Annotated in this window: 51 protein-coding genes, 1 pseudogene and 1 riboswitch (1 of these 53 cut by a window edge); of the genes and pseudogenes, 17 read left to right on the top strand and 35 right to left on the bottom strand. The window is 73.1% G+C overall.

Annotation, left to right across the window (positions count from 1 at the left end):
• From NCI01_RS11745 to NCI01_RS11760, 4 genes and pseudogenes are all read left to right on the top strand, one after another.
• Window positions 1–280 (top strand): annotated as a pseudogene (locus tag NCI01_RS11745) (hypothetical protein); the annotation flags it as partial.
• Window positions 281–626: 346 nt separating this feature from the next.
• Entirely contained in the window at window positions 627–1145 is a 519-nt protein-coding gene (locus NCI01_RS11750; RefSeq protein ID WP_254181678.1) for a hypothetical protein, read from the top strand.
• 105 nt (window positions 1146–1250) lie between these two features.
• Window positions 1251–2390, top strand: a complete 1140-nt coding sequence (locus tag NCI01_RS22760) for a sensor histidine kinase (protein ID WP_254181679.1) — start codon at window positions 1251–1253, stop codon at window positions 2388–2390.
• Entirely contained in the window at window positions 2387–3031 is a 645-nt protein-coding gene (locus NCI01_RS11760) for a response regulator (protein WP_254181680.1), read from the top strand. The genes NCI01_RS22760 and NCI01_RS11760 overlap by 4 nt, the downstream gene beginning before the upstream one ends.
• Here NCI01_RS11760 and NCI01_RS11765 read toward each other — a convergent pair.
• From NCI01_RS11765 to NCI01_RS11785, 5 genes are read right to left on the bottom strand one after another with little or no spacing between them, the layout of a single operon-like run.
• Complete coding sequence (locus NCI01_RS11765; protein ID WP_254181681.1) at window positions 3007–3717, bottom strand: DUF2306 domain-containing protein; 711 nt, start codon at window positions 3715–3717, stop codon at window positions 3007–3009. The genes NCI01_RS11760 and NCI01_RS11765 overlap by 25 nt on opposite strands.
• Before the next feature lie 57 nt (window positions 3718–3774).
• Entirely contained in the window at window positions 3775–5640 is a 1866-nt protein-coding gene (gene nhaA, locus NCI01_RS11770) for a Na+/H+ antiporter NhaA (protein WP_254181682.1), read from the bottom strand.
• Window positions 5637–6725: a branched-chain amino acid aminotransferase gene (locus NCI01_RS11775; RefSeq protein WP_254181683.1), complete on the bottom strand. Its 1089-nt coding sequence runs from the start codon at window positions 6723–6725 to the stop codon at window positions 5637–5639. The genes nhaA and NCI01_RS11775 overlap by 4 nt, the downstream gene beginning before the upstream one ends.
• A 35-nt stretch (window positions 6726–6760) precedes the next feature.
• Window positions 6761–7849, bottom strand: coding sequence for a 3-isopropylmalate dehydrogenase (locus NCI01_RS11780; RefSeq protein ID WP_254181684.1), 1089 nt, complete (start codon window positions 7847–7849; stop codon window positions 6761–6763).
• 10 nt (window positions 7850–7859) lie between these two features.
• Window positions 7860–8000, bottom strand: a complete 141-nt coding sequence (locus NCI01_RS11785; protein ID WP_254181685.1) for a hypothetical protein — start codon at window positions 7998–8000, stop codon at window positions 7860–7862.
• Between the two features lie 421 nt (window positions 8001–8421).
• On the opposite strand from NCI01_RS11785, the gene NCI01_RS11790 reads away from it, so the two are divergent.
• Both NCI01_RS11790 and NCI01_RS11795 read left to right on the top strand, forming a co-directional pair.
• Window positions 8422–8988: an O-methyltransferase gene (locus NCI01_RS11790; RefSeq protein ID WP_254181686.1), complete on the top strand. Its 567-nt coding sequence runs from the start codon at window positions 8422–8424 to the stop codon at window positions 8986–8988.
• A 35-nt stretch (window positions 8989–9023) separates the two neighbouring features.
• Window positions 9024–10514: a gamma-glutamyltransferase gene (locus tag NCI01_RS11795; protein WP_254181687.1), complete on the top strand. Its 1491-nt coding sequence runs from the start codon at window positions 9024–9026 to the stop codon at window positions 10512–10514.
• On the opposite strand, the gene yczE is transcribed toward NCI01_RS11795, so the two are convergent.
• Complete coding sequence (gene yczE / locus NCI01_RS11800) at window positions 10480–11181, bottom strand: membrane protein YczE (RefSeq protein ID WP_254181688.1); 702 nt, start codon at window positions 11179–11181, stop codon at window positions 10480–10482. The two genes, NCI01_RS11795 and yczE, sit on opposite strands and share 35 nt — an antisense overlap.
• An 89-nt stretch (window positions 11182–11270) precedes the next feature.
• Here yczE and yczR point away from each other — a divergent pair, with 89 nt between their 5' ends.
• The gene (gene yczR, locus NCI01_RS11805) at window positions 11271–12695 is read left to right on the top strand and encodes a MocR-like transcription factor YczR (protein ID WP_254181689.1); all 1425 of its coding nucleotides are present in this window, start codon (window positions 11271–11273) and stop codon (window positions 12693–12695) included.
• Between the two features lie 11 nt (window positions 12696–12706).
• Here yczR and serA read toward each other — a convergent pair whose 3' ends face one another.
• Complete coding sequence (serA, locus tag NCI01_RS11810) at window positions 12707–14311, bottom strand: phosphoglycerate dehydrogenase (protein ID WP_254181690.1); 1605 nt, start codon at window positions 14309–14311, stop codon at window positions 12707–12709.
• A 190-nt stretch (window positions 14312–14501) separates the two neighbouring features.
• Here serA and NCI01_RS11815 point away from each other — a divergent pair, with 190 nt between their 5' ends.
• Complete coding sequence (locus NCI01_RS11815; RefSeq protein WP_254181691.1) at window positions 14502–15074, top strand: YdeI/OmpD-associated family protein; 573 nt, start codon at window positions 14502–14504, stop codon at window positions 15072–15074.
• A gap of 9 nt (window positions 15075–15083) precedes the next feature.
• Here NCI01_RS11815 and NCI01_RS11820 read toward each other — a convergent pair whose 3' ends face one another.
• From NCI01_RS11820 to NCI01_RS11850, 7 genes are all read right to left on the bottom strand, one after another.
• Window positions 15084–15800, bottom strand: coding sequence for a DsbA family oxidoreductase (locus NCI01_RS11820; protein ID WP_254181692.1), 717 nt, complete (start codon window positions 15798–15800; stop codon window positions 15084–15086).
• Window positions 15801–15839: 39 nt separating this feature from the next.
• Window positions 15840–17339, bottom strand: a complete 1500-nt coding sequence (locus NCI01_RS11825) for a purine-cytosine permease family protein (RefSeq protein WP_254181693.1) — start codon at window positions 17337–17339, stop codon at window positions 15840–15842.
• Window positions 17340–17479: 140 nt separating this feature from the next.
• A complete protein-coding gene (gene ilvC / locus NCI01_RS11830; protein ID WP_308213215.1) occupies window positions 17480–18508 on the bottom strand; it encodes a ketol-acid reductoisomerase in 1029 nt (342 codons plus the stop codon).
• A 79-nt stretch (window positions 18509–18587) separates the two neighbouring features.
• Complete coding sequence (ilvN, locus tag NCI01_RS11835; protein WP_254181694.1) at window positions 18588–19136, bottom strand: acetolactate synthase small subunit; 549 nt, start codon at window positions 19134–19136, stop codon at window positions 18588–18590.
• Window positions 19133–20908, bottom strand: coding sequence for an acetolactate synthase large subunit (locus NCI01_RS11840; RefSeq protein ID WP_254181695.1), 1776 nt, complete (start codon window positions 20906–20908; stop codon window positions 19133–19135). The genes ilvN and NCI01_RS11840 overlap by 4 nt, the downstream gene beginning before the upstream one ends.
• Before the next feature lie 245 nt (window positions 20909–21153).
• Window positions 21154–21840, bottom strand: coding sequence for a 4a-hydroxytetrahydrobiopterin dehydratase (locus NCI01_RS11845; protein ID WP_254181696.1), 687 nt, complete (start codon window positions 21838–21840; stop codon window positions 21154–21156).
• 73 nt (window positions 21841–21913) lie between these two features.
• On the bottom strand, window positions 21914–22930 hold the full coding sequence (locus NCI01_RS11850) for a S66 family peptidase (RefSeq protein WP_254181697.1): 1017 nt from the start codon (window positions 22928–22930) through the stop codon (window positions 21914–21916).
• Between the two features lie 25 nt (window positions 22931–22955).
• On the opposite strand from NCI01_RS11850, the gene NCI01_RS11855 reads away from it, so the two are divergent.
• The gene (locus NCI01_RS11855) at window positions 22956–23408 is read left to right on the top strand and encodes a DUF6973 domain-containing protein (RefSeq protein WP_254181698.1); all 453 of its coding nucleotides are present in this window, start codon (window positions 22956–22958) and stop codon (window positions 23406–23408) included.
• Here the strand turns inward: NCI01_RS11855 and NCI01_RS11860 are convergent.
• From NCI01_RS11860 to NCI01_RS11895, 8 genes are all read right to left on the bottom strand, one after another.
• The gene (locus tag NCI01_RS11860; protein ID WP_254182095.1) at window positions 23392–23841 is read right to left on the bottom strand and encodes a deoxycytidylate deaminase; all 450 of its coding nucleotides are present in this window, start codon (window positions 23839–23841) and stop codon (window positions 23392–23394) included. The genes NCI01_RS11855 and NCI01_RS11860 overlap by 17 nt on opposite strands.
• Before the next feature lie 8 nt (window positions 23842–23849).
• Window positions 23850–24266: a VOC family protein gene (locus NCI01_RS11865; RefSeq protein ID WP_254181699.1), complete on the bottom strand. Its 417-nt coding sequence runs from the start codon at window positions 24264–24266 to the stop codon at window positions 23850–23852.
• 1 nt (window position 24267) lies between these two features.
• Window positions 24268–25041, bottom strand: coding sequence for a GNAT family N-acetyltransferase (locus NCI01_RS11870; protein WP_254181700.1), 774 nt, complete (start codon window positions 25039–25041; stop codon window positions 24268–24270).
• Window positions 25038–26243, bottom strand: a complete 1206-nt coding sequence (locus tag NCI01_RS11875) for a kynureninase (protein ID WP_254181701.1) — start codon at window positions 26241–26243, stop codon at window positions 25038–25040. Before NCI01_RS11875 ends, NCI01_RS11870 begins: the two co-directional genes overlap by 4 nt.
• Window positions 26244–26287: 44 nt before the next feature.
• The gene (ilvD, locus tag NCI01_RS11880) at window positions 26288–27979 is read right to left on the bottom strand and encodes a dihydroxy-acid dehydratase (RefSeq protein ID WP_254181702.1); all 1692 of its coding nucleotides are present in this window, start codon (window positions 27977–27979) and stop codon (window positions 26288–26290) included.
• A 73-nt stretch (window positions 27980–28052) separates the two neighbouring features.
• The gene (locus NCI01_RS11885; RefSeq protein ID WP_254181703.1) at window positions 28053–28685 is read right to left on the bottom strand and encodes a helix-turn-helix domain-containing protein; all 633 of its coding nucleotides are present in this window, start codon (window positions 28683–28685) and stop codon (window positions 28053–28055) included.
• A 373-nt stretch (window positions 28686–29058) separates the two neighbouring features.
• Window positions 29059–29526 carry an SRPBCC family protein gene (locus NCI01_RS11890; protein WP_254181704.1) on the bottom strand — a complete coding sequence of 156 codons (468 nt, stop codon included), beginning with the start codon at window positions 29524–29526 and terminating at the stop codon, window positions 29059–29061.
• A 30-nt stretch (window positions 29527–29556) separates the two neighbouring features.
• Entirely contained in the window at window positions 29557–30660 is a 1104-nt protein-coding gene (locus tag NCI01_RS11895; protein ID WP_254181705.1) for a WD40/YVTN/BNR-like repeat-containing protein, read from the bottom strand.
• A gap of 65 nt (window positions 30661–30725) precedes the next feature.
• Between NCI01_RS11895 and NCI01_RS11900 the strand changes: the two genes are divergently transcribed.
• The 3 genes from NCI01_RS11900 to NCI01_RS11910 are packed head-to-tail and all read left to right on the top strand — an operon-like array spanning window position 30726 to window position 33380.
• On the top strand, window positions 30726–31289 hold the full coding sequence (locus NCI01_RS11900; RefSeq protein ID WP_254181706.1) for a PadR family transcriptional regulator: 564 nt from the start codon (window positions 30726–30728) through the stop codon (window positions 31287–31289).
• A 13-nt stretch (window positions 31290–31302) separates the two neighbouring features.
• Window positions 31303–32223 carry an EamA family transporter gene (locus NCI01_RS11905; protein WP_254181707.1) on the top strand — a complete coding sequence of 307 codons (921 nt, stop codon included), beginning with the start codon at window positions 31303–31305 and terminating at the stop codon, window positions 32221–32223.
• Complete coding sequence (locus tag NCI01_RS11910; protein WP_254181708.1) at window positions 32220–33380, top strand: PQQ-dependent sugar dehydrogenase; 1161 nt, start codon at window positions 32220–32222, stop codon at window positions 33378–33380. The genes NCI01_RS11905 and NCI01_RS11910 overlap by 4 nt, the downstream gene beginning before the upstream one ends.
• A 4-nt stretch (window positions 33381–33384) precedes the next feature.
• On the opposite strand, the gene NCI01_RS11915 is transcribed toward NCI01_RS11910, so the two are convergent.
• The 9 genes from NCI01_RS11915 to gatC form a co-directional block, all read right to left on the bottom strand.
• Window positions 33385–34221 carry an ECF transporter S component gene (locus NCI01_RS11915; RefSeq protein ID WP_254181709.1) on the bottom strand — a complete coding sequence of 279 codons (837 nt, stop codon included), beginning with the start codon at window positions 34219–34221 and terminating at the stop codon, window positions 33385–33387.
• The gene (locus NCI01_RS11920; RefSeq protein WP_254181710.1) at window positions 34218–35837 is read right to left on the bottom strand and encodes an ABC transporter ATP-binding protein; all 1620 of its coding nucleotides are present in this window, start codon (window positions 35835–35837) and stop codon (window positions 34218–34220) included. The genes NCI01_RS11915 and NCI01_RS11920 overlap by 4 nt, the downstream gene beginning before the upstream one ends.
• Entirely contained in the window at window positions 35834–36934 is a 1101-nt protein-coding gene (locus NCI01_RS11925; RefSeq protein ID WP_254181711.1) for an energy-coupling factor transporter transmembrane component T, read from the bottom strand. The genes NCI01_RS11920 and NCI01_RS11925 overlap by 4 nt, the downstream gene beginning before the upstream one ends.
• Window positions 36935–36940: 6 nt before the next feature.
• Complete coding sequence (locus NCI01_RS11930; RefSeq protein WP_254181712.1) at window positions 36941–38128, bottom strand: hypothetical protein; 1188 nt, start codon at window positions 38126–38128, stop codon at window positions 36941–36943.
• Complete coding sequence (locus tag NCI01_RS11935; RefSeq protein ID WP_254181713.1) at window positions 38125–40065, bottom strand: prenyltransferase/squalene oxidase repeat-containing protein; 1941 nt, start codon at window positions 40063–40065, stop codon at window positions 38125–38127. Before NCI01_RS11935 ends, NCI01_RS11930 begins: the two co-directional genes overlap by 4 nt.
• Before the next feature lie 76 nt (window positions 40066–40141).
• Window positions 40142–40280: riboswitch (cobalamin riboswitch) on the bottom strand.
• 98 nt (window positions 40281–40378) lie between these two features.
• Window positions 40379–41788 carry a prenyltransferase/squalene oxidase repeat-containing protein gene (locus NCI01_RS11940; RefSeq protein ID WP_254181714.1) on the bottom strand — a complete coding sequence of 470 codons (1410 nt, stop codon included), beginning with the start codon at window positions 41786–41788 and terminating at the stop codon, window positions 40379–40381.
• 124 nt (window positions 41789–41912) lie between these two features.
• Window positions 41913–43433: an Asp-tRNA(Asn)/Glu-tRNA(Gln) amidotransferase subunit GatB gene (gatB, locus tag NCI01_RS11945; RefSeq protein WP_254181715.1), complete on the bottom strand. Its 1521-nt coding sequence runs from the start codon at window positions 43431–43433 to the stop codon at window positions 41913–41915.
• Window positions 43433–44959 (bottom strand): Asp-tRNA(Asn)/Glu-tRNA(Gln) amidotransferase subunit GatA, encoded by a 1527-nt coding sequence (gene gatA, locus NCI01_RS11950; RefSeq protein ID WP_254181716.1) that lies wholly within the window; start codon window positions 44957–44959, stop codon window positions 43433–43435. Before gatA ends, gatB begins: the two co-directional genes overlap by 1 nt.
• Entirely contained in the window at window positions 44959–45258 is a 300-nt protein-coding gene (gene gatC, locus NCI01_RS11955; RefSeq protein WP_254181717.1) for an Asp-tRNA(Asn)/Glu-tRNA(Gln) amidotransferase subunit GatC, read from the bottom strand. The genes gatA and gatC overlap by 1 nt, the downstream gene beginning before the upstream one ends.
• Before the next feature lie 170 nt (window positions 45259–45428).
• On the opposite strand from gatC, the gene NCI01_RS11960 reads away from it, so the two are divergent.
• Genes NCI01_RS11960 through NCI01_RS11970 form a run of 3 tightly spaced genes read left to right on the top strand, consistent with a single transcriptional unit; the run spans window position 45429 to window position 48569 of the window.
• Window positions 45429–47015 carry a N,N-dimethylformamidase beta subunit family domain-containing protein gene (locus NCI01_RS11960; RefSeq protein WP_254181718.1) on the top strand — a complete coding sequence of 529 codons (1587 nt, stop codon included), beginning with the start codon at window positions 45429–45431 and terminating at the stop codon, window positions 47013–47015.
• A gap of 34 nt (window positions 47016–47049) precedes the next feature.
• On the top strand, window positions 47050–47664 hold the full coding sequence (locus NCI01_RS11965; protein ID WP_254181719.1) for a hypothetical protein: 615 nt from the start codon (window positions 47050–47052) through the stop codon (window positions 47662–47664).
• Window positions 47661–48569, top strand: a complete 909-nt coding sequence (locus NCI01_RS11970) for an LCP family protein (protein WP_254181720.1) — start codon at window positions 47661–47663, stop codon at window positions 48567–48569. Before NCI01_RS11965 ends, NCI01_RS11970 begins: the two co-directional genes overlap by 4 nt.
• A gap of 19 nt (window positions 48570–48588) precedes the next feature.
• Here NCI01_RS11970 and NCI01_RS11975 read toward each other — a convergent pair whose 3' ends face one another.
• The 4 genes from NCI01_RS11975 to ligA are packed head-to-tail and all read right to left on the bottom strand — an operon-like array spanning window position 48589 to window position 55012.
• A complete protein-coding gene (locus NCI01_RS11975) occupies window positions 48589–49233 on the bottom strand; it encodes a response regulator (protein WP_254181721.1) in 645 nt (214 codons plus the stop codon).
• Window positions 49234–49270: 37 nt separating this feature from the next.
• Window positions 49271–51511, bottom strand: a complete 2241-nt coding sequence (locus NCI01_RS11980) for a sensor histidine kinase (protein ID WP_254181722.1) — start codon at window positions 51509–51511, stop codon at window positions 49271–49273.
• A gap of 58 nt (window positions 51512–51569) precedes the next feature.
• Complete coding sequence (locus tag NCI01_RS11985; protein WP_254181723.1) at window positions 51570–52814, bottom strand: calcium-binding protein; 1245 nt, start codon at window positions 52812–52814, stop codon at window positions 51570–51572.
• 53 nt (window positions 52815–52867) lie between these two features.
• Window positions 52868–55012: an NAD-dependent DNA ligase LigA gene (gene ligA / locus NCI01_RS11990; protein ID WP_254181724.1), complete on the bottom strand. Its 2145-nt coding sequence runs from the start codon at window positions 55010–55012 to the stop codon at window positions 52868–52870.
• Between the two features lie 180 nt (window positions 55013–55192).
• On the opposite strand from ligA, the gene NCI01_RS11995 reads away from it, so the two are divergent.
• A complete protein-coding gene (locus NCI01_RS11995; RefSeq protein ID WP_254181725.1) occupies window positions 55193–55801 on the top strand; it encodes a TetR/AcrR family transcriptional regulator in 609 nt (202 codons plus the stop codon).
• Between the two features lie 76 nt (window positions 55802–55877).
• Window positions 55878–56743 carry the 5' portion of an MFS transporter gene (locus NCI01_RS12000; protein ID WP_254181726.1) on the top strand. The gene runs 754 nt beyond the window's last position, so the window shows 866 of its 1620 coding nt (coding positions 1–866); it begins with the start codon at window positions 55878–55880; its stop codon lies beyond the right edge, outside the window.

Consider the following 56743-nt stretch of genomic DNA (forward strand, 5'->3'; position numbering starts at 1 on the left):
CGTCATCCCCCACGACCCCGACGCCGAAGCCGAAGGCCGACCCCAACCCGGACCCACCGCCACCTGGAACCTGGCCTGCCTGTGCCGCTCCCACCACCGGCTGAAGACGCACTCGGCCTGGCGGTACGAGATGGTCGCGCCCGGGGTCTTCGAGTGGACCAGCCCTCACGGGCACGGCTACCGACGCGACCACACCGGCACGAGCTCGATCGACCCAACGATCACGAAGTCGGGCGCCCCGCCGGATCCGCCCGTCATCCCGCGACCCCGCCGACGATGACCCCGCCCCGCACCCCGCCACCCACCAGGTAGCGGGGCCACAGGCACGTCCCGGTCCAGCAACGCGGCGCCGGCTGCGGCCGGCGGGGTCACGACACCAGCGACGACTTCTCTTGAGACGCGGCGATCCCCCGAGCCGTCCCGCCGGAGGACCCGAGGACGACAGCTCGCGCCCCTTTGTCCGCTGCCGGTGGAATCGTCACCGCCCGGCCCTCGAGGACGCGGCGACGCGTGGGCACTCACAAGCCCCAGAAGGGACCGCTCAAGGCGACGTACGCCGATCAGCGACGTCGTCTGCTTCGACGAGACCGCTCGACGTCCGACGCTCCGGACCTAGTGTGGGCCTCGTGGAGCCGTGGGGAGCAGCGTTGTTCGGAGAGCCGTGCCGGCAGTGTGGCTTCCGCTGGTCGATCACCCCGCCGGAGGCCGTCTCATGGGTGCGTGGTTTCGGGGGACGGGCGCGGGAAACAACCTGTTCCCTGACGGGCGAGGAACAAGTCGACGGCTGGTCGGTTGCCGCCTACGTCGCCCACGTCGGCGACAACCTCCGCCAGTGGTCCGAACGCGTCCAGGCCGCACGTCTGGCGGGGCGGCCCGAGGTGGCCGGCTACGACCCCGATGCGCTCGCCGACGCCAGGGGCTATGCGTCCATCCCGCTCGAGGTCGCGCTGTGGTCGGCGAGCAGCGCCGCCGAGCGATGGGCGGACGTGATCGAGGCAGCGCTGCACGAGGGCGTCGAGCTGCGACACGCGACGCGGGGCGTGCAGCGTGCGGAGGATGTCGCGCGCAACAACTGCCACGACGCCTACCACCACATCTGGGACATCCGCAGGATCGTGGAGGCATCGACACCCCGGGAGCGCTGAACGCGCGCAAGGAACGCGCCCGGGATCGCGCCGACGCCGTACGCGCGTGACCACTCGGCCATCCGGCCGATCCGAGAGCCAGCCACCACGCACTAGCGTGCATCCGTGCTCACCCGCGTCCGTTCACTGGCCCTGTCCGTGTGGCGGCTGCCCGCGGCACCGGGCGCCCGCCCACCCGGACGGATCGACCACGCCTTCGTCGCGGCCGTGGCTGTGCTGGCCGTGGTCGAGGTGGTGCTGGTCAACCCTGACCTGGACGGTCGCTGGCTCGGGCTCGCGGCGTTCCTCGTCTGGCTGCCGTCCCTCCTGGTGCGACGCACGATGCCCCTCGTCACCGCGGGGACGTTCGTCGTCGTGGCGGCCGCACTGGGAGTGGTCGAGTGGACGACCGGCAGCGCTCCCGCCGACCTCGGGACCGCCATTGTGGCGCTGCTGATCCCCTACTCGCTCGTGCGGTGGGCCACGGGCAAGGACGCCGTGCTGGGTCTCGCCCTCTTCGCGATGGTCGCCGCCACATCCTTGTACACCCAGGACCTGCCCACCGGGGACCGGATCGGCGGCATCTCGGTCATCGTGGCGGCCGTCGCGCTGGGCATCGCCGTGCGGGCGCGGTCCATGCTCCACACGCGCCAGCTCGACGACGTACGCCGTGACGAGCGGGAGCGCCTCGCCCGCGACCTCCACGACACGGTCGCCCACCACCTCACGGCCATCGCGATCAGCGCGCAGGCCGGCCTGGCGGTCGCCGAGCGTGAGCCCGGCGCCGCCACGGACGCCCTGCGCCGCATCGACGAGGAGGCGACGCGCACGCTGGCGGAGACCCGGAAGGTGCTGCGCGTGCTCCGCACCGAGGACGACCCGCGCGAGCGGCCGCTGGCGGACCTCCGCGGCCTGGCCAGCGGCGGGCCGGGACCGGTGGTGGCGGTCGCGGTCGACGACGACCTCGACGACCTGTCCCCCACGATCGCCGCCGCCCTGCAGCGCATCGCCCAGGAGGCCGTCGCCAACGCGCGCCGGCACGCCCGCGACGCCACCCTCGTGCAGGTCCGGGTCGTCCGGCAGCAGGACGGCGTGGAGCTCGAGGTCACCGACGACGGGCGCGGCTCGACCGGCAGCGGCGACGGCTTCGGCATCATCGGCATGACCGAGCGCGCCACCCTGCTCGGCGGGCACCTCGAGGCGGGGCCGCGAGCCCCGCTCGACGGGTGGCGCGTCACCGCACGACTCCCGCTGGAGGTCCGATGACGCTGCGCGTGCTGGTCGCCGACGACCAGGAGATCGTCCGCACCGGGCTCGCGATGATCCTCGGCGCCCAAGAGGGCATCGAGGTCGTCGCCACGGCCGTCGACGGGCAGGACGCCGTCGAGCAGGCGCGGGCGCTGCGTCCCGACGTGTGCCTGCTCGACATCCGCATGCCCCGGCTCAACGGCATCGAGGCCACGCGGGCACTGGCCGGACCCGACGTCGCCGACCCGATGGCGGTGGTCGTGGTGACCACCTTCGACCTCGACGACTACGTCTACGGGGCGCTCCTCGCCGGGGCGCGCGGCTTCCTGCTCAAGGACTGCGGGCCGCAGCTGCTCACCCACGCGGTGCGCGCGGCGGCGGACGGCGGGTCGCTGATCGCCCCGACGGTGACCACGCGCCTGCTGCGCACCTTCGCCGGTCGCGACACTCCCCCGCAGCCCGTGACACCCCTGACGGAGCGCGAGGAGCAGGTGCTGGTCGCCGTGGCCCGCGGCCTGACCAACCACGAGGTCGCCGCTGAGCTCTACATCTCGCTCAGCACCGTCAAGACCCACCTCGGCTCGCTCATGGCCAAGCTGGGCGTGCGCAACCGCGTGGAGCTCGCGCTCTGGGCCTACCAGACCCGGCGCCTCGACTGACCGGGGCGGCTGTCCGACTGGCCGCCCGACTGGCTCCGCCGCACCAGCCACTCCGCGACGGCGAGGTTGAGCACCCACGCGAACCCCATCCCGGCCGCCTTGAGGTCGCTGCCCGGCTGGTCGACGAACAGCATCATCGGTCCGAGGACGAGCGCCTGCGTGCCCGCGCCCTGCGCGACGGCGTACGACCTGGCCATCCACCGCTGATGGGCGCGCACGTCGTGGGCGCGGATCGCAGCGAGGCCGAGGACGAGCCCGACCGCCATGAGCGTGCCGAAGAACAGGCGGAGCCACATGAGCGCGGCGTTGTCGTGGACGGGCAGGTCGTCGGAGACCGCCATCACCAGCCCGCTCACTGCGGCGGCGAGGCCGGCGGGGACGAGGACCCGCCCGCTCCACCGGTGCCACCGAGGACGCCGGCGACGCAGGGACGGCACGAACTGGAAGGCACCCAGCACGCAGAAGGTCGTCGCGCCGAGGATGTGGACCACGATGGGGACCGGGAGGTCGAAGAAGCGGGCGTTCTCGCTCGTCCGTCCGGATGAGAGGTCCACGAGCCGGGCGGCGCCCGCGGCCACCGGCACGAACGTGAGTGCCAGCAGGCTCGCGGCGATCCACCACTCGCGGCGGCGACGGGGGCGGGCCGGGTGCGGGTCGGTCCGGTCGGACGCGATGGTCGTCGTCATGCCCACGAGCCTCGCGGCGCCGGACGTACGACGCATCGGCCCGCAGGCCGGCGTGGGTCAGCCGATCGGCCGAGCCGCCGGCGTCGACGACTCGAGCGCCGCGATGAGGGTCAGGGCGTCGTGGGGACCGATGTGGCGGGTGTCGCCGATGAAGAAGGTCGGGGTCCCGCGCACGCCGCTCTCCTCGGCCGAGGCGACGTCGTGGGCGACGTGGCGGGCGAGGTCGTCGTCGTCGAGGTCGCGCAGGAAGGCCTCGACGTCGAGATCCAGGCCGGCCGCGTAGCCGACGAGGTCCTCCAGCTCGAGCTCGTCCTGGTGGGCGAAGAGGACGTCGTGCATGTCCCAGTAGCGCCCCTGGCGCGCGGCGGCCTCGGCGCCCAGGGCGGCCAGCTCGGCGTGCGGGTGGACCGGCAGCGGCAGGTGGCGGGTGACGTAGCGCAGGCGGTCTCCGAAGTGGGCGCGCAGCTCCTTGCCGACCCCGCTGACGCGGGCGCAGAAGGGGCACTCGAAGTCGAGGTACTCCACCAGCGTCAGCGGCGCGTCGACCGGGCCGGCGATGTGGTCGCGGGCGGGGTCGACCGGCCGGCTGAGGTGCGTCGGCAGCGCCGCGTCGCGCTGGCCGAGCAAGCGGGCGGCGAAGCGGAAGGCGAGCCAGCCGGCGAGGCTCGCGAGCGCCGCGGCGAGCAGCACCCCCACCCGCGCCTCGTCCTGCAACCGGGAGGACTCGAAGGCGAGGCTGATGATGAGCAGCGACACCGTGAAGCCGATGCCGGAGAGGGCGCCACCGGCCAGGGTGTGGCCCAGGCCGACCCCCTGGGGCAGCCGTCCCCATCCCAGCCGGACGCTGGTCCAGGCGCCGGCGAAGATGCCGAGCGCCTTGCCGACGACGAGGCCGAGCACGATGCCCCACATCATCCGCGAGCCGAGCGCGTCGGCGAGGACGCCGTCGCGCAGGTCCACCCCGGCGTTGGCGAGCGCGAAGACCGGTACGACGACGTGGCTGGTCGGGGTGTGCAGCGCCTCCTGCAGGCGCTCGTTGACCGAGATGGCTCGGGTCAGCGACCGCCGTGCCACGCGCTGCACCCCGGGCATCGGGGACTGCCGGAAGGCGCGGAAGCTGCGCGCCGCGTCCTCGACGTCGGATCGGCGCGGGTCGAGGGCGGGGACGAGCAGGCCGCTGAGCATCCCGGCGATCGAGGCGTGCACGCCCGACTCGAGCGTGGCGACCCACAGGACCAGCACGACCAGCACGTAGGGCGTCGCCTGCCACACGCCCGCGCGGCCGAGCCCGACCAGCACGAGCAGGCAGGCGCCGGCGACGGCGAGCGCGCCGAGGGAGAGGTCGTCGGAGTAGACGACGCCGATGACGCTGACCGCCACGATGTCGTCGATGACCGTCAGGGTCAGCAGGAAGATCCGCAGCTGGGTTGAGACGGCGGGACCCACCAGCGCCATCACGCCGAGCAGGAAGGCGGTGTCGGTGCCGATGACCGCACCCCAGCCGGCCGCGGCCTCGCCGGACGGGTTGAGGGCGAGGAAGATCGCGGCCGGCACGAGCATGCCCGTGACGCCCGCGACGAGCGGCACCACGACGCGACTGCGGTCGACGAGCTCGCCGATGGCGAACTCCTTGCGCACCTCGAGGCCGATGACGAAGAAGAAGACGACCATGAGGCCGTCGTTGATCCAGTGGTGCAGGTCCATCGTCAGGCCGCCGTCACCGAAGCTGACGGACACCTCGGTGTGCCAGAGGTCCACGTAGGCCTGTGACCAGGGCGAGTTGGCCCACACCAGCGCGACGAGCGCGGCGACCACGAGCATGCCCGCCGAGCCGGACTCGGTCCGGATGAAGTCGCGCAATGACCGCGAGCTCTGCGCTTCGAACGCGGCGGAGCCCTGGCAGGAGGACTGGTCCTCGCTCACACCACGCGGTGCATCCAGCCGAAGGTGTCCTCGGCACGCCCGAACTGCATGCCGACGAGCGCCTCGCGGATCTGCATGGTGAGGTCGGTGCTGGCAGGTGCGGGCGTGACGCCCTGCGGCGAGCGCAGCTCCCCGACCGGGGTCACGACAGCGGCCGTGCCGCACGCGAAGATCTCGGTGATCTCGCCCGACGCGACGCCGTCGCGCCACTCGTCGATGGAGAACTTCCGCTCCTCGACCGCGTGGCCGAGCTTGCCGGCCAGCTCGATGATCGAGGCGCGGGTGATGCCCTCGAGGATCGTGCCGGTCTCGGGGGTGACGATGTGGCCGTCGGCGTGGACGAAGAAGAGGTTCATCCCGCCGAGCTCCTCGATGTAGCGGAACTCCTGGTCGTCGAGGAAGACGACCTGGTCGCAGCCCTTCTCGATCGCCTCGCGCTGGGCGGCGAGCGACGCGGCGTAGTTGCCGCCGGTCTTGGCCGCGCCCATGCCGCCGCGGCCGGCGCGCGTGAAGGTCTCCGACAGCCACAGGTTGACCGGCGTGACGCCGCCCTTGAAGTAGGCCCCCGCGGGCGAGGCGATGACCATGAACGTCACGTGCTGGGCCGGCCGGACGCCGAGGAAGACCTCGGAGGCGAACATGAAGGGACGCAGGTAGAGCGACTTCTCGCCCTGGCCCTGGTCTGACGAGTTCTCGGGCACCCAGCGCTGGTCGGCCCGCACCAGCTCGTCGACGCAGGCCACGAAGTCCTCGACCGGCAGCTCGGGGAAGGCGAGGCGCTGCGAGGAGCGCACCATCCGCGCGGCGTTCTGCTCGGGCCGGAAGGTCCAGATCGAGCCGTCGCCGTGCCGGTAGGCCTTCATCCCCTCGAAGGTCTCCTGCGCGTAGTGCAGGACCGCCGTCGCCGGGTCGAGCGTCAGCGGGCCGTAGGGCTCGATGCGCGCGGCGTGCCACCCGTCCTCGGGCGTCCACTCGACCGTGAGCATGTGGTCGGTGAAGTGCTGCCCGAACCCGGGGTTCGCGAGGATCTCCGCGAGCCTGGCGTCGTCGACGGGCGTGGGGTTGGCGGTCGTGCTGATCTGCATGGGGTCAACCTACTCAGGTCTGGCTCGGGTGCGCCTCAGAGGCGGGCGGCGATGGCGTCCCCGACCTCGCTCGTACGACGACTCGTGCCGGGGTCGCGCTCGGTGAGGTCGGCCAGCACGGCCGCCTCGATCGCGGCCGCCGCCTCGGCGTGGCCGAGGTGGTCGAGCAGCAGCGCGCCGGAGAGGATCGCGGCGGTCGGGTCGGCCTTCTGCTGCCCGGCGATGTCGGGGGCCGAGCCGTGGACGGGCTCGAACATCGACGGGGCCGTCCGGTCGGGGTTGACGTTGCCGGAGGCGGCCAGCCCGATGCCACCGGTGATGGCGGCGGCGAGGTCGGTGATGATGTCGCCGAAGAGGTTGTCGGTGACGATCACGTCGAAGCGGGCGGGGTCGGTGGCCATGAAGATCATGGCCGCGTCGATGTGGATGTAGTCGGTGGTCACGTCCGGGTGCTCGGCGGCGACGGACTCGAAGAGCCGCCACCACAGCGAGCCCGCGTTGACCAGCACGTTGGTCTTGTGGACCAGCGTGAGCTTCTTGCGCGGCCGCTTCTCGGCGCGGGCGAAGGCGTCGCGGATCACCCGCTCGACGCCGTAGGCCGTGTTGACCGACACCTCGGTCGCCACCTCCGCCGGTGTGCCGACGCGGAGGGCGCCGCCGTTGCCCGTGTAGGGGCCCTCGGTGCCCTCGCGCACGACGACGAAGTCGATGTCGCCCTTGCTCAGGACGTGGTCGGCCAGGGGTGAGACCGAGCCCGGGAAGAGCCGCGACGGACGGAGGTTGACGTAGTGGTCGAGCTCGAAGCGCAGGCGCAGGAGCAGCCCGCGCTCGAGGATGCCGGGAGGCAGGTTCGGGTCGTTGGGCTTGCCACCCACGGCGCCCAGCAGGATCGCGTCGTGCTGGCGGATCTCCGCGAGCACCGAGTCGGGCAGCACCTCGCCGGTGGCGAGGTAGCGCTCGGCGCCCAGGTCGTAGCGCGTCGGCGAGAACTTCACCGGCGAGGCGACCTCGAGGACCTTGAGGGCCTCGGCCGTCACCTCCGGCCCGATGCCGTCGCCGGGGATGACGGCGAGGGTCGGGCTGTCGGTGTCGCGGACTGCTGCGGTCTGGGATGGGTCAGGCATGCGGCGAACGTTAGTTGTCGTCCGGACGCTGGCCGCCGCCGTCTCGTAGGTCAAGCGCCCGCTGGACGGCGACCGCCGTGTTCTCGGCGCTGCGCGGGTTCTCCGGGTCGTGGGCCGCGGGGCCCCAGGTGTCGGGGTACATCTCGTACATGGGTCTCACTCCTGGATGACTGGTCGGGGTGAGCCCGAAGCCGCCGACACCGCGGCGGGTGGGGGAAGCAGGACGTCGGGGATCGCCCGGGCCCGGCTGCCGGCCGACGAGCGTGCGGGTCGCGCAGGACTGCGACGGACCCGCCGCGAAGGCGGTGGCTTCGAGCTCGGCTGAGCTGATGCTCAGCGGAGGGGCGAAAGGCCGGGGGGCGGAACCTCGTCACGCCGAACACCGCGACGAGGTGGCCTCTCTGTCAGGCCTCGCCGCGGCAGTCGATGAGTACGAAGACGCTCCGCATGATGGACAGACTGTACGACCGCCACCAGGTCGGCGACACCGGTTTTCCACGAACGTGTCAGATCGTGAGACGTCGGCCCGTCCCCTGGGATCGCGGGCGAGGAATGACAGACTCGGCGACCTCATGTCTGCTCCTCCGGATCTCCCCGACATCGTCCAGCGCGCCTTCGACGTCTGCCGCCAGGCCGGCTACGTCGCGTTCTGCCGCAACGAGACCGGTCGCCTCCTCGCGACCCTCGCCGCGACGCGGGGCGGCACGATGGCCGAGTTCGGCACCGGCTGCGGCGTCGGCACCGCGTGGCTGCGCAGCGGCGTACGCAACGGGGCGCGGATCCTCACCGCGGAGCTCGACGAGTCCCTGGCCGGCGCGGCGTCGAAGATCTTCGACGACGACGCGAAGGTCGAGGTGCTTGCCGCCGACTGGAGCGTCCTGCACGAGCACGGCCCCTTCTCGCTGCTCTTCCTCGACTCCGGCACGCCGTCGGAGGTCGGGGTCGACGCCGTCATCGACCTCGTCGAGCCCGGCGGCATCGTCGTGCTCGACGACTTCGCCCCGTGCGAGTCCTGGCCGCCGATCACCTACGGCCGCGTCGACACGCTGCGAGAGCAGTGGCTCACCGACGAGCGGTTCACGGCGGTCGAGGTGATGGTGGCCGCCGACGCGTCCGCCGTCATCGCCACCCGGCGCTGAGCGCCCGCGCGCGCCCGGCCGTGAGACCTCTCGCCGTGGCGGCTCCGAGCCCGGAGGCCGCGGACGCCGCCGAGGCGATCGCCCGTGCGGGCGGCTCGGCAGTGGACGCCGCGATCGCGGCCGCCCTGGTCGCGATGGTGACCGAGGTGGGGCTCGTCTCGCTGAGCTCGGGCGGCTTCGTCACGGTGCAGCCGGCGGCCGGAGCGGCCTACACGGTCGACGGGTGGATGGACCGGCCCGGCATCGGCCGCGACGCCGGGTCCGCGCCGGCACGGACGTGGGACGTCTCCACCGAGTACGGCGGCGGGGTGGACATCACGATCGGCGCCGGGTCGGTCGCCACGCACGGGTCCCTCGCCGCCTTCGGCGAGGCCCACGCCCGCGACGGACGCCTGCCCTGGGCGGAGCTCGTCGGACCGGCGATCGACGTGGCGCGCGGCGGCTTCGCCCTGGGCTCGGCGTCGCGCTACTACCTGCGCCACGTCCACGAGTCGATCTTCGGGTGGGACCCGGCGAGCCACGCCGCCCTCCACGACTCCACGGGTCGGCTGACCGAGGAGCGCGTCGTCGTCGCCGACCTCGCGACGACGCTGGAGCACATCGCGAGCACGGGCCCGCGCGCCCTCCACCAGGGCGACCTCGCCGTCGCGATCGCGGCCGACGTCGGCGCCCGCGGCGGGCTCCTCGGCCACGCCGACCTGGCGGCGTACGCACCGGTCGTCCGCGAGCCGCTGACCACCCGCGTCCACGGGTGGCGGCTCGCGACCGCGACGGCCCCCTCGGTCGGCGGCGTGGTCCTCGCGGCCATGCTGCGGCTGCTCGAGGACCGGCCCCGGGGCGGCTGGGAACCCGCCGACGTGGAGCACCTCGTCCGGGTGCAGCGCGCGGTCCTCGGCCACCGGCGCGAGGTGCTGGAGGTCGCTGCCGACCTCCCGGCCGCGTCCCGCGCCTGGCTCGACCGGGTCGACGCCGACCACCGGGCGGTGCTCGAGTCCGGGTCGACGGCCCACGTGTCGGTCACCGACGCCGACGGCTCGGCCTGCTCCCTCACGGTGTCGTCGGGCTACGGCGCCGGGATGGTCGCGGCCGGCACCGGGATCTGGCTCAACAACTGCCTCGGCGAGCAGGAGCTCAACCCGCCGGCCCGGCAGGTGACCGCCGGCTCGCGCCTGCTCTCCAACATGGCCCCGGTCGTCGGACGCCACGACGACGGGTCCACCCTGGCGATCGGCTCGCCGGGCGCCGACCGCATCACCACGGCCGTCGTGTCCGCCCTGGCCGGCTTCGTCAACGGCGGGCTCGACCTCCACGCCGCCGTGGCGCACCCGCGGGTGCACGTCCACCGGGCGGGACTGCCCGACGAGGACGTTCGCGTCGAGGACGAGCTGTCGATGTACTTCGGTGGCGTCGGCGCGGCACTCACGCGACCCGACGGGCACCTCGAGGCCGTCGCCGACCCGCGCCGCGACGGGGTCGCCCGGGTGGTCGGAGTCAGTCGACCGCCGGGGCCATCAGGTCGACGGTGAACCAGGGCAGCATCAGCTGGGTGAGCGGGCCGATCGCGAGCGCGTAGACCACCGTCCCCACGCCGAGGACGCCGCCGAGCAGGAGGCCGACGACCACGACGAAGACCTCGAGTCCGGTGCGGACGAGGCGCAGCGAGAGCCCGGTGCGGCGCGCGAGACCCGTCATCAGGCCGTCGCGCGGGCCCCGGCCGAGCTGGGCACCTATGTAGAGCGCGCTTGCCAGCCCGCAGAGCAGGACGCCGCCCGCCATCAGGCCGAGCCGGGCCGCGATCGCGTCCGGCCGGACGAGCACGGCGAGGGTCGCGTCGGCGGACAGACCCACGACGACGGCGTTGCTGATGGTGCCGAGCCCCGGCATCTCCCGCAGCGGGATCCACAGCACGAGCACGACGAAGCTGAAGAGCACGACCGCCTGGCCGAGGGTCATCGGCACGTGGCGGACGAAGCCGGAGTGCAGCACGTCCCACGGCGCCAGGCCGATCGCACCACGCACCATCAGCGCCAGCGAGACGCCGTAGAGGACGAGCCCGACGTAGAGCTGGGGCAGGCGCCGGCCGAGCCGCCCGGCGCGCAGCTGGGCGAGGGGGCCGAGGTCGACGAGGACGCCGCGGGGTGCGAGGGCGGTGCCGGCGGGGCTGCCGGCGGGGATCGGGGTCGTGCGGGTCATGGCACCTATCGTGACCACGATTGGCCTTGTCCGACATAGCCAATCGTGGAACAGTGGCCTGCATGACCCGCGTCCTGCACGCTCAGCGCGTGGCCACCTTGGTCGGCACGTTCCCCCGCTCCCCCGCCTATCTCGGCCTGGCCGAGAGCTTGCGCGTCCTGATCGGCGACGGGCGGATCGGCATCGACGTACGCCTGCCGAGCGAGCGCGACCTGACCGCCGCCCTCGACGTCTCGCGCAGCACCGTGACCCGCGCCTACGAGGTGCTGCGGGAGTCCGGCTACGCCGAGGCCCGCCGCGGGTCCGGCACCTTCACCACCGTTCCGGGCGGGCAGCGCCGCGCGCACGACCGGTCGCTGATGCCGGGCACCGGCGGCGAGGACGTCATCGACCTCAACTGCGCGGCCCACTCCGCGCCGCCCGGCCTGGTCGAGGCCTACCAGCGCGCGACCGAGCAGCTGCCGGCCTACCTGAGCGGCCCGGGCTACTTCCCGCTCGGCGTGCCCGCGCTGCAGGCGCGGATCGCGGCCGCCTACGAGGCCCGCGGGCTGCCGACCGTGCCCGAGCAGGTCATGGTGACGGCCGGGGCACTCGCGGCGGCGTCCGTCGTGGCGCAGGCCTTCACCGCCCCGGGCGAGCGGGTCGTCGTCGAGTCACCGACCTACCCCAACGCCACCCAGGCGGTGCGGCACGCGGGAGCCCGCCTGGTCGCCGCGACGGTCGACCCCGACGGGTGGGACCTCGACCAGCTGGCCGCCACGCTGCGCCAGACCTCGCCCCGCCTGGCCTACCTGATCCCCGACTTCCAGAACCCGACCGGGCAGCTGATGGACGACGACCAGCGCGCGGAGCTCGCCCGGGCCCTCGCCCGCACGCGCACCACCGTCGTCGCCGACGAGGCCCACCAGGCGCTCGCCCTGAGACCGGGCCTGGCCGACGACATGCCACGGCCGCTCGCGGCCCACGCCCCCGACGCCATCACCATCGGCAGTGCGAGCAAGTCGTTCTGGGGCGGGCTGCGCCTGGGCTGGGTGCGGGCCCCGCTCGCCGACATGGACCGGCTGCTGCAGGCGCGCATCGGCCTCGACCTGGGCGCGCCGGTCTTCGAGCAGCTGGTGCTCGCCGACCTGCTGGATCACGCCCACGAGGTGCTGCCGGCCCACCGCGAGCGGCTCCTCACCGGACGCGACGCCCTCGTCGCGGCCGTCCGTGAGCACCTGCCGTCGTGGCGCTTCCGGGTCCCCGAGGGCGGGCTGGCGCTCTGGTGCGAGCTGCCTGAGGCGCTCGGCACCGCGACGACGGTCGAGGCCGAGCGCCGCGGGCTGGTCGTCGCACCGGGGCCGGTCTTCGCGGTGGAGGGTGGCCTCGACCGCTTCGTCCGGATCCCCTGGACCGCCTCCCCCGACGACCTGACCGAGGCCGTACGACGCCTCGCCGCCGCGTGGGAGCACGTGTCCACCGACGCGGCCCGGCCGACAGCGCGTCGCGCTGCCGGGCGGGTGATGGTCGCCTAGCGGCGACCGCCTCAGACCAGGTCGGCGGCGCGCACCGAGACCGCGTCGATGGCGGCCTCGATCTCAGCGAGGGTCTCGGCCGGGATCGCCGAGTCGACGCTGAGCGCGACGAGCGCCTCGCCACCCTTGCCCTGGCGGGACACCTGCATGCCGGCGATGTTGACCTGCGCGTCGCCCAGGATCCCGCCGACGGTGCCGACCATGCCGGGCCGGTCGGCGTAGGTGAAGAACGCGAGGTGCTCGGTGGGCTCGATGTCGACGTCGAAGCCGTTGACCTCGACCAGCCGCTCCTTCTGCGCCAGCCCCACGAGCGTCCCGCTGACCGACACCTGGGTGCCGTCGGCGAGGGTGCCGCGCAGCGTGATCAGGTTGCGGTGGTCGGGGCTCTCCGCCTCGGTCACCAGGCGCACCTCGGTGCCACGCTCGGCCGCGAGCAGCGGGGCGTTGACGTAGGAGACCTGCTCCTCGACGATGTCGGCGAAGACCCCCTTCAGCGCGGCCAGCTCGAGCACCTTGACGTCGTACTCCGTGATCTCGCCGCGGACCTCCACGTCGAGCTGCTGGGCGACCTCGCCGGCGAGCGCGGTGAAGACGCGGCCCAGCTTCTCGGTGAGCGGGATGCCGGGACGGACGTCCTCGGCGATGACCCCGCCCTGCACGTTGACCGCGTCCGGGACCAGCTCGCCGCCCAGCGCGAGGCGGACCGACCGGGCGACGGCGACGCCCGCCTTCTCCTGGGCCTCGTCGGTGGAGGCGCCGAGGTGGGGGGTGGCGACGACGTTCTCGAGCTCGAACAGCGGGCTGTCGGTGCAGGGCTCGCTCGCGAAGACGTCGAGGCCGGCCGCGGCGATCTGGCCGGTCTTGAGGGCGTCGAACAGCGCGGCCTCGTCGACGATCCCGCCGCGGGCGGCGTTGACCAGGACCAGGCTGCGCTTGGCCCGGGCGAGCTGGTCGGCACCGATCAGGCCGACCGTCTCCGGCGTCTTGGGCAGGTGGACGCTCATGAAGTCGGACTCGGCGAGCAGCGTGTCGAGGTCGACGAGGCGTACGCCCATCTGCGCGGCGCGACCGGCCTGCACGTAGGGGTCGTAGGCGATGACCTTCATGCCGAAGGCGCTGAGGCGCTGGGCGACGAGGACGCCGATGCGGCCGAGGCCGACGATGCCGACGGTCTTCTCGTAGAGCTCGATGCCGGTGTACTTCGACCGCTTCCACTCGCCTCCGCGGAGCGCGGCGTGGGCCGGGCTGATGTGGCGGGCCGCCGCGAGCATCAGCGCGACGGCGAGCTCGGCGGCGCTGACGATGTTGGAGGTCGGCGCGTTGACGACCATGACGCCGGCCTGGGTGGCGGCCCTGACGTCGACGTTGTCGAGGCCGACCCCGGCGCGGGCGACGACCTTCAGCCGCTGCGCCGCGGCGAGCGCCTCGGCGTCGACCTTGGTCGCGGAGCGCACCAGGATCGCGTCGACGTCGGCGATCGCCGGGATGAGCTCGGCGCGGTCGGCTCCGTTGCAGCTGCGGATCTCGAAGTCCGGGCCGAGCGCCTCGATCGTGGCGGGGCTCAGCTCTTCGGCGATGAGCACGACTGGCCGGGCGTGGGTGGCGGGTGCGTTCACAGCGGGGTCCTCGTGGAGTGGCAAGGGTCTGTCCGGGACTGCACGACGCTGTGCCCGGCCCACACTACCCGCGGGTCAGCCCGGCCCTCGAACCCGTCCCACTCCTCAGCCCCGGACCCCACGCAGCCCCCGCTCCCCACCCCGAGCCGTACGCCGGACCGGTGTCGGTGGCGGCCCCTACGATCGGGCCATGGGCGTGATGGACGACGCGGAGCGGCTCGAGCCGGCGACCGTCGAGGAGTGGAGCGCGTGGCTGCGCGAGCACCACGAGCAGCCGCAGGGCGTGTGGCTGGTGGGCCCGCGCAAGGCTGCCGACCGGCCGTTCTCCTACGAGGAGTCCGTCCTCGAGGCGCTGCGCTACGGCTGGGTCGACTCGACCGTCAAGCCGCTCGACGAGCACCGCTCGATGCAGTGGTTCGCCCCACGCCGCCCGGGAAGCTTCTGGACCCGGATCAACAAGGGACGGGTGGCCCGCCTCGAGGAGGCCGGGCTGATGGAGCCCGCCGGCGCCGCGGCCGTGGCGCGGGCCAAGGAGTCGGGTGCGTGGACCCTGATGGACGAGGTCGAGGACGGCGTCGTGCCCGACGACCTCGCCGAGGCCTTCAGCCGGCACCCGGGCTCCCGCGAGCACTGGGACTCATGGTCGGCCTCCGCGCAGAAGCTCATGCTCACCTGGATCGTGCTGGCCAAGCGGCCGGAGACGCGAGCCACCCGGGTGGAGACGACGGCCGCGAAGGCCGCCCAGGGTATCAAGGCGCAGTGACGCGCCGCGTCAGATGGCGCAGCCGTCCGGGCCGCACTCCTGCCCGTCCGCGCTGCCGGTCGCGAGCACCTCGATCGCCGGGCGCGACTCCGCCCACGCCCGCTCGAGCACCTGCGTGAAGACCTCCGTCGGCTGCGCGCCGGAGACGCCGTACTTCTGGTCCACGACGAAGAACGGCACACCGTTGGCGCCGTAGGCCTGGGCCTGCGCGACGTCGGCGTGCACGTCGTCCTCGAACTCGCGGGAGGCGAGGACCTCCTCGACCCGCGTCGCGTCGAGTCCAGCGGCCACGGCGACCTCGCGCAGCACGGCCGGGTCGGCGACGTTGCGCGCCTCGGTGAAGTAGGCCTCGAGCAGCGCCTCCTTCACCCGGCCCTGCAGCTCGTGGCCACCCTGCTCGTGGGCGAGGTGGATCAGGCGGTGCGCGTCGACGGTGTTGAGGTGCAGCGTCTGGGAGAGCCGGTAGACCAGCCCCTCCTCGGCCGCGACCGCCTCGACCCGGTCCTGCATCTGCTGGGCGCCCTCGGGCGACTGGCCGTACTTGCGCGCCAGCATCGTCGTGGTGCTCTCCGTCGGCTCGGTCGGCGCGCCGGGGTCGAGCTGGTAGGAGCGCCAGTGCACCTCCACCTCGTCGGCGTGCTCGAAGTCGGCGAGGGCGTTCTCGATGCGGCGCTTGCCGATGTAGCACCACGGGCAGACGACGTCGGACCAGATCTCGATCTTCACGCCCGGCCCAACGCGGCCGCCGATCCGGGTGTTCCCGGCTCAGGACTCCTGGCGGCGCACCGTCGCCCGGCGGGCGACGTAGGTCACGCCGAAGCCCAGGACGAGCGCGAGCAGCACGCCGAGGTTGGCGTACGCCCACGGTCCCTCCCAGTACGGGCCGGCCGGGTCGTCGACGTAGGTGCCGAGCCCCAGCGGCTCGATCAGGAAGCCCTGCCAGTTGTTCCAGGTGGCGTCGGCGGCGAAGTTGTTGACGACGAGGCCCCAGCCGACGACGGAGGCGCCGACCATCGTGGCGATCGAGGTGACGTCGACCGACCCGTAGCGACCGGACGGGTCGAACAGCGCGTCCTCGTCGTAGTCGCGCCTGCGCAGCGCGATGTCGGCGATCATGATCCCCGCCCACGCGGCCAGCGGGACGCCGAGGGTGATGAGGAAGCTCTGGAACGGGCCCAGGAAGTCCTCGGCGAAGAAGACCACCCAGATCGTGCCGAGGGTGAGGATGAGGCCGTCGACGAACGCCGCGGCCGGCCGCGGGATGCGCACGCCCAGGGACAGCAGGGTCAGGCCGGAGGAGTAGATGCCGAGCACCGCGCCGCTGACGAGCGCGAGGATCGCGGCGAGCAGGAACGGCACGAGGAACCAGGTGGGCAGCAGCGTGCCGAGGGTGCCGATCGGGTCGGCGACGATGCCGGCGGACAGGTCGCTGGACGAGCCGGCGAGGAGGAGCCCGAAGACGACCAGCAGGACGGGGGCGATCGCCCCGCCGAAGGTGTTCCAGCCGACGATGGCGGCGCCCGGGGCGTCGCGGTGCTGGTAGCGCGACCAGTCGGCGGCGATGTTGATCCAGCCGAGCCCGAAGCCGGTCATCACCATGACGAGCGCGCCGACCATCTGCTGCACGCTGCCGTTCGGGATGTCGCTCACCGCGGACCAGTCGATCTCGTCGACGGTGAGCGCGACGTAGACGATGGTGGCGATGCCGGTGATCCAGGTCAGCACCGACTGCATCCGCATGATCACGTGGTAGCCGGCGACGCTGGCCGAGACGATGAGCAGCGCGACGACGACGGTGGCGACCACCTGCGTCGTGGTGCCGCCCGACCAGCCGAGCTGGTCGAAGATCGTGGCCGTCGCGAGCACGGCGAGGATCGCGAGGAAGGTCTCCCAGCCGATGGAGACCAGCCATGAGACGACGCCCGGCACCTTCTGCCCGTTGACGCCGAACGCCGCCCGGCTCAGCACCATCGTGGGCGCCGAGCCGCGCTTGCCGGCGATGGCGATGATGCCGCACAGCGCGAACGACACGACGATGCCGACCACCGTGACGGCCAGCGCCTGGACGAAGGAGATGCCGAAGCCCAGCACGAACGAGCCGTAGCTGATGCCGAACACCGACACGTTGGCGGCGAACCACGGCCAGAACAGGTCGCGGGGCCGCGCGGTCCGCGCGGACTCCTCGATGATCTCGATGCCGGTCGTCTCGACGCCGAGACGACGGGTCTGCTCCAGCCCCGACGCGGGCGTGGTCGTGTTGCTCATGACCGCATCGTCGCGCACCCGTCGCCCGGGAGCCAGCACCGCCCGCCTGCTCGGGCGGGGCGAGCAGCCGGGAGACGCCGACGGCGCGCCGGCGACCAGGTGGTGTGCCGGCGCGCCGTCGGACGCGGGTGCGGGCTGGCTCAGCGGGCCGAGGTGCCCTCGACGTAGTCGGAGTCGTGGGACTTCACCCAGGCCATGAGCTTGCGGAGCTCGCGGCCGGTCTGCTCGATCGGGTGGCTCTCGGCCTTCCTGCGGAACTCGGTGAACTCCGGGGAGCCGTTGTCCATGTCGGTGATGAAGCGGTCGGCGAACGCACCGCTCTTGATGTCGGCGAGCACGTCCTCCATGTTCTTCTTCACCTCGGGCGTGATCACCCGCGGGCCGGAGACGTAGTCGCCGAACTCGGCGGTGTCGGACACCGACCAGCGCTGCTTGGCGATGCCGCCCTCGTACATCAGGTCGACGATGAGCTTGAGCTCGTGGAGGCACTCGAAGTAGGCCACCTCGGGCTGGTAGCCGGCCTCGGTCAGCACCTCGAAGCCGTACATCACCAGCTGCGAGGCGCCGCCGCAGAGCACGGCCTGCTCGCCGAACAGGTCGGTCTCGGTCTCCTCGGTGAAGGTCGTCTTGATGCCACCGGCGCGCAGGCCGCCGATCGCCTTGGCGTAGGACAGGGCGAGGTCCCAGGCCTTGCCGGACTCGTCCTTCTCGACGGCGACGAGCACGGGCACGCCGCGGCCGTCGACGTACTCGCGACGCACGAGGTGGCCGGGGCCCTTGGGAGCGACCATGAAGACGTCGACGCCCTCGGGCGGGGTGATGTAGCCGAAGCGGATGTTGAAGCCGTGGCCGAAGACGAGCGTGTCGCCGGGCGTCAGCGCCGGCTCGATCTCCTCGGCGTAGAGCTTGCGCTGGTGCTGGTCGGGGGCGAGGATCACGATCAGGTCGGACTCCTCGGCCGCCTCGCGCGGGGTGAGCACGCGCAGGCCCTCGGCCTCGGCCTTGTCCCGGCTCTTCGAGCCGGGCTGCAGCCCGATCCGGACGTCGACGCCGGAGTCGCGCAGCGACAGCGCGTGGGCGTGGCCCTGGCTGCCGTAGCCGATCACCGCGACGTTCTTGCCCTGGATCAGGCTCAGGTCGGCGTCGTCGTCGTAGAACATCTCAGCCACTGGGGGCTCTCCTTCATGTTGGGTGTATCTCTCGGTGATCGAGTAGCCGCGAGGAACGAGCGGCGTATCGAGATCTGGATCAGGTGGCGATGGCGGACACGGGGGCGGGTACGGCGACGGGGCGGTGCGTGCGCTCGCTGATCGAGCGCGAGCCGCGCCCGATGGCGACCATGCCCGACTGCACCAGCTCGCGGATCCCGAAGGGCTCGAGGACGCGCAGCAGGTCGGCGAGCTTGTCGGCGTTGCCGACGGCCTGCACCGTCACCGCGTCGGGGGCGACGTCGACGACCTTGGCCCGGAAGAGCTGGACGGCGTCGAGCACCGCGCCACGGGTGGTGGCGTCGGCGCGCACCTTGACCAGGAGCAGCTCCCGGTTGACCGAGGCCTGGCCGTCGAGCTCGACGATCTTGATCACCTCGACGAGCTTGTTGAGCTGCTTGGTGACCTGCTCGAGCGGCGACTCGTCGACGTTGACCACGATGGTCATCCGCGACACCTCGGGGTGCTCGGTGGGACCCACCGCCAGGCTGTCGATGTTGAAGCCGCGGCGGGAGAAGAGGCTGGCGATGCGGGCGAGGACGCCCGGCTTGTTCTCCACCAGCACGCTCAGCGTGTGCTTGTTGCTCATGCCCGGACCTCCCAGTCGTCCTGGACGTCCTCGTACTGCGGCGCCAGGTCGCGTGCGTACTTGATCTCGTCGTTGCTGGTGCCCGCGGCGACCATGGGCCACACCATCGCGTCACGGTGGACGCGGAAGTCGACCACGACCGGCTGGTCGTCGATCGCCATCGCCTTCTCGATCGTGGCGTCGACGGCGTCGGGCGACTCGCAGGCCAGGCCCACGCAGCCGTAGGCGTCGGCGAGCTTGACGAAGTCGGGGATGCGCTTGGAGTGCAGGTCGGTGTTGGAGTAGCGCTCGTTGTAGAAGAGCGTCTGCCACTGCCGGACCATGCCGAGCGACTCGTTGTTGATGATCGCGACCTTGATGGGGATGTCGTTGATCGCGCAGGTCGCGAGCTCCTGGTTGGTCATCTGGAAGCAGCCGTCACCGTCGATGGCCCACACCGTGGTGTCGGGCATCCCGACCTTGGCGCCCATGGCGGCGGGCACGGAGAAGCCCATCGTGCCGAGGCCGCCGGAGTTGATCCAGGTGTTGGGCTTCTCGTACTCGACGAACTGGGCCGCCCACATCTGGTGCTGGCCGACGCCGGCGACGTAGATCGAGTCGTGCCCGGCGATGTGGCTGAGCCGCTCGAGGACGTACTGCGGGGCGAGGGAGCCGTCGGTCGGGGCGTCGTAGCCCAGCGCGTAGCGCTTCTTGACCCCGGCCAGGAAGGTGATCCACCCCTCGTAGTCGCCGTCGGCGCCCTCTGCCTGCAGCAGCGCGACGAGCTGGGCGATGACCTCCTTGCAGTCACCGACGATCGGCACGTCGGCGTGGCGGTTCTTGCCGATCTCGGCCGGGTCGATGTCGGCGTGGATCACCAGCGCGCCCGGTGCGAAGGAGTCGAGGTTGCCGGTGACGCGGTCGTCGAAGCGCGCGCCGAGGCTGATGATCAGGTCGCTCTTCTGCAGGCCGGCGACCGCGGCGACGGTGCCGTGCATGCCCGGCATGCCGAGGTGCTGGGGGTTGCTGTCGGGGAAGGCGCCGCGCGCCATGAGCGTGGTGACGACGGGGATCCCGGTCAGCGCCGCCAGCTGGGCGAGCTCGCGGTGCGCGCCGGAGCGGATGACGCCACCGCCGACGTAGAGCACCGGCCGCCGGGCCTCGCGGATCAGGCGCACGGCCTCCTTGATCTGCTTGGCGTGCGGCGTGGTCACGGGCCGGTAGCCCGGCAGGTTCAGCTCGTCGGGCCAGGCGAAGGTGGTCTGCGCCTGGAGGGCCGACTTGGCCACGTCGACCAGCACCGGGCCGGGTCGCCCGGTCGAGGCGATGTGGAAGGCCTCGGCGATGGTGTGCGGGATGTCGGCCGGGTCGGTGACCAGGAAGTTGTGCTTGGTGATCGGCATCGTGATGCCGCGGATGTCGGCCTCCTGGAAGGCGTCGGTGCCGATCATCGACGCCGCGACCTGGCCGGTCACGGCCACCATCGGCACCGAGTCCATGTGGGCGTCGGCGAGCGGCGTGACCAGGTTGGTCGCGCCCGGGCCCGAGGTCGCCATGCAGACGCCCACCCGGCCGGTCGCGGCGGCGTAGCCCTGGGCGGCGTGGCCGGCGCCCTGCTCGTGGCGGACCAGGATGTGCCGGATCCGGGTCGAGTCCATCAGGGGGTCGTAGGCGGGGAGGATCGCGCCGCCGGGGATGCCGAAGATGTCGGTGACACCGGCCGCCTCGAGGGACGTCACCAGGCTCTGTGCGCCCGTGACCGACCCGCTTCCCTGTGCGCCCTGCTCCGTCATGTCCTTCTCTCCTGCGTCTGCGGTGTCCACTGATGAGCCCATGAAAAAACCCCTCGGCCCGGTGGGCGACGAGGGGTGACGCGCGTGCGTTGGCCGGCCGGCCTCAGCTCACGCGTCGCGTGCGTACAAGAATCTCGGTGCGCATGCGACAACCGTCGTCGCCGGGGTGGTCCGGCGTCAAGCAAGTGTGACAGGCGTCCCAGTATCTGGAACGCGAGTCTCGGAATGTGGCTCGGCAGGCGCCGTCAGCCCCGGTCGAGCGGGGTGCAGATGCACGAGCGGTTGCCGTCGGCGTCCTCCACCACCCAGTACGACGGCGCCTCGGCGTCGCTGACCAACCGGCCTCCGGCCGCGAGCACGGCCTCGAGGCGGCGCTCCCCCTCGTCGTGGGGCACCCACACGTCGAGGTGCCAGCGCTGCTCGGGATCCTGCGGAGGCAGCGCCGCGCCGCCGCCCTCGTCGGGCGACTGGAACCAGACGCCCGGCACCTGCCCGCTCGCGTCGACGATGCCGCCGGGCCCGGCCTCGGCGCCGAGGAGGGCGGCGTAGAAGCCGCCGAGCCGCTCACCGGCGGCGGTGTCGAGCGCGGGCTCGAGGTCGGTCAGCCCGGAGGTGTCGGCGGCGGCTCCCAGCTCGGCCGCGAAGCCGCTGATCCGGCGGGCGAGCTCGACGTCGCGGCTGGTGATGCCGCCGACGTCGTGGCTCGACAGCGTGACGATGACCTCGGGATAGGTGAGCGAGACGTCGGGATGATGGTCTGCCTCGTCGGCCGCGGCCCCGATCCGGTCCACCAGGGCGACGCCGGTCGCGAAGTCGCCGGTGCGGAAACGGGCCTTCAGCCGGTCGAGCACCTTGCGCCAGTCGTCGAGCCCGGCCTCGAGGATCTGGTCGTGGCTCAGGCGTGCCTTCGGGTCGGTGGTCGCGTCGCTCATGGACCCGACCCTGCCACCGTCGACCGACGGCGACCACCCCCGGCGGGGCCCGGCCGGGTCGGATCGCGCGGGATCAGGCCAGGGTCTGGGTGATCTCCCGGGTGTCGCCGTCGACGACGACCCGGGCCAGCGCCCCGTTGACGAGCGGCAGGTGCGGCGGCACGTGGCCGATCTCCAGGTCCCACACGATCGGCAGGTCGAGCCGGCCGAGGGCGTCGAGCACGGCCTCGCGCTGGGTGAGGTCGGCGTGGTCGGGGGCGTTGGTCCGACCGACGAGCACGGCAGCCGCCCGGTCGAACCACCCGGCGAGTCGCAGGGAGTGCAGGTAGCGGTCGATGCTGACGGCGTGCTCCTCGCACGCCTCGACGTAGACGATGGTGGGCTCGTCCAGCGCCTCGGCCCACGCGCGCACGTCGCCGTACGGCGTGCCGGCGAGGTTGACGATCGTCTCGGTGCACCCGCCCACCAGCCGGCCGGTCACGTCCAGGCTGCCGCCGCCCTGGACCTCCCAGCGGCCCTCGCGCACGTGCTTCCACTCGGTGGCCTGCGGGTCCTCCTCGAACCGGACCCACTCGGCCACCAGGCCGGAGTCGCGCTGCACGAACGGACCCGGCCCGCCGACCAGGTCGAGCCAGTGCAGCAGCCCGTCCGGGACGCCGTAGGGCGTGTCAGCGAGGTTGTCGCCGTGGACCGTCGCCCAGCCGAGGCGGGTGGTGATCGGCACGAGGAGCGTCGAGAGGTCGGAGTAGCCCACCAGCCAGGTCGGCTCGGCGTCGGCGAGCGCGTCCCAGTCGAGCAGGTCGACCATGTCGATGGCGGTCTCGCCGCCCCAAGGCGGCACCACGCAGTGGATGTCGGGGTCGGCCAGCATGCGGGTCAGCTCGGCGGCGCGCTGCTCCGCGGGTGCCGAGGTGAGGCCGTCGCCGTAGAGGCACTCCCCCACCACGACGTCGTAGCCGCGACCGCGCAGCCAGTCCAGGCAGAAGTCGATCCGCGCCGCCGAGGGGCCCCCGACGCCGGCGGACGGCGCGGTCACCGCGATGCGGTCGCCGGGGCGGAGCGGGGCCGGGAAGCGGAGTGGTCGAGCCATGGTCCGAGTCTGTCACTGTGTGTCCATGGGTTTCGGTGACGCCGTGCAGCAGGCCATCCACGCAGGCACGGGGGTGCCGCGGCTCTACACCGCGGCGCTGCAGGCGGGCCTCGGACCGTCCGGCGCCTTCGAGGTGCTGCGGATCTCGCGAGCCGCGCTTGCCGCGGCCGCCCAGCACGGCCGCGGCGTCCCGGGACGCAGCAACGCGATGCGGCACTTCATGTGGCAGGCCGCGCTGACGGCGCGCTTCGGGCTCGACGCGGCCCGCTCGATCGCCATGGCCCAGGAGGCCGGGTCGCCCAACCGCCGCGACTCCCGCGCCGACGAGCACAACAACGCCGCCGGGCAGGCCTACGGGGCCGAGCACACCGACGAGCTCGCCGGGCTCGCGCCGTCCGAGGCGACGGCGAGCCTGGTGCCGGTGGCGCTGGCGATGTGGGAGTCGGGCGAGCTGGTGTGGGTCAGCCCCAGGTCGTGAGGCCCTCGCGGTCGTGCTCGCCACCGGGCCAGACCGCGCGTACGACGCCGGCCGCGGCGAGCGCCTTGCGGCAGCCCGGGCACGGCGGGTCGGTGATGTAGGCGGTAGCGCCCTTGGTGTCGCGCGTGGCGAAGAGCAGCGCGTTGACCTCGGCGTGGATTGCGATGCAGAAGCCGGGCGTGCCGGGCCGGTCGTAGTCGCCCAGCCCCGGCACGTCGTCGTACCCCAGCTTGCCTCGCGGGCACGCACCTGCGAGGCAGTCGTCCTCGCCGGGCGCGGCACCGTTGTAGCCGGTGGCGATGATGCGGTGGTCGATCGTGAGGACGGCGCCCACCCGACGTCGCGTGCACTTGGCACGGGCCGCGACGGCGTCGGCGATGCCGAGGAAGTAGTCGTCCCAGCCGGGGACGGCGTGTCCGGTGCTCCCGGTGATGACGGCGCTCACGGGAGCACAGACTGCCCGATCTCGCCGGGGTTGTAGGCCACTTCCCAGCGGAAGCCGTCGGGATCGGCGAAGTAGCCCGAGTAGCCGCCCCAGTCCCGCTCGCTCGCCTCGCCGACCTGCGACGCGCCGGCGGCGCGGGCCTGCTCGAGGACGGTGTCGACGCCCTGCGGGGTGGCGAGGTTGTGCGACAGCGTGACCGGCGGTACGCCGCCGCGCGCCGGCGCCTGGCCGACCTCGGCGACGAAGCCGCTCTCGGTCCACAGGCTCAGCACGACCTTCTCCGCGACCGGGAACATCAGCACCTCCCCCGGCACGTCGAGCGCTGGCTCCCAGCCCAGGCCGTCGACGTAGAAACGGCGGGTGGCGTCGAGGTCGGTCACGACGAGGGTGATGAAGCTGACGCGCTGGTCCATCTCATGCCTCCTGCTGGGATTCCTGCTGGTCGGGCGCCGGCGGTCGGGCGGCCAGGCGGGTGCGTTGGCGCCCCGCGTCGTCGAAGTTGCCGTCGTCGAGCCACGCATCGAGCGCCGCGCGCACGCGCGGCCACTCGAGGTCGGTGATCGAGAACCAGTCGGTGTCGCGGTTGCGGCCCTTGTAGACGAGCGCGTTGCGGAAGCGGCCCTCCCAGATGAAGCCGAGCCGGATCGCGGCACGCCGCGACGGGCCGTTGAGGCTGTCGCACTTCCACTCGTAGCGCCGGTAGCCGAGGTCGTCGAAGGCGTGCCGCATCAGCAGCGCCATCGCCTCGGTCGCGGCGCGGCTGCGCTGCAGCTGGCGGCCGTAGATGATCCCGCCGACCTCGATCGAGCCCATCGCCGGGTCGATGCGCATCAGCGAGCAGAAGCCGACCGCCGCGTCGGTCTCCCGTGCCACGATCGCGAAGGACACCACGGCCGGCGCCTCGACCATGTCGTCGACGATCGCCGCCAGCTCCTCGCGGGTCCGCGGCCGCTCCCACACGAAGTAGGTCCACAGCGGGTCGTCCGCCTCACGGCACAGCGCGGTGAACAGGTCGTCGACGTGCTGCGGCCCGATCGGCTCGAGGCGGACCCCCCTGCCCTCGAGCACCACGTCCTTGGTCGGTGCAATCGCCCCCGTCCACTCGACGGGTCGCCCCAGCGGCTGGCCGTGGTCGTTGGTCGCCCGGGTCCGGGTCGCCGAGAGCCGCACCCCCACCGGCCCGGTCATCGCAGCGCCTCCGCCACCGCGGCGACGCCGCGCTCGACCTCGTCGAAGGAGGTGGACAGCGGGGACAGGCCGATGCGCAGGCCGCCTGGGTCGCGGTAGTCGGGGATCACGTCGCGCTCCCACAGCATCGCGGTGACCTCGCGCATCCGCTCGTGGTGCAGCGTGACGTGCCCGCCACGCAGCGCGGGGTCGCGCGGAGAGGCGAGCGTGACCTCGGGCAGCGTCGCGTCGGCGAGCTCGACGGCGTAGGACGTCAGGGCGACGGACTTGGCGCGGATCGCCTCGATGCCGGCCTCCTCGACCAGGTCGAGCATGTCGCGCATCGCGACCATGCCGAGGATCGGCGGGGTGCCCGAGATGAACCTCCGGATGCCGGGAGCCGGGGCGTAGCCCGGTCCCATCAGGAACGGGTCGGCGTGGCCCATCCAGCCCTGGATCGGCTGGGTGAGCTCTCCGTGCAGGCGCGCGTTGACGTAGCCGAAGGCCGGCGACCCGGGCCCGCCGTTGAGGTACTTGTAGGTGCAGCCGACGGCCAGGTCCGCGTCCCACTCGTCGAGGGCGACCGGGACCGCCCCCGCCGAGTGGCACAGGTCCCACAGCACGAGCGCACCGGCGTCGTGGCAGATCCGGGTGAGCTCGGGGGCGTCGGCGAGCCAGGCCGAGCGGTAGGCGACGTGGTTGAGGACGACCAGGGCGGTGCGCTCGCCGACGGCCTCGCGGAGCTGGTCGGCGGTGACGCCCGCGGAGGTGTCGACGTCGATCCAGCGCAGGGTGAGGCCGCGCTCGGCGGCGATGCCCTCGGCGACGTAGCGGTCGGTCGGGAAGTTGTCGGTGTCGATGACGATCTCCGTGCGGGCCGCGTCGGTGCGCACGGCGTGGTCCACGGCGGCGCGCATCAGCTTGTAGAGCCACACCGTGGTGGAGTCGCCGACCGCCGTCTGCCCGGCGGCGGCGCCGAGGCAGATCCGGGCCAGGTCGTCGCCGAGCGTCGTCGGCAGGCCCATCCACTGCTCGTCCCAGCCACGGATCAGGCGCCCGCCCCAGTCCTGCTCGACGAACGCGGCGAGCCGGCCCGCCGTCGCCGCCACGGGGCGCCCCAGGGAGTTGCCGTCGAAGTAGACGAGGTCGGTGTCGGCCCCGACGAAGCGGTCCCGGAAGCGGGCGAGCGGGTCGGCGGCGTCGAGCTCTGCTGCGGTCGTCACCACGGCAACCTATCGCCGCCCCGGTCCGTCCGGCGGGCCGGGCGTCAGTAGCAGACCGCGCCGTGGGCGGCGCTCTGGACGACCTTGCGGTACTTGCCGAGCACGCCGCGGGTGTACTTCGGCGGGAGCGGCTCCCACCCCTCGGCGCGGGCGGCGAGCTCGGCCTCGTCGACGTGCACGTCGAGCGTCATGTTGGCCACGTCGAGCGTGATCTGGTCGCCGTCACGGAGGAACGCGATGGGTCCGCCGTCGCTCGCCTCGGGGGCGATGTGGCCGACGCAGAGGCCGGTCGTGCCGCCCGAGAAGCGGCCGTCGGTGATGAGCAGGACGTCCTTGCCCAGGCCGGCGCCCTTGATCGCGCCGGTGATGGCGAGCATCTCGCGCATCCCCGGACCGCCCTTGGGTCCCTCGTAGCGGATGACGACGACGTCGCCGGCGGTGATGGCGCCCTCGGCCAGCGCGTCGAGCGCCTTGCGCTCGCCGTCGAAGACCCGGGCGGTGCCGGTGAAGGTGGAGTCGTCGAAGCCGGCGCTCTTCACGACCGCGCCCTCGGGGGCCAGCGTGCCCTTGAGGATGGTCAGCCCGCCGGTGGCGTGGATCGGCCGGTCGAGCTGGCGCAGGATCTCGCCGTCGAGCGGCTTGGGGTCGAGGTCGGCGAGGTTCTCGGCCATGGTCTTGCCCGTGCAGGTGAGCACGTCGCCGTGCAGGTGGCCGGCGTCCAGCAGCGCCCGCAGCAGGACCGGGATGCCGCCGACGCGGTCGAAGTCGGTCCACACGAAGCGGCCGAACGGCTTCATGTCGGCCAGGTGCGGGACGGTGCGGCCGATGCGGGTGAAGTCGTCGAGCGTCAGGTCGACCTCGGCCTCGCGGGCGATGGCCAGCAAGTGGAGCACGGCGTTGGTCGAGCCGCCGAGCGCCATCGCCATCGCGATCGCGTTCTCGAAGGCCGGGCGGGTCATGATCTGGCGGGCGGTGATGCCCTGGCGCAGCATCCCGACGACGGCCTCGCCGGACTTGTGCGCGAAGCCGTCGCGACGGCGGTCCACCGCCGGCGGGCTCGAGCTGCCGGGCAGGGACATGCCGAGCGCCTCGGCGACGCTGGCCATCGTGTTGGCGGTGTACGCCCCGCCGCAGGCGCCCTCGCCCGGGCAGATCGCGCGCTCGATCTCGTCGACCTTCTCGCGGCTGATCTTGCCGGCCAGGCAGGCACCGACGGCCTCGAAGGCGTCGATGATGGTCACGTCCTTGCCGTCGACCTGCCCCGGCATGATCGTGCCGGCGTAGAGGAAGACGCTGGCCAGGTCGAGCCGGGCCGCGGCCATGAGCATCCCGGGCAGGGACTTGTCGCACCCGGCGAGCAGCACCGAGCCGTCGAGGCGCTCGGCCATCATCACGGTCTCGACGGAGTCGGCGATGACCTCGCGGCTGACGAGCGAGAAGTGCATGCCCTCGTGGCCCATGGAGATGCCGTCGGAGACGGAGATCGTCCCGAACTCGAGCGGGAACCCTCCGGCCGCGTGCACGCCGTTCTTCACGGCCTTGGCGAGCCGGTCGAGCGAGAGGTTGCAGGGGGTGATCTCGTTCCAGCTCGACGCCACGCCGATCTGCGGCTTCTCCCAGTCGTCGTCACCCATCCCGACCGCCCGGAGCATGCCCCGGGCCGCAGCCTTCTCGAGCCCGTCGGTGACGTCGCGGCTGCGAGGCTTGATGTCGGGTCCGTCGGCTGCGTGGGTCATGCCTGCAGGTTAGTGGGCGCGCCTGGCGTCTCCGCGTCCTGTCTCACCTCGATCCTGTGGCGGCTCACGCGGCTCACGCGGCTCGCGGGCGGCATCGCTCCTCGCGGCGCTCGTCCAGGTACCGCACCTCGGCGGCGAGCTGGTGCACCGCGGGATGGTCGTCCGGGATGCCGTGCAGCTCCCGCTCGACCGCCTTCCAGAAGGGCGAGGCGTTGTAGTGGATGGCCGGGTCACCGACCAGCCTCGACCGGTCGCGACAGGCGAACGCCTCGACCGAGGTCATCGACCGCAACCGGCGCGGCACCCACCACCCCCTCGCCCGCAGGTCCACGTGAGCGGGATAGCGGCTGCCGGCGTGGGTCCGGGCACCGTCGGCACGCATCGGACCCACCACCTCGCCCTGCTCGTCGTGGACCGTCGCCCGCAGCCGGGCCATCCGCAGCAGCTGCTCCACCACGCACGCTCGGGGGCTCGTGCGACCGGTCTCCCACCGCGCCACCACCGACTGGGACACCTTCAGAAGCGCCGCGAGACCCCGCTGCGAGACGTCCAGGATCCTCCTGATGCGCCGGATCATGCCTGGGAGCCCGCCGTCGAACGGCCCCATGAACCAGTAGTCCCGCTCGGCCTGCGTCCAGTTCGCCATCGAGTCCCAGGTCGACCGGTCGATCTCCCCCTCCTCGAGCAGCTCGCCGCCGTCCTTCACCCCGTCCGGCCCCTCCGTCCCGTCCGTTCCGTCAGCTCCATCAGATCCGCCCATGTCGCCCATCGGGTCAACCCCCCGTCAGTCCGGCACCCGCGGTCGAGCGCCTCGTACCTCCAGTCCAGGCCCCGACACCGACACCGGACCGCCCTCGTCCACAGACGCCCGTCAGAACCGCGGGTTCGTCGCCCTGTGGACACCTCGCGGCCCGCTTGGGTCGGCCCGTGCCGCCCCCGCACCGCCCCGACCGCGCTGTTGCCGGTGAGTCCCTGAGCGACTCACCGGCAAGAACCGGCTCGTGGCGTCGGGAGTGCGGGGCCGGGGTCGCGACGGGATCGAAGTCCGTGAGTGACTCGCGGTTCACGCACGGGTGGCGTCAGGACGCGCGCTCGGACTCGCGTTTGAGGGCGGCGAGGCCGCGGTCGAAGTCCTTGCCGATCGCCCTGTCGAAGAAGAGCCGTCCCGCCACCGACATGGCGGCGCTGCGGGTGCCGGTCATCGTCCAGGTGACATCGGTGACGTCGGTCGCGTCGCCGGTCGGGACGAGGTCGAAGCGCGTGACGTTGGTGGCCTTGAACGGCTTGAGGAAGACCAGGTCGACGACGACCGAGGTCGGCGTGGACCCGGTGATCGTCATCTCCCCTTCGCCGGCCTTCTTGTTGCCGGCCCAGTGGTACGTCGACCCGACGCCGTGGTCGGGACCGGAGTAGTCGCGTCGGAGGTTGGGATCGACGCCCTCCCACGGCGACCACTTCTGCCACTCGCGGAAGTCGTCGAGCAGGGCGTGGACGCGGTCTGCGGGCGCCTCGATGCGGATGTGGCGCGAGAGCGAGAAGTCGGTCATGGCAAGACGCTGGTCCTCCGTCGGGGCGTGTCAACCGAGCCGCGCGGCGCGGACGACGAGGACGTCCGGGAGGTCCTTGTGGATCTCGCGCCAGGACTCGCCCTCGTCGGGGGAGGCCCAGACGCCGCCGTTGCGGCCGCCGAAGTAGAGACCGGGCTGGTCGTGGTCGTCGGCGCACATCGCGTCGCGCATGACGGCGGTGAAGTAGCCGTCGGGGAGGATCCCGTCACCCAGGGGCTGCCAGGACGAGCCGGCGTCGGTGGTGCGGTAGACCCGCGCCCTGCCGTCGACGGGCCAGCGGGCCTCGGCCCCGGTGATGGGAAAGTTGTAGGCCGTGTCCGCGCGATGGGGGTGCGCGACCATGGCGAAGCCGAACTCCGTCGGCAGGCCCGGGGCGATGTCCTGCCACGTCGCACCGCCGTCGTCGGAGCGGTAGACGCCGCCGTGGTTCTGCAGGTAGAGCCGCTCGGGGTCGACAGCGTCGCGCGCCACCTTGTGCACGCACTGCCCGAACTCCGGGTAGTTGCGCTCACCTGGGAAGAACTCCGCCTTCACTCCGGTGTTGGACGCCCTCCACGACGCGCCACCGTCGTCGGTGACGTAGACACCGCCCGTCGACAGCGCAGCGAGCACGCGCGAGGGATCGGAGGGGTGCGGCAGGATCGTGTGGAAGGCCTGCCCGCCGAAGCCCTCGTTCCACTCCGGGCGGTGCGGGTGGTCCCAGAGGCCACGGACGAGCGAGAACGTCTCGCCCCGGTCCTCCGAGCGGAAGATCGCGCCGGGCTCGGTGCCCGCCCAGACCACGCCGTCGCCCCCGTCGGGCGCCGGGCCCGGCTGCAGCTGCCACACCCGGGCGAGCGTGGCGCCCGTGTCCTCGGGGAAGCGGGCCGCGCCGTTGGGGGTCTCGTCCCAGGAGGCACCGAGGTCGTCAGAGCGCCACACCTGAGGCCCGAGCCAGCTCGACGAGGCACCGGCGAGCAGCCGCGGCGTAGTGCCGCGGGTGTCGACCATGACGGAGTAGACCTCCTCCATCGGGAAGTGCGGCCCCGTCCAGTCCCACGACGAACGATGCTCGTCGGACGTCCCGAGCCACATGCCCTTGCGGGTGCCGACCATGAGCAGCGTGCGCGACATCAGTGCCTCCTTGGGCGCCGAGGGAGCATGACTATTCCGATTAGGAACACTACTCTCGGAGGGCCATGAGTCAAGACGTCCCGGTGACGGGCTACGCGATCCTCGGCCTCCTCACGTTCGGCGACGAGCTGACGGGGTACGAGGTCAAGCAGCGCGCCGACGTCACGCTGCGCTTCTACTGGGTCTCGCCGGCCATGAGCCAGATCTACACCGAGCTGCGGCGCCTCACCGGCCTCGGACTCGTCCGGGCAGACGCCCGCCCGGACGGCGGCCGCGAGGTGACGACGTACGCCATCACCGACGCCGGGCAGCAGGCGCTCCGGGACTGGATGGACCAGACGCCGGCGGGCTTCCCCGTCCTCAAGCACACCGTGCTGCTGCGGCTGCTGATCGGCCACGCGAGCGAGCCCGAGCAGACCCGGCGGATGCTGCTCGACTACCTCGACGAGCTCGAGCGCGCCCGCACCGACCTCGCCGAGGTCCGCGAGGCGCTCCGCGGCGCGGACCGGCCGGGAGAACCCTTCCGGTTCCCCTCGCTGGTCGCCGACTGGGGGCTCGACTATTTCGCCGCCGAGGGGCGTCACGCCCGCCGGGCACTGGACAGCCTCGAGGACGGCGAACCGGGCTGAATAGGCTTGCCCGGTGACCCAGCGACCGAGCCAGACCCTGCTCGGCCCCGTCGGCCTCGTCCTCGTCGGGATCCTGTCGGTCCAGCTCGGCGCCGCGATCGCGAAGGGCCTGTTCGGCGAGATCTCCCCCACCGCGATGGTGTGGCTGCGGCTGGTGACCAGTGCGCTCGTGCTCGCGGTGATCGCGCGGCCGCGGTTCAGCGGCCGCACGCGACGCGACTGGCTCGTCGTGCTCGCCTTCGGCGCCAGCCTCGCCACGATGAACTGGGCGATCTACCAGTCCTTCTCCCGCATCCCGCTCGGCATCGCGGTGACGATCGAGTTCATCGGCCCGCTCACCCTGGCAGTCATCGGCTCCCGGCGCGTCCGCGACCTCCTGTGGGTGCTGCTGGCGGGCATCGGGGTCGCCCTCCTCGGCTTCCAGCGCACGGGGCTCGACCTGGTCGGTGTCGCCTACGCCCTCCTCGCCGGCGCGGCCTGGGCGGCCTACATCCTGCTCAGCGCGAGCACCGGCCGGCGGTGGGCCGGTTTCGACGGGCTGGCGGTGGCGAGCATCGTGGCCGCGGCCGGGATGACGCTGCCGGCGCTGCTGTCGGCGGGTACGTCGCTGTGGGACGGCCGGGTGCTGCTGATCGGCGCGCTGGTGGGGCTGCTCAGCTCGGTCATCCCCTACAGCTGTGAGCTCGTCGCGCTGCGCAGCCTGCGTCCTGCGGTCTTCGGGATCCTGATGAGCCTCGAACCGGCCGCCGCCGCGCTCGCCGCCATCGTCGTGCTCCAGGAGCACCTGTCCCCGCTGCAGTGGCTCGCCATCGCCTGCGTCGTGGCCGCCTCGATCGGCGCGACGCGCTCCGGGGCGAGCACCGGCGGGCCGCCCGGTCCGCGCGGTCCGCGCGGCGAGGAGCGTTCGGCGGCACCCGGCACACTGGCCACATGAGATCGCGACTGGCCCTCGGCACGCTGGTCCTCTCGCTGGGAGCGGCCTCGGGCTGCTCGAGCCCCGACGCCGAGCCGATCCCCCGGGTCACCCAGCCCACCGACCTGCCGAGCCAGCCGACGCCCAGCGACGGTGAGGAAGATCCGGAGACGGATTCCGAGACGGAGCCCGGCTCCCCCGGACGCGGCGGACCGCCCGAGGTGGCCGACACCCTCGTCGAGGGCCTCGAGGTGCCGTGGGGCGTGGACTTCCTCCCCGACGGCGCAGCCGTGGTCACCGAGCGCATCTCCGGACGCGTCGTCCGCGTCGGCGACGACGGCCGGGTGACCCCGTTGGGAACCGTCTCCGGCGCGGTCCCGCAGGGCGAGGCGGGCCTCCTCGGCGTCGCCGTCTCCCCCGCCTTCGACACCGACCGGACCCTCTACCTCTACCTGACCACCGGCACCGACAACCGGGTGGTCCGCGCCGAGCTCGACGGCACGCGGCTGGGTCGCACGACGGTCGTCCTCGACGGCATCCCGGCGGGCTTCATCCACGACGGCGGGCGGATCGCCTTCGGTCCGGACGGCCACCTCTACGTCACGACCGGCGAGACCGGTGACCCCGAGCTGGCCCAGGACCCGCAGAGCCTGGCCGGCAAGATCCTCCGCATCACGACCGACGGTCGGCCCGCACCCGGCAACCCCGACCCCGACTCCCCCGTCTGGTCGCTCGGCCACCGCAACGTGCAGGGCCTGGCCTGGGACGACGAGGGACGCCTGTGGGCCTCGGAGTTCGGCGACTCCGAGTGGGACGAGCTCAACCTGGTCGAGAAGGGCGGCAACTACGGCTGGCCGCGGGTCGAGGGCGCCGGCGGGGACGCGTCGTACGTCGACCCCCAGCTGGTCTGGCCCGTCGACCAGGCCTCCCCGAGCGGGCTGGCCTTCGCCGACGGGCACCTGTGGATGGCCGGGCTGCGCGGTCAGCGGCTGTGGCGCATCGCGGTGTCCGCCGACGGCACGGCGTCGAGGCCCAAGGCGTTCTTCACCGAGGAGTACGGGCGGCTGCGCACCGTCGCCACCGCGCCCGACGGGCTGCTCTGGCTGACGACGTCCAACCGCGACGGGCGTGGCGAGCCGGTGCCCGCCGACGACCGCATCCTCCGCGTCCGGCCCTGACGGATCAGCCCGGACGTACGACGGCCCGGCGCGCCGCTCGGCGGAGCGTGGTGAGGATCGCCGGCCCGAGCACCACGATGGCGACGCCGGTGGTGATCGCCCGCCCGGTGTCCCAGCCGCCGGTCGAGGTCAGGAGCGTGTAGATGAGGAAGCGGTGCGCGTTCTCCAGCACCGGCGCTCCGGCCACGTAGGCCAGCGAGCCCTCGTGGCCCGGCACCACGATGCCGAGCGTGAAGGGCCAGAAGCTGAGGTTCATCAGCAGCCCGTAGAGGTAGGAGGCGACGACCGCGTAGGCGACGAGCATCGCGATCTCGGCGCGGCCGCCGACCCGGCGGGGCAGCAGGCCCGCACCCATGCCGACCCAGGCCGCGCAGATCATCTGGAACGGCAGCCACGGCCCCACGCCCGCGGTGAGCAGCGCCGAGGCGAACAGCGACGTGCAGCCCAGCGCGAAGCCGAACCCGGCGCCGAAGACCCGCCCGCCCAGGACCAGCAGGAAGAACACCATCTCGATGCCCGCCGTCCCGGCGCCGAGCCCGCGCATCACCGCGTTGATCGCGGACAGGACGCCGAGCACGGCCAGCACGCGCGAGTCCATGCCGCCCTCGCCCATCTCGGCGAGCACGACCACCATGACGAGCGGGAGCAGCGCGAGGAAGATGAAGGGCGGCTCGACCCGCTCACCGGGCTGCGCCGCGAGCAGGAGCGGCCAGCACAGCATCATCAGGCCCGCGAGGGAGGCGAGGACCAGCACCGCGGCCGTGCGCGGGCCGATCGGGAGGGCGACCGGCGGTGCCGGCGTCCGGGTGCGGGCGCTCCGGGTGCGTTCGAGGATGCTCATGCGCGTCGCTCCTCGACGCGTGCGCGCATCGCCGCGGCGACCTCCTCGACGACCAGCCACGGCGGCCCGAGGACCTTGGTGACCTGCGGGGCGAAGGACGGCGACTCCGCGAGCACGCGGCGCGGCGCCCCGCTGGACACGACCTCGCCCTCGGCCATCACGACGACCTCGTCGGCGACGTGGGCGGCGAACTCGACGTCGTGCGTGGCCAGGAGCACGGCGTGGTGGTCGGCGGCGAGGTCGGCGACGATGCGCGCCAGCTCCGCCTTGCCGGCGTAGTCGAGACCGCGGGTGGGCTCGTCGAGGAGCACCACCGGCGGCCGGGCGGCGAGCACGATCGACAGCGCCAGGGCGAGTCGCTGGCCCTCGGACAGGTCGCGCGGGTGCATGGTCTCGTCGATGCCGGGGGCGAGCCGGTCGAGCAGGCCGCGGCAGGTGCCGGGCTCCGCCTCGGCGCCGGTGTCGGCGGCCGCGCACTCCTCGGCGACGGTCTCCAGGTAGAGCAGGTCGGCGGCCGTCTGCGGCACCAGGCCCACGCGCGTACGCCGTCGGGCCGGCGCGAGGTCGGCCGGGTCGTCGCCGGCGACGTGGACCGTCCCCGAGCGACGCTTCCCGGAGCCCTGGAGCGACCAGATGAGGCTGGACTTGCCCGAGCCGTTGCGGCCCATGAGCACGGTGACGCGTCCCGCCGACAGGGTGAGGTCGACCTCGCGCACGGCGACGTGCGACCCGTGCACCACCGTCACCTTGCGGGCGACGAGCAGCGGCTCGGCCGTGGGAGGCGGCGTCGGCTCGGGCTCGACGAGGTCGGGCAGCGAACGGGCCCGCCGGCGCGCGTCGCGCACGGTCAGGGGCAGCGGGGCCCAGTCGGCGAGGCGGCCGAGCTCGACGAGCGGCGGGGCCACCGGCGAGTCGAGGAGGATCGTGTGCGGGTCGTCGACCCGGATGTCCCCGTCGCCGGTCACCAGGCAGATCCGGTCGGCGAACGGCACCACCCGCTCGAGCCGGTGCTCGGCGAGGAGCACCGTCAGGCCGAGGTCGTGGACCAGCCGCGTGATCGTCGCGAGCACGTCCTCGGCCGCCGTCGGGTCGAGGGCCGACGTGGGCTCGTCCAGGACGAGCACGCGCGGGTGGGTGGTGAGCACCGCCCCGATCGCGACCCGCTGCTGCTGGCCGCCGGAGAGGGTGCGCAGGTCACGCGCGCGGAGGTCGGCGATGCCGAGCAGGTCGAGGGTCTCCTCCACCCGGCGCCGCATGGTCTCCGGCGCGGTGCCGAGCTGCTCCATGCCGTAGGCCAGCTCCTCCTCGACCGTGTCGGCGACGAAACCGGCGAGCGGGTCCTGCCCGACGTAGCCGACGAGGTGGGCGCGCTCACGCGGTGGCTGGTGGACGATGCTCCGCCCGTCGAGCAGGACGTCACCAGTGAGGACCCCACCGGTGAAGCGCGGGACGAGGCCGGTGACGACCCCCAGCAGCGTGGACTTGCCGACACCCGTTCGCCCCGAGACGAGCACGAGCTCGCCCTCCTCGAGGGCGAGGTCCACCCCGCGCAGCACCTGGTCCCGGTCGTAGCGGAAGCCGATGTCGCGCAGCTCGATGACGGCGTGGCCGCTCATGCGGTCACCTCCTGCCGGACGGGGGCGCTGGCGGGCACCGGCGTGGCGATCGCGGGGAGCGTGCCGAGCACGCCGCACGCGAGGGCGAGCGGGGACAGGAACGGGACGACGTCCACGCCCGGGTAGGCGACGACGAGCTGGGTGTGGGCGACGTACCAGCCCAGCACGGCGACCGCGACGCCCACGCCGACCGTGAACAGCTCGGCGCCGCGCCACGCGTCGGGCCGGTAGCGGGTGCGCTGCACCCGTCGCCCGGCGCTGACGAGCCCGAGGACCGCCACCGAGACGCCCACGCCGAGCATCGGCAGCGCGAGCACCTGCGGAGCCGTCGGGTCGAGCCAGGCGTACGTCCCGACGCAGATCCCGGTGAGGGCGAGGAGCAGCAGCGAGCCGGTCACCCACCGCTCCCGGAGGGTCGCGCCGCCGGAGCGACCGTAGCCGCGGGTGTCCATGCCGGCGGCCAGGGCGAGGGACCGTTCGAGCGCGTCCTCGAGGACGGGCACCAGGAACCGCCGGAGCCGCGCGACGCCGGTCGTCGCGCCGCCGCGCAGGGCCTGGGCGGCGCGGACGCGCCGGGCGCTCTCGGCGAGCTGCGGGAAGATCGTCACCGCCACCACGAGCGCGGTGCCGATCTCGTAGAGCGCCGGAGGCACGGAGGCGAGCAGGCGCTTGGGGTTGGCGAGCGAGTTCGCCGCACCGACGCAGAGGATGATCGCGGCGAGCCGGAGCCCGTCGTAGAGACCCGCCAGCAGGGCCTCGCTGGTCACCGGGCCGAGGAGCCGGATGCCGGCCGCCCAGTCGGGCAGCGGGATCTCGGGCAGGTCGAGCAGCACGTGCCCGACCTCCTGGCCGCCGAAGACGATCCGGAACACCACCCGGAGGACCACGGTGAACGCGGCCAGGTAGACGTAGAGCCGGAACGACCGGCCGAAGGGATGACCGGACCGACGTGCCATCACCACCACCGTCGCCGACCCCATGTAGAGGAGCAGCAGCAGCGGGTTGGTGGTGAGCGAGGCCGCGGTGGCCAGCCCGATCGCCCAGGACCACCAGGCGAGCGGGTGCAGGTCACGCGGCAGGGCCGCCGGTCCGGTCACGGCGCGTCAGACCCCCCGTCTGCGACGCGCCAGGACCGCGCTGCCCGCGATGGCGACCACGAGCAGCCCGAGCACGCCCCAGGTGAGGGCGGCCGGCACGCGGGCGGGACTCTCCGCCTGCGGGTCGGCCGCCTCGGAGGAGGCGCTCGGCTCCGAGTCCGCAGCGGACTCGGAGGCGGTGCCGGAGGGGTCGCCCCCGGCGCTCGAGGGTGAGTCGCTGGGCGACTCACTGCTGTCGGAGCCCTTGCGGGACTTCTTCCCGGGCCCCTTCCCGGCGCTCCCGCCGTCCCGGTCGGCACCGGCCCCGCCGGGGCCGGCACTGCGCCGTGAGTCTCCAGGAGACTCAGCGTCCACTGGCGCCTCGGAGGGCTCGGCGGACGCCGACGCGGACGCGGACGCGGAGGGCGACGACGACGGGCCGGCCGACGGGCTGGAGCCCGAACCACCAGAGCCACCCGAACCACCCGAACCACCCGAACCACCCGAGCCACCCGAGGGTGACGAGGGGCTGCTGGGCTGGGTGCCCCCGCCGGACCCGCTGCCCGACCCGCTGCCCGACCCGCTGCCCGACCCGCTGTCGGACCCGGTGCCGGACCCGGATCCGCTGCCCGATCCGCTGCCGCCCGAGCTGGGCGACGCGGTCGGGGACGTGGTCTGCGACGGGGACGACGTCGGCGTGGGCGTCGGCGACGAGGTGGTGGTCGTCTTCGTCACCGGCGGGGCGACGCCGGGCGGCACGCTCGTGCTCGCCGTGCGGTCCTGCTGCCACGCCCAGCCGACCGAGCCGCCGGCCGGGACGGTGAGCGAGCCGACGCCGTAGGACGAGTAGGTCCACGACGCCTTAGACCCGTCGGCCCACCACAGGCCCCAGTAGGCGTTGGCCGGGGACGTGTTGACGCAGGGGTCGCTGGTGGGGACACCGTTGACGCGGCAGACGAACCCGGGTTGCCGGGTCGCGTAGCTGATCTCGACCCCGACCGAGGCGAAGATCGCCGCGGCGCTCTTGCCGCCGCCGTCGGCCGCGCACGCGGTGACGGCGCTGCCGCCGAGCTCGCGGTAGTCGACGACGACGCTGACGCCGCCCGAGGACGCGCACGTGGCGGCGCTGGCCGCCGGGGCCGACCCGAGGGCGAGCCCCGGGGCGGCCACCAGCAGCAGCGCGATGAGCACACGGCGCACGGCGTGGGGCGTCATCGTGACGTCACGCTCGTCGAGCCGGAGCGCAGTGCCGGGAACTGGCCCACGGCCCGGACCCGGACCTTGGCCCGGCCGTCCGGCAGCGCCACCCGGGCGATGAAGCGGCCCTTCGCGTTGGCACGGCCCTTGGCGATCGTCCGACCGCCCACGAGCAGGCGCACCTTCTCCCCGTCGGCGAGGCGGCGCACCAGCACACGCGTGCGGGGGCCGTCGGCGGCCAGCGCGGAGACCTTGAGCGTGCGCTTGCCGAGCACGCGGGTCCGGCCGCTCACCTCGCCGTCCGCGCCGACGAGCACGTAGGCCGCGGTGGTCGTGGCCTTCGGGAGGGTGACCATGCGGGTCAGCGCGCCGTCCGAGGCCGCCACCACGGTGGTGTCCGCGACGCCGGGCCCGCGGAGCACGAAGCGGGCACCGGGGACCGCCCCCAGCACCTCGAGGGCGACCCTGCTGCCGGCCGCGCGGAAGCCTCCGGGAGCCACGAGCCGGACGCCGGCGACGGAGCCGCGAGCGGCATCGGGCTGGGCCGGCTGGGGCTGGGCCGGCTGGGGCTGGGCCGTCTGGGCCGGCTGCGCCGCCGGTCGCACGTCCACCGTGTGCGTCGCCGCGCCGTCGCGACCCGTGAGGGTGTACGTCGCGGGGCCGGCCACGGCAGGCAGGGTGACGGTGGCGTCGAGGACGCGGTCGGCGCCGACGACGACGGTGCGGCTGCCGGCGATGCCGGGACCGGTGAGGCAGAAGCGGTCACCCAAGGCGCCGCCGGTGGCGGTGAGGGTCGCGGTGGCCCCGGGCGCGCTGCCGGTGGAGGTGACGGTGAGCGACGAGGCAGACCCTCGGACGCTCGCCAGGCCGGCGACGGCCTGGACGGTGGCCCGGCGCCACTGGTCGCGGGTCTCCACCGTGATGCCTGAGGTGCGAGCCGCCGCCAGGGTGTCCGCGGAGTAGGGAAGGGCGCCCTCCTCCCCGGCCAGCGGGGAGCCTGCGGGCTCCGCACCGACCTGGAGGGAGGAGACCCACTCGGCGGCTCGTCCTGCTTCCTCGCACCTCCCGGTCGTCGCGAGCGCGGTCGCGGCGAGACCGGTGCTGTTGGTGTTGGGGTCGGGGGTGAAGTCGCTGCCGACGAAGGAGCCGTCGGCACGCTGCGTCGACGCCAGCCAGTCGACCGCCTTCGCGATCGCCGTGTCGACCTGCTGCGAACGTGCCGGGATCTTCGCGAGCTGGGAGACGACCAGCGCCGTGGTGTCGGTGTCGATGCCGTCACGGCCGTCTGCGCAGCCCTGGTCGGGGGCGCTGGGGTCGGAGTTGAAGAAGATCCGGAAGAAGCCGGCCGAGCACTGCTGCTTCAGCAGGAAGTCGGTGACGTCCGCCGCGCGCGGCGAGCCGGCGACCGCGAGGCCCCGGGCCGCGAAGGCCTGCCCGAAGGAGTTGGCGTAGTCGGCCCCGCCGAGCCGGTCGGCGAGCCGACCGCGGCTGGGTCCGGACGTGGTGACGCGGTCCTCGACCTGTGCGACCAGGTCGTAGCCGCCGTAGGCCCTGGGGTTGGCGCCCGACACCTGGGCGAAGACGAGCACCTTGGCGAGCGAGCCGGAGTAGAGGTTGTCGGGCGAGCCGTAGTCGACGTCGCTGACGTAGCTGTCCACCCGCGAGGCCATCGCCTGGCGGATCTGGCGGACCAGCGCCTGGTCGCCGCCGACCTCGTCCATGCTGATGCCGATGTCGACGGTCAGGCCGTAGTCGTCGAAGTCGTACTGGTCGTTGTGGATGACACCGTTGGTGAGCTGGGTGGCGAGCCACCCGGTGCCGGCGCGTGCGGAGCCGGTGGCCGGTGCGTCCGGCGCGGCCTGGGCCGCGGGTGCGAGCAGGGGTTGGGCCAACGCTGTGGCGGCGACCGTGAGAGCGAGGCCCGACAGGGCGGTCCTCGGCGCGGAGAGCTTCATGGTTCCTTCCCTCGCTGCGACAACGAGGGAAGCGGCATGCACCGGCTCGCCCTCGCTGCATTCCTCGACAGCGATGGTGATAAGACGCGTCGAGGCGGGTGTTCCGGCTCGCACGGGATCGCTCCCGTGCCCACGGTTGCGGGTCAGCGCCGGCTTCAGACCGGCTTTCCCCAGCTCGGGCGTGTGTGGTGCCGACCCGGTCGGGTGCGGCTCGGGCAGCCTACGCCCAGACCTGCCCGGGACGCACTCCGGCCCGGCGTCTCGAGACGCCGGGCCGCAGTGGTGGTGCTGGTGGATCGGATGGAGCAGTGGGTCAGTTGCGGACCCGGATCCAGGTACGCGCCTCGTCGTCAGAGGTCTTCACGAGACCCACACGGCGCTGGTTGCCGGTCGGCAGGAGGAGCTTGCGCACGATCTTGGTGCCCTTCGTCTTGCCCTTGACGCGGCGGAAGTCACCCTTGACCTGCATGCACGCGCTCTCGCCGGGCGCCAGACCGTAGACCCGGAACTGGACGCGCTCACCGGCGCGAGCCTGGTCGCGTACCGACTCGATGCGGAACCTGTCCTTGCTCGCCGGGGCGAACTGCAGGCCGAGGATCGCCTGGGCCGTGGCGCGGCGCCACTCGTCGCGCCCGTCGGCAGGGATGCCGCCGGCCTTGGCTGCCTTGGACCGGTCCTTGCGGAAAGCGACGGCGCCGGTGTCCTTGGTCAGCGCGGTGCGGCACTTGTACTTGTCGACCGGCTGGTTCTTGCGCACCCACAGGCCCGCCTTGAGGGCCTCCTCGTCCTGCTTCAGCAGGCCCATGGCGTAGCCGCCGAGCGCCGTCGTGTTGGTGTTGATCTGCGCATCCGCTCCGGAGCTGCGGATCGCACCGCTGTTGCGCTGGCGGTCGGCGAGCCACGCTCCGGCCTTGGCGAGCGCGTCCTTGACGACCTGGCTGGTGTCACGCGACTCGATCAGGTTGATCACCGCGAGCGCGGTCGCGTCCGGGTCGGCCTCGCTGCCGGCCTCACCCTCGGTGCACGACTGGTTGGGCACGTTGGCCTTCGCGAAGTTGAGCCGGAAATAGCCCGAGGCGCACTGCTGCTTGAGCAGGAAGTCGCGGGCGGCGACCGCCTCCGTGGATCCGGCGCGCGCCAGGGCACGCACGGCGTAGGACTGCCCGATCACGTTGGCGTAGTTGCCGGACTCCGACTTGTCGAAGATCCGCCCCGCGAACGCTGCGGCCTGCGGCTCCGCGGCCGGGTCGGCCGGCACGTCGGCCGTGCGCTCCTCGAGGCGCGTGATCAGGTTGGTCCCGTTGTAGTCGATCGGGTTCTCCCCGGCCGCACGGGAGAACGCGGCCGCCTTGCCGAGCGGTCCGGCGTAGGACTCCTTCGTCCCGTCGCCGACGTACTCGTTCACGCGCGGCTCGAAGGCGGCGTTGATCGCGGCGACGCCAGCCTCGTGTCCCGGCACGCTCGCCAGGCCGAGACCGGTGTCCAGGGTGAGACCGAAGTCGGGTTTGCCGGACGTGACCATGAGCCCGTTCGTGAGCTCGCCGGTGATCCAGTCGGCGGCGATGGTCGAGGGCGTGCTGTCGGTGTTCACGGCGGCCTTGGCGGCGCGCAGGGCCGGGGACGGCTCCGCGGAGGCCGGAGGGGCGGTGAGTACGCCGACCCCCAGGGCCGCGGTCGACAGGGCGACGGCGGCCGTGCGGATGGGACGGATGCGATGGTGCATGACTTCCTTCCCGCTCGCCGAGGTCGTCACGACCGCATTCAGCGGCCGAACCACTCCCCCGATGGTGCGAGCGTTTTGGTTGGCGATGTGACCAGTGGGACTCGCCAGCACACTAACAAGTTGTCTAGACCGCGAGTTTTTCCAGGATCAGCTCGCGCACCCGGCCGGCGTCGGCCTGGCCACGCATCTCCTTCATCACCGCGCCGATGAGGGCGCCGGCCGCGGCGACCTTGCCGTCGCGGATCTTGTCGGCGACGTCGGGGTTGGCGGCGATCGCGTTGTCCACCGCGGCGCCGAGGGCTCCGTCGTCGGACACCACGGCCAGCCCGCGCTTGTCGACCACCTCGTCGGGCGTGCCCTCGCCCGCGAGGACGCCCTCGAAGACCTGGCGGGCGAGCTTGTCGTTGACGACCTTCTCGTCGACCAGCGCCTGGATGCGGGCGACCTGGGCAGGGGTGATGGGAAGGTCGACGAGGTCGACCCCGTCCTCGTTGCTGCGGCGGGCCAGCTCACCGAGCCACCACTTGCGGGCGGCCTGCGGAGCAGCACCCTCGGCGATGGTCTGCTCGACCAGCCCCAGCGCCCCGGCACCGACGGTGTCGCGCATCTCCATGTCGCTGAAGCCCCACTCGGCCTGCAGCCGCGCCCTGCGGGCGGTCGGGTTCTCGGGCAGCGTGCCGCGCAGCTCCTCGACCCACTCGCGGCTCGGGGCGACGGGGACCAGGTCGGGCTCGGGGAAATAGCGGTAGTCCTCGGCGTCGGACTTCTCACGGCCACTGGTGGTCATGCCGGTGTCCTCGTGCCAGTGCCGGGTCTCCTGGAGGATCGACCCGCCACCGCTGAGGATCGCGGCGTGGCGCTGCATCTCGTAGCGCACCGCGCGCTCGACCGACCGGAACGAGTTGACGTTCTTGGTCTCCGTGCGGGTGCCGAGCGTGCCGCTGCCCTTGGGCGACAGCGAGAGGTTGACGTCGGCGCGCAGGTTGCCCTGGTCCATCCGAGCCTCCGAGACGCCGAGCGCGACGATGAGCTCCCGCAGCTGGGCGACGTAGGCCTTGGCCACCTCGGGCGCCCTCTCCCCCGCGCCGAGGATGGGACGGGTGACGATCTCGATGAGCGGGATGCCGGCCCGGTTGTAGTCGACCAGCGAGTAGTCGGCGCCGTGGATGCGGCCGGTGGACCCGCCGACGTGCAGCGACTTGCCGGTGTCCTCCTCCATGTGGGCGCGCTCGATCTCGACGCGGAAGGTCTCGTCCTCACCGCCCTCGGTCGGCACCGTGACGTCCATCCAGCCGTCGAAGCAGATCGGCTCGTCGTACTGCGAGGTCTGGAAGTTCTTCGGCATGTCCGGGTAGAAGTAGTTCTTCCGGGCGAACCGGCACCACTCGGCGATGTCGCAGTTCAGCGCGAGGCCGATGCGGATCGCGGACTCGACCGCCTTGCCGTTGACCACGGGCATCGCGCCGGGCAGGCCGAGGCACGTCGGGCACACGCCGGCGTTGGGCTCGCCGCCGAAGACGGCCGGGCAGCCGCAGAACATCTTCGAGGCCGTGTTGAGCTCGACGTGCACCTCGAGGCCGAGGGCCGGGTCGTAGGCCGCCAGCACGTCGTCGAAGGGCATCAGGGTCGTGTCGGTCGCAGTCATCACTCGGTCTCCAGTCGGGGGGCGCGGTCGAGCAGCGGGCCGCCCCACTGGTCGGCGTACAACGCCTCGAGAGCGGCACCGACGCGGTAGACCCGGTCGTCGGCCAGCGCCGGCGCGAGCACCTGGAAGCCGCTGGGCAGGCCGTCCTCCTCGGCGAGGCCGTTGGGGACCGAGATCCCGGGCACGCCGGCGAGGTTGGCGGGGATGGTGGCGAGGTCGTTGAGGTACATCGCCATCGGGTCGTCGAGCTTCTCCCCCAGGCGGAACGCCGTGGTGGGGGCCGTCGGCGACACGAGCACGTCCACGTCGGCGAAGGCGGCGTCGAAGTCGCGGCTGATGAGCGTGCGGATCTTCTGCGCCTGCCCGTAGTAGGCGTCGTAGTAGCCGCTCGACAGGGCGTAGGTGCCGAGGATGATGCGACGCTTGACCTCGTCGCCGAAGCCCGCGTCGCGGGTGGCCCGCATGACCTCCTCGGCGCTGGGGTTGCCCTCCGGCGTCACGCGGAGGCCGAAGCGCATCGCGTCGAACTTCGCGAGGTTGCTCGACGCCTCGGCCGGGAGGATCAGGTAGTAGGTGGCGAGGGCGTGCACGAAGGAGGGGCACGACACCTCCACGACCTCGGCGCCGGCCTTGACCAGCAGGTCGACCGACTCCTGGAAGCGCGCCATCACGCCCGCCTGCCAGCCCTCGCCGGCGAGCTCGGTGATGACGCCGACCTTCACGCCGCTCATGTCGCCCGAGGCGCCGGCCCTCGCCGCCTCGGTGAAGGACGGCCAGTCCTGCTGGATGGAGGTGGAGTCGCGCGGGTCGTGGCCGCCGATGACGTCGTGCAGCATCGCCGCGTCGAGGACGGTCCGGGTGACGGGTCCGGCCTGGTCGAGGCTGTTGGCCAGCGCCACCAGGCCGTAGCGCGAGACGCCGCCGTAGGTCGGCTTCACGCCGACCGTGCCGGTCACCGCGCCGGGCTGGCGGATCGAGCCGCCGGTGTCGGTGCCGATGGCGAGGGGGGCCTCGAAGGCGGCCACGGCGGCAGCCGAGCCGCCACCGGACCCGCCCGGGATGCGGTCGAGGTCCCACGGGTTGCGGGTCGGGCCGTAGGCGGAGTGCTCGGTCGAGGAGCCCATCGCGAACTCGTCCATGTTGGTCTTGCCGAGGATGGGCAGGCCGGCCTCGCGCAGCCGCGCGACGACGGTCGCGTCGTAGGGCGGGACCCAGCCCTCGAGGATCTTCGAGCCGCACGTGGTGGGCAGACCGCGGGTGGTCAGCACGTCCTTCACCGCGATCGGTACGCCGTCGAGCGGGCCACGTGCCTCGCCGCGGGCCCTGCGGGCGTCGGAGTCGGCGGCGTCGGCGAGGGCGCCGTCACGGTCGACGTGCAGGAAGGCGTGCACACCGCGTCCATCAGGTCGGGTGTCCACGGCGTCGATGCGGTCGAGGTGGGCCTCGGTGAGCTCGACGGAGGTGATCTCGCCGGCAGACAGCTGCGCGGCCAGGTCCGCCGCGGTGCTGCGCGTGATGTCGCTCATCAGGCCTCCTCGCCCAGGATCCGCGGGACGGAGAAGCGCTGGTCCTCCACGGCGGGCGCTCCGGACAGCGCCTCCTCGGCCGTCAGGCTCGGCACGACGACGTCCTCGCGGAAGACGTTGGTCAGGGGCAGGGCGTGCGAGGTGGGCGGGACGTCGTCGCCCGCGACCCCGTTGATGGAGGCCACCGACTCCAGGATGACGCTCAGCTGGGGCGCCAGGTGGTCGAGCTCGGCGTCGGAGAGGTCGATGCGGGCGAGCATGGCCAGGTGGGCCACCTCGTCCCGGGAAATCTCGGGCATGGGGTTGATCCTAGGTCCCCGCCCCCGCCGCACCCGCCCCCGGTCGGGACCGTGGTCCGCACCGTCCCGGCCGCCCGGGATCGCGGCCCCATGCGTCGGGATGCGCCCGCGCACGAGCGTCGTGGTCACGGCGTCGGGACCCTCCGCCGCCACGGGCCGAGGAGACGGCGATGCGGGCAGGACGGACGACGGTGGTCGGGGTGCTGGTGACGGTCCTGGTGCTGGTCATGGGGCTGGCGACCGGGTGCGGGGCCGCCGAGCGCGTCGGCAAGGACGGCGGGGGCGACGTCGGGGTCGCGATCGGCCTGCCGCGGGCCCAGGCGGACCGGGCGGCGACGGAGCCGCCGGAGCCCGAGCCCGCTCCCGAGCCCCGCGGCACCGAGGACTGGCGGGTGAGCCGGCCGTCATTCCGGGGCGAGGTCGCGGCCTACACCACGCAGTCGAGCGGCGTGCCGGGCACCCGGGTGGGGCTGAAGGTCTCCACGACCGAGGGCGGCTGGGAGGCGGCGGCGTTCCGGATCGGGTCCTACGAGGGCGGCACCGGCGCGTTCGTGTGGGAGTCCGGCTTCCGGCGCGGCCGCCGCCAGCCGGCGCCCCGCTGGGCGTCGTACGAGCGGCGCACGGTGGTCGCGCCCTGGGAGCGCGACCTCACGGTCGACACCTCGACGTGGGCGCCCGGCTTCTACGTCTTCCGGCTGCGCACCGACACCGGCTGGGAGACGCAGGTGCCCTACGTCGTCACCTCGGAGTCGGCGAGGGGGACCGTCGCGCTGGTCGCGCCCGTCACCACCTGGCAGGCCTACAACGAATGGGGCGGCTACAGCCTCTACGCCGGCGCCAACGGCGACACCCCGAGCCACGCCGTGAGCTTCGACCGGCCCTACAACGGGGCGACCGGGGCCAACGACTACCGCACCGCGGCCATCCCGGTCGTCGTGCGCGCCGAGCGGACCGGCGTCCCGCTGTCCTACTTCACCAACGTCGACCTCCACACCGACCCGTCCGCCCTCGACGGCGCCCGCGGCTACGTCTCGATGGGCCACGACGAGTACTGGACCAACACCATGCGCGACGCGGTCCTCGGCGCCCGCGACGCCGGCACCAACCTGGCCTTCCTGGGCGCCAACACCATGTACTGGCGGATCCGGCTCGAGCCGGGGGCCGACGGCCCCGCCCGGGTCGTCGTCGGCTACCGCCACTCCGCCCACCTCGACCCGCTCTACGCGCAGGGCTCGGTCGACGCCACGGCCCTGTTCCGCGAGCCGCCCGTGCCCCGACCCGAGCACGACCTGGTGGGCATGCAGTACGAGTGCTACCCGGTGGACACCGACTACGTCGTCGCCAGCCCGGACTGGTGGGGCTTCCGCGGCACGGGCGTGCGCCGCGGGACGCACGTCCACGGCCTCGTCGGACCGGAGGCCGACCGCGTCTACCCCGACGCCCGCCTGCCGCGGCCGCTGCAGGTGCTCAGCCACTCGCCGTACTCGTGCCGGGGCGTCACCACCACCACGCAGTCGGTCTACTACACGACCGGCTCCGGAGCCGGCGTCTTCGCCGCCGGCACGCTGCGCTGGGGCTGCGCGATCGTCGACCGGTGCGAGCGCCCCCTCGGCACGGCGACGCTGGAGTTCACCCGGACGGTGACCGACACCCTCGTCTCGGAGTTCGCCCGCGGCCCGGTCGGCAGGCGGCACCCGGCGCGGGACAACGTGGCGGACTTCGACCTCTCCCCCGTCAACACGGTCCCGGCGAGCTGAGACACGGCAGGCTGCGTCGGCCATGATGAGCGGCATGGGCCACACGTGTCGCGTCGGGTGGACCGCGCGCGTCGGCGTCGCGGTCGCGGTGGCGGCGCTCGTCGCCGGGTGCTCGACGGGCGACCGGCCCGACGACGACCGCACGCCGTCGGCCGAGTCCGCCGCGCTGCGGGTGCAGACGGTCACCGGGGCCGAGCGCCTCGACGAGGCGACCCGCACCGAGATCGAGCAGGCCGTCGGTGACGTCCTCTCCGACTACGTGGTGGAGGCGTTCCTCGGGGACTTCCCGCGACAGGAGTTCGTCCGGGCCTTCGAGTCCTTCACCAGCGTGGCCGCGCGCAAGGCCACCCGCGACATCGACCTGCTCACCGCGGCGACGGTGCGCGACGCCACTGCCGTGCGCGCGACCGAGCTCGACGCCAGGCTCTCGTTCCTCGACCGGGCCGGCGTGGTGCACGGCGGGACCGCCGCGGTCCACTTCACCTTCGAGGCCACGATGGAGGACGGCTCGACGCGTCCATTGGCGCTCGACGGACGCTTCCTGCTCGAGGCCGTCGCCGAGGACGAGTGGTCGATCTTCGGCTACGACGTCACCTTCGACGACGGCGACCAGTCGCCCGCCGAGGCCGAGTCGGGGAGCGCGTCATGAGGTGGCTCCGACGCACGACCGCCCGCCTGGCGCTCCTCGCCGGCGTCGTGCTCGCCGTGCCGTCCGGCTCCGTGCACCCGACGACCATCAGCCTGACGACGATCGGCACCGCCAAGGCGGTCGACGCGGGCGACGGCGTCGTCTGGGTCCTCGCCCTCGGCTCCGAGGCCGCCGGGGACGACGTGACGGCGGGCCTGACGGACGCGATCCAGCTCGTCGGGGTGAACCTCGACACCGGCCGGGCCGTCGCCATCGGCCTCCCCCGTGACCTCTACGTCGAGCTGAGCGACGGCCGGGCCCGCCTCAACACCGCCCTGCGCGACGAAGGGCCCGAGGGGGTCGCGCGCGAGGTCGACGACCTGCTCGGGATCGTGCCCGACGTCGTGCTGGTGACCGGGTTCGAGGGGTTCTTGTCGATGATGGGCGCCGTCGGCGACGTCCGCGTCGACTCGCCGCTGGCCTTCACCACCGAGGACGGCGACGTGCGGGTCCGCCGGGGACGCAACACCTTCGGGGCCGACGAGGCGCTCTCCTACGCCCGCACCCGCGACACGCTCCCGGGTGGCAGCGACTTCGAGCGCGTGGCCAACCACCAGCGGCTGCTCCTGGCGACGCTCGAGCGGCTGCGGGACGCCGAGGACCAGGAGGGCTTCATGGAGGAGGTCGCGCTCGCCGCGCTCGGCGGCCTGCAGACCGACATGTCGCCCACGGAGGTCTACCGGCTCGTCCAGGCGCTGACCACGGTCGACCCGGCTCGCACCGACGGCTGCATCATCACCGGCACGTTCGGCACCGAGGACGGCGCGTCCGTCGTCTACCCCGACGTCGCCCAGGCGCGTGCCGTCGGCGACGACGCCCGGACCGACGCACGGCTCCAGGGCGGCTGTCGCGACGGGTCGGGCTGACCTACCCCCCCGGCGCCGCTCAGCCCATCCCGGCCTCGCGCGCCTTCACGATCGCCTGCGCCCGGTGGGCCACCTGCAGCTTGGTGAAGATGTTGCTGGCGTGGTTGCGCACGGTCTTGATCGACAGGCCCAGCTGGCGGGCGATCTCGCCGTTCTCCTTGCCCTCGGCGATGAGCCCCAGCACCACGCGCTCCCGCTCGGTGAGGTCGGGGAACGCGTCGGCGACCGGCCGGCTGCGGGCGCCCGCGAAGTAGGCCATCACGCGGTCAGCGATGCCGGGCCCGAAGATCACCTCGCCGGCGCCCACCGCCTGCACCGCCCGGGTGATCTCGCCGCGGCGCGCGCCCTTGAGGAGGTAGCCGCGTGCCCCGGCGCGCACGGCCGCGAACACCGACTCCTCGTCCTCCATCATCGTGAGCACGAGCACCCCGATGTGGGGCGACGAGGCGACGATCTGCGCCGTCGCGTCGACGCCGTTGACCCGCGGCATGTGCAGGTCCATCAGCACCACGTCGGGCTGGAGGTCGAGGGCCAGGGCGATCGCCATGGCGCCGTCGGAGGCCGTCCCGACCACCTCCACGTCGGGCGTGGCGGCCAGCAACGCCTCCAACCCGCGCCGGAACTCCTCGTGGTCGTCGGCGATCAGGACCCGGTAGCCGTCCATCGCTCCTCCTTGCTCGCGCGGGGACTCGTCGTCCCCGTCATCCCTGGTCGAGCGGCAGCCGGACCCGGACCACGGTGCCGCCGCCGGGGCGGTCCCCCGCCTCGAAGGTGCCGCCGAGCTCCTCGGCCCGCTCCCGCATCGAGGACAGGCCTACACCCGGACGGCGGTCCTCAGCCAGCCCCGCACCCGTGTCGGACACCTCGATGCGGAGGTCCCCGTCGTCCCGCGAGAGGCGTACGACGCACCGGTCGGCGCCGCTGTGCCGCTGTGCGTTGGTCACCGCCTCGACGACGATGCGGTAGGCCGCGACCTCCACCGCCGCCGTGAGCGGCTCGATGTCGTCGTCGGCCTCCACCGTCCACGGCACCGTGCCCGTCCCGCTGCCGTGCTCCGCCGCCCGGTGGCGCAGCGCCGAGACCAGGCCCAGCTGGTCGAGCGCAGGAGGACGCAGGCCCTCCACCAGCCGGCGTACCTCGCCGATGCCCTCGCGGGCCTGGTCGGCGAGCCGCCCGACGAGGTCGGCCGCCTGACCGGGGTCGTCCTCGATCAGGTCGGTGGCCGTCTCGAGGCGCATCGCGAGCGAGGCGAGCGAGGGCCCGAGCCCGTCGTGCAGGTCGCGCCTGAGCCGGCGACGCTCCTCCTCCCGGGCGGCGACGAGCCGCTGGCGGGACACCTGCAGCTCGCGGTTGGCCGTGACCGCCTGCACGAGGGCGCCCACCTGGGTCCCCACGTCCTCGAGCAGCCTCCGGTCGCCGGGGCCGAAGGGGTCGTGACCGGCATCGACCTCCAGCCGTAGGTGACCCACGGTCGTGCCGCCGACGGACAGGTCGACGGTCGCGGGCGTGCCGGCCGGGGTGCCGATGGCGGCGGCGACCGGGCCCGAGGTCGGCGTGGCGAGGACGTCGACGGCCGCGAAGGACAGGTGGAGGCGGCGCGCGAGCAGCTCGAGGGCCTCACGCAGGGCGTCCTCGGGCGCGGTCAGCGCGTCGAGCCGGCGCAGGTCGGAGACCACCCGGTGCGGGAACTCCCGGTCGCCGTAGACCATCCGGCGCACGGTGCGCTGCACCGCGACGGCCGCCGGAAGCAGGAGCAGCGCCAGCAGGCCGCCGGCCAGCATCGAGCCGACGGAGATGTCCGCTGCGGCGTCGACGGCGCGCACCATGCCGACGAAGGCGGCGCCGATGACGAGCAGCACGAGCGCCTGGACGAGCCCGCGCCGGACCCTCGGCTCGATCTCGCCGAGGTGGTAGTGCCCGGTGGCGGCCGCGACGCAGGCCAGGGCGAGCCCTCCGCCCAGCAGGACGAGGAGGTCCTCGCGCACCAACGGCTCGCCGGTCAGCAGGGCGGGCACCGGACCGAGGACCAGCCACGCGGCGACCCCGGCGCCGACGCCGAGGAGCGCGAGCCGGGTCGCGAGGACGTCGGTCCGGTGTCGTGCCCCCGTGTAGGCGAGGGTCGCGACCACGAGCAGGGCCGGGACAGCGGCCCAGAGGGCGGGCGCCCAGACGGTCGCCGCGAGCGACAGGCGCTCGAGGGCCGGGTCGGCGCCGCCGAGGCGCACCGCCAGCCAGACGGCATAGCCGAGCAGGGGCGCCGCGAGCAGCACGAGCATCACCCACCGGCCACCGGCACCCAGTCGCGTCAGGAGCGCCACCGAGAGCAGGAGCGCCACCAGCCCGAGCGCGGCCATCGCCTCCCCGACCACCTGGGGCCAGACGCCACGGGCGCCGGCGAGGTCGATGACGCCCAGCCCCAGCGGGGTCGAGGTGATCGCGGCCGGCAGCAGCGCGACCGCCGCCAGGAACGCCCGGGCGGAGGCGGCCGCCGGCCGGGCCCAGAAGACCAGCGACCCCAGCACGAGCAGCAGGCCGGGCAGGAGCACCACGTGCGGGGCGCTCTCCACGGCCGCGGCGAGCGGGTAGCGGTGCAGCGTGACGTCGACCTGCTGGATCAGGTCGAGGCCGGCACCGCTGCGGCGTACCTCGTAGCGGACGACGTCGCCCACCTCGCGTCGTACGCCGCCCCCGTCGCCGTCGCCGAACCAGTCGGCCGGCGGCCGTCCGTCGACGGCCTGCACCTCGTCGCCCGGCCGGAGCGGGGTGTCCCCGTAGGTCGTCGCGACGCGGACGGTGTCGTCCCAGCGCGCGCCCGCCGACGGCAGGAGCCTCGAGGAGAGGCTGGTGCCGTCGGACGGCCCGGCCAGCAGCGCGAGGACGGTCCAGCAGACCGGCACCGCCCAGGCCACTGCGAGCACGAGCAGCCTGCTGGTGCGCGCCATGGAGGCATCGTGCCCCCGTGCGAGGCCGCGGGGGAAGCAGACGCGCTGGGTCGGGCGCTCAGCAGCTGGAGCGCTTCTCGGCCGCCTTGCAGGTGTCGTTGCCGCCGCGGCCGCGGGCGATGTCGAAGCCACGTCCGCCGTCGAGGCGGTCGGGCTGCCGGGAGCCGGTCATCACGTCGGCCCCGCCGCGGCCGTAGATCAGCGCGCGGTAGTCGGGGTGGGCGGTGATGACCTCGGAGTCGTTGCTGCCCTTGAAGATCGACAGCGTCCGGGCCGGCAGCACGACGTCGCTGAAGCCGTTGATCTTCCCCTCGATGGTGAAGGGGAGGTCGCGGACCGTGGTCCTCCCCGTTTGGTCGATGCGCAGGGTGGGCTTGATCGCCGGGTTGGAGTTGGGCAGCAGCCGGAGCTTGTCCTGGCCGCCGTGGCCGCGAGCCGAGAAGCCGGACTCGGCGGGGATGGGGAAGGTCACGGTGTCGACGCCGCTGCCGCCGCGGAGCTCTTGGTGGAGCTCGGAGGTCGAGGTGAGCACGTCGGCGCCGCTGCCCCCGACGAAGGTGTCGGAGCCGAGGGTCCCGGACAGGGCGTCGTCGCCCGCGTCACCGTAGAGCCGGTCGTTGCCGACGGCGCCCGAGGCATCGGCGACCACCGTGTCGTCGCCACCCCGTCCGAAGACGGTGTCGTCGCCGCCGCGCGCGGCGACGACGTCGGCGGAGTTGGTGCCCTTGACCGTGTCGCCGAAGGGTGACCCGACCAGACGGATGCCGCCGTTGAAGCCGGTGACGGTGTCGTTGCCGTCGGCGGCGATCGGGACGGTCGCGGCAGCGCCGAAGTCGACCACGACCGGGGCGACCGCGTTGACGTAGGTGACGCCGTCGAGCAGGACCGCGGTGCCCTCGCTGGCGGGGCGCGCGTCGAAGCCCAGGTCGATGGTGTCGTCGCCGGCGCCACCCGAGAGGGTGTCGCCCTTCTTGACGACCCGGCCGAACTGGTCGAGCCGCACCAGGTCGGTCTCGCCGTAGAGGCGGTCGTCGCCCTCACCACCGAGGATCGTGTCGGCGCCGTCACCGCCGCAGATGACGTCGTTGCCGCCGAGACCGCGGATGGTGTCGTTGCCGCCACGAGCGACCACCACGTCGCGCCGCGGCGTGCCCGTGAGGGCGTTGGCGCGGTCGTCGCCCACGATGGTGGCCCTCAGCCCGGCGCAGCTCGGAGCGGCGTGGGCGGTCGGTGCGACCGCGAGGGGTGCCGCGAGACCGGCCGTCGCGACGACGGCGGGCACGAGGTGACGGACGAGGCGCATGCTGACTCCCGGGATCGGTTCGTTCCCGGTCTTGTGACCCGTGACGGCCCGTCTCAAACCTCCAGCGCGTCGGGCCCCTTCTCCAGCAGCAGCGTGAACTGGTCCTCGTCGAGCACCGGCACCCCGAGCTGCTCGGCCTTGTCGGCCTTGGACCCGGCGTTGTCCCCGACCACCACGTAGTCGGTCTTCTTCGACACCGACCCCGACGCCTTGCCGCCGCGGCTGATGATCGCCTCCTTCACCGAGTCGCGGGTGTAGTGCTGGAGGGACCCGGTGGCCACGATCGTGAGGCCCTCGAGCGTGCGCGGGACGGACTCGTCCCGCTCGTCGGCCATGCGTACGCCGGCGGCCGCCCACTTGCGCACGATCTCGTTGTGCCAGTCGGCCTCCGGTCCGTCGAACCACTCGCGCACCGAGGCGGCGATCGTGGGCCCGACGCCCTCGGTCCCGGCCAGCTCCTCCTCGGAGGCGTCGCGGATCGCCGCCATCGACCCGAGCTCGGTGGCGAGGGCACGGGCGGCGGTGGGGCCGACGTGGCGGATGGACAGCGCGACCACGACCCGCCACAGCGGGACGTCGAGCCGGGTGGCGAGGTTGTCGAGCAGCCGCTGGCCGTTGGCCGAGAGCTGCGGGCCCTCCTCCCCCTTCTTCGGGGCGCGGGTGAACAGCTGGGTGCGGACCAGCTTGTCGGCGGTGAGGTCGAAGATGTCGCCCTCGTCCTCCATCACGCCGGCGTCGAGGAGCGCGTGGGCCGCCTCCGAGCCGAGCCCCTCGATGTCGAAGGCACCGCGACCGGCCACGTGGAAGACGCGGTCGAGGAGCTGTGCCGGGCACTTGCGGTGGTTGGGGCAGCGGAGGTCCTTGTCGCCCTCCTTCTGCTGCACGAGCTCGGTGCCGCAGGAGGGGCAGTGGGTGGGCATCACCCACTCGGCGAGGCCCTCGGGACGCAGGGCGAGCACGGGCCCGAGGATCTCGGGGATGACGTCGCCCGCCTTGCGCAGGATGACGGTGTCACCCGGCCGCACGTCCTTGCGCCGGACCTCGTGGGCGTTGTGCAGGGTGGCACGCTCGACGGTGGACCCGGCCACCTTGGTGGGCTCCATGACGCCGAAGGGGGTCACCCGGCCCGTGCGCCCGGTGTTGACCTCGATCGAGAGCAGCAGCGTGTTGACCTCCTCCGGGGGGTACTTGTAGGCGATGGCCCAGCGCGGTGCTCGGCTCGTCGAGCCCAGGCGTCGCTGCAGGGACACGTCGTCCACCTTGACCACGAGCCCGTCGATCTCGTGCTCAACGATGGTGTGCCGGTGCTCCCCCACGTGCTCGATCCAGGCCTCCACCTCCGCGAGCGTCGGCAGCACCCTGACCTGGTCGGAGGTCGGCAGTCCCCACGCGCGCAGGGCGTCGTACGCCGTGCTCTGCGAGGTCGGCTCGAAGCCCTCGCGCGCGCCGATGCCGTGGCAGACCATGCCGAGGTCACGCGTCGCGGTGACGCGCGGGTCCTTCTGGCGCAGCGAGCCCGCCGCGGCGTTGCGGGGGTTGGCGAACATCGGCCGGCCGGCGTCGGCCATGGAGGCGTTGAGCCGCTCGAAGGCATGCGTCGGCAGGAACACCTCGCCACGGACCTCGAGCAGCGCCGGCACCGGGTGCTCGTCGGTCGCGGTCAGCCGGTGCGGCACCGAGGCGATGGTCCGCACGTTGGGCGTCACGTCCTCGCCGGTGCGCCCGTCGCCGCGGGTCAGCGCGCGCAGGAGGCGGCCGTCCTCGTAGAGCAGGTTGATCGCGAGGCCGTCGACCTTGAGCTCGCACAGCAGGGCGGGCGACTCGATGCCCTCGCGCAGGATGCGCGCGTGCCACGCGCCGAGCTCCTCGAAGGTGAAGGCGTTGTCGAGGCTCTCCATCCGCTGGAGGTGGTCGACAGCGGTGAACTCGGTGGACACCGCCCCGCCGACCTTCTGCGTGGGCGAATCGGGGGTGCGCAGCTCGGGGAACCGCTCCTCCAGTGACTCGAGCTCGCGCAGCCGCAGGTCGAACTCGGCGTCGGACAGCGTCGGGTCGTCGAGGACGTAGTAGCGCCAGCGCGCGTCGTCCACCTGCTCGCTGAGCTCCTGGTGACGCTCGCGCGCCTCGGGCGGGGCAGACGCCACGGACGCCGCCGGGGCGTCGGTGGCCTCGAGGTCGGGCTGCTCGGACGTGCTCATGGGCACAGTCTGCCGGTGAGCTCCGACACCACGCGGGACCCGGTGGTCTGGACCGGATGAAACTCATTTGTTCCATCGGAATGGATCCGCCTAGCCTGACGTTGGCGGATACGAAACCGTTCCGTTTCATCGTCTTCCAGTTCATCGTCTTCCAGCACCACCCTGAACCGAGGAGCAGTCGTGACCCCGACCGAGACCGGCACCCGACCACGCGTGGCGGGCGAGCGCGAGCTCGAGATCCTCGACGCGACCCTCGAGGTGCTTGCCGACGTCGGCTACGACCTGCTCACCATGGACGCCGTGGCCATCCGGGCGAAGGCGTCCAAGGCCACGCTCTACCGACGGTGGCGCGGCAAGCCCGAGCTCGTCGTCGCCGCGGTCACCCAGCACCACACCACGGCAACGACGGCGCCCGACACGGGCACCCTGCGAGGCGATCTCCTCGCGGCCTACTGCGGCAGCGGAGGCATCAGCGACCCCCGGGCCCAAGCGGTCCTCGCCGCCGTCGTCACCGCGATGGGCCGCGACCCGGAGTTCGCCGAGATCTACCGCCGCGACTTCATCGGCCCCAAGATCGCCGCGTCACGGGGGATCTACGAGCGTGCCCGCGAGCGCGGGGAGGTCCACCCCGACGCGGACCTCACGATCCTCGGCCCCTCGCTCGCCGGCATCGTGCTGCACCGGGCCTTCCTCCTCGGCGAAGCCGTCACGCCCGACCTCGTGGGCCGGGTGCTCGACGAGGTGATCCTCCCGGCCGCGCTCCACGGCCCGGCGCGCCCCACCGACTGATCGACCACCACGTCCGGCGCCGCTGTCGGACCCCTCTGCTCCACTCGACCCGCACGACCATCCCGAAGGACGTCCCATGACCGACAGCACCCTCACCGCCGACGAGGTGACCCCCGAGCAGCACAAGCGGCTGCGCTGGGCGCTCGTGCTCATCTCCCTGGCGCAGCTGATGGTGGTGCTCGACAGCACCATCGCCAACATCGCCCTCCCCTACATCGGGACCGACCTGGACATCGACCAGGCCAACCTGCAGTGGATCGTCACGGGCTACGCCCTGACCTTCGGCGGCTTCCTGCTGCTCGGTGGCCGGCTCGCCGACCTCTACGGCCGTCGCCGCATCTTCATCGTCGGCGTGCTGCTGTTCGCCGTCGCCTCGCTCGTGGGCGGCTTCGCCTCCAACGAGGTCATGCTGCTCGCGGCCCGTGGCTTCCAGGGCCTCGGCGCCGCCCTGGCCTCCCCCGCGGCCCTCGCCCTGATCACCACCACCTTCCCGGCCGGCAGGGAGCGCAACCGCGCCTTCGCCGTGTACGCCGCCATGGCCGGCGTCGGCGCGGCGGTGGGCCTCATCCTCGGCGGCTGGCTGACGGGGCTCGACCCGATCCTCGGCCTCGAGGGCTGGCGCTACACCTTCCTGATCGTCGTCCCGATCGGCCTGGCCGCGGCGTTCTTCGCCCCGCGCTTCTTCGACGAGTCCGAGCGCCACTCCGGGTGGCTCGACGTCCCCGGCGCGATCACCGGCACCGGCGCCCTGCTCGCCATCGTCTACGGCCTGTCCCGCGCGGGCGACGAGCGCTACGGCTGGGACGACACCACCACCGTGGCCAGCCTCGTCGCGGGCGTGGCGCTGCTCGGTGTCTTCCTGCTCCTGGAGTCGCGCGCCGAGCACCCGCTGATGCCGTTCCGCATCTTCCGCAGCAAGAACCGTGCGGCCGCGTTCGCCGT

The organism is Nocardioides pinisoli (assembly GCF_024199985.1).
GTDB classification, from domain to species: Bacteria; Actinomycetota; Actinomycetes; order Propionibacteriales; family Nocardioidaceae; genus Nocardioides; species Nocardioides pinisoli.

Bases quoted from the DNA above. Each gene is read 5' to 3' on its own strand.
- NCI01_RS11760 (WP_254181680.1), top strand. From the start codon at position 2,387: ATGACGCTGCGCGTGCTGGTCGCCGACGACCAGGAGATCGTCCGCACC.
- NCI01_RS11765 (WP_254181681.1), bottom strand. From the start codon at position 3,717: ATGACGACGACCATCGCGTCCGACCGGACCGACCCGCACCCGGCCCGC.
- NCI01_RS11775 (WP_254181683.1), bottom strand. From the start codon at position 6,725: ATGCAGATCAGCACGACCGCCAACCCCACGCCCGTCGACGACGCCAGG.
- NCI01_RS11780 (WP_254181684.1), bottom strand. From the start codon at position 7,849: ATGCCTGACCCATCCCAGACCGCAGCAGTCCGCGACACCGACAGCCCG.
- NCI01_RS11785 (WP_254181685.1), bottom strand. From the start codon at position 8,000: ATGTACGAGATGTACCCCGACACCTGGGGCCCCGCGGCCCACGACCCG.
- NCI01_RS11790 (WP_254181686.1), top strand. From the start codon at position 8,422: ATGTCTGCTCCTCCGGATCTCCCCGACATCGTCCAGCGCGCCTTCGAC.
- yczE (WP_254181688.1), bottom strand. From the start codon at position 11,181: ATGACCCGCACGACCCCGATCCCCGCCGGCAGCCCCGCCGGCACCGCC.
- NCI01_RS11815 (WP_254181691.1), top strand. From the start codon at position 14,502: ATGGGCGTGATGGACGACGCGGAGCGGCTCGAGCCGGCGACCGTCGAG.
- NCI01_RS11825 (WP_254181693.1), bottom strand. From the start codon at position 17,339: ATGAGCAACACGACCACGCCCGCGTCGGGGCTGGAGCAGACCCGTCGT.
- ilvN (WP_254181694.1), bottom strand. From the start codon at position 19,136: ATGAGCAACAAGCACACGCTGAGCGTGCTGGTGGAGAACAAGCCGGGC.
- NCI01_RS11840 (WP_254181695.1), bottom strand. From the start codon at position 20,908: ATGACGGAGCAGGGCGCACAGGGAAGCGGGTCGGTCACGGGCGCACAG.
- NCI01_RS11845 (WP_254181696.1), bottom strand. From the start codon at position 21,840: ATGAGCGACGCGACCACCGACCCGAAGGCACGCCTGAGCCACGACCAG.
- NCI01_RS11850 (WP_254181697.1), bottom strand. From the start codon at position 22,930: ATGGCTCGACCACTCCGCTTCCCGGCCCCGCTCCGCCCCGGCGACCGC.
- NCI01_RS11855 (WP_254181698.1), top strand. From the start codon at position 22,956: ATGGGTTTCGGTGACGCCGTGCAGCAGGCCATCCACGCAGGCACGGGG.
- NCI01_RS11865 (WP_254181699.1), bottom strand. From the start codon at position 24,266: ATGGACCAGCGCGTCAGCTTCATCACCCTCGTCGTGACCGACCTCGAC.
- NCI01_RS11870 (WP_254181700.1), bottom strand. From the start codon at position 25,041: ATGACCGGGCCGGTGGGGGTGCGGCTCTCGGCGACCCGGACCCGGGCG.
- ilvD (WP_254181702.1), bottom strand. From the start codon at position 27,979: ATGACCCACGCAGCCGACGGACCCGACATCAAGCCTCGCAGCCGCGAC.
- NCI01_RS11890 (WP_254181704.1), bottom strand. From the start codon at position 29,526: ATGACCGACTTCTCGCTCTCGCGCCACATCCGCATCGAGGCGCCCGCA.
- NCI01_RS11895 (WP_254181705.1), bottom strand. From the start codon at position 30,660: ATGTCGCGCACGCTGCTCATGGTCGGCACCCGCAAGGGCATGTGGCTC.
- NCI01_RS11900 (WP_254181706.1), top strand. From the start codon at position 30,726: ATGAGTCAAGACGTCCCGGTGACGGGCTACGCGATCCTCGGCCTCCTC.
- NCI01_RS11910 (WP_254181708.1), top strand. From the start codon at position 32,220: ATGAGATCGCGACTGGCCCTCGGCACGCTGGTCCTCTCGCTGGGAGCG.
- NCI01_RS11915 (WP_254181709.1), bottom strand. From the start codon at position 34,221: ATGAGCATCCTCGAACGCACCCGGAGCGCCCGCACCCGGACGCCGGCA.
- NCI01_RS11920 (WP_254181710.1), bottom strand. From the start codon at position 35,837: ATGAGCGGCCACGCCGTCATCGAGCTGCGCGACATCGGCTTCCGCTAC.
- NCI01_RS11930 (WP_254181712.1), bottom strand. From the start codon at position 38,128: ATGACGCCCCACGCCGTGCGCCGTGTGCTCATCGCGCTGCTGCTGGTG.
- NCI01_RS11935 (WP_254181713.1), bottom strand. From the start codon at position 40,065: ATGAAGCTCTCCGCGCCGAGGACCGCCCTGTCGGGCCTCGCTCTCACG.
- NCI01_RS11940 (WP_254181714.1), bottom strand. From the start codon at position 41,788: ATGCACCATCGCATCCGTCCCATCCGCACGGCCGCCGTCGCCCTGTCG.
- gatB (WP_254181715.1), bottom strand. From the start codon at position 43,433: ATGACTGCGACCGACACGACCCTGATGCCCTTCGACGACGTGCTGGCG.
- gatA (WP_254181716.1), bottom strand. From the start codon at position 44,959: ATGAGCGACATCACGCGCAGCACCGCGGCGGACCTGGCCGCGCAGCTG.
- gatC (WP_254181717.1), bottom strand. From the start codon at position 45,258: ATGCCCGAGATTTCCCGGGACGAGGTGGCCCACCTGGCCATGCTCGCC.
- NCI01_RS11960 (WP_254181718.1), top strand. From the start codon at position 45,429: ATGCGGGCAGGACGGACGACGGTGGTCGGGGTGCTGGTGACGGTCCTG.
- NCI01_RS11965 (WP_254181719.1), top strand. From the start codon at position 47,050: ATGGGCCACACGTGTCGCGTCGGGTGGACCGCGCGCGTCGGCGTCGCG.
- NCI01_RS11970 (WP_254181720.1), top strand. From the start codon at position 47,661: ATGAGGTGGCTCCGACGCACGACCGCCCGCCTGGCGCTCCTCGCCGGC.
- NCI01_RS11975 (WP_254181721.1), bottom strand. From the start codon at position 49,233: ATGGACGGCTACCGGGTCCTGATCGCCGACGACCACGAGGAGTTCCGG.
- NCI01_RS11980 (WP_254181722.1), bottom strand. From the start codon at position 51,511: ATGGCGCGCACCAGCAGGCTGCTCGTGCTCGCAGTGGCCTGGGCGGTG.
- NCI01_RS11985 (WP_254181723.1), bottom strand. From the start codon at position 52,814: ATGCGCCTCGTCCGTCACCTCGTGCCCGCCGTCGTCGCGACGGCCGGT.
- ligA (WP_254181724.1), bottom strand. From the start codon at position 55,012: ATGAGCACGTCCGAGCAGCCCGACCTCGAGGCCACCGACGCCCCGGCG.